Origin of the sequence: Serratia sp. CY44782 (assembly GCF_052168715.1) — a bacterium.
Taxonomy (GTDB): Bacteria; Pseudomonadota; Gammaproteobacteria; order Enterobacterales; family Enterobacteriaceae; genus Serratia; species Serratia nevei.
This window is the reverse complement of sequence record NZ_JBJNME010000012.1, coordinates 173015-216075: the sequence shown is the minus strand read 5'-3', so window position 1 is coordinate 216075 and position 43061 is coordinate 173015. Positions and strand designations below refer to the sequence as shown.

Genomic DNA, 43061 nt, shown 5'->3' with positions numbered 1-43061 from the left:
ACGATTTCAACTTCTTCGCCAACTTTGATGATACCGCGCTCAACACGACCGGTAACAACGGTACCACGACCGGAGATGGAGAATACGTCTTCGATTGGCAGCAGGAACGGCTTGTCGATCGCACGCTCTGGCTCTGGGATGTAGCTATCCAGGGCTTCGGCCAGTTCGATGATTTTCGCTTCCCACTCAGCTTCGCCTTCCAGCGCTTTCAGCGCGGAACCGCGGATTACTGGCAGGTCGTCGCCTGGGAAGTCGTACGCGGACAGCAGTTCGCGAACTTCCATTTCTACCAGTTCCAGCAGCTCTTCATCATCAACCATGTCGCATTTGTTCATGAATACGATGATGAAAGGAACGCCAACCTGACGACCCAGCAGGATGTGCTCACGGGTCTGAGGCATTGGGCCGTCAGTCGCTGCTACTACCAGGATCGCGCCGTCCATCTGAGCAGCACCGGTGATCATGTTTTTCACGTAGTCGGCGTGCCCTGGGCAGTCAACGTGCGCGTAGTGACGAGTCGGGGTGTCATACTCAACGTGAGAGGTGTTGATGGTGATACCACGAGCTTTTTCTTCTGGCGCGTTATCGATCTGGTCGAAAGCACGTGCAGAACCGCCGTAGGTTTTAGCCAGTACGGTGGTGATCGCTGCAGTCAGGGTAGTTTTACCGTGGTCAACGTGGCCGATAGTACCAACGTTAACGTGCGGTTTTGTACGTTCAAATTTTTCTTTAGACACGGCTATATTCCTTACTATAGCGCTCTCCCCTTCTGGAGAGAGCACGGGACTTTGGTTTTAACCCTGCGGCTTATTTGCCACGGGCTTCGATTACGGCCTGAGCGACGTTGTTCGGTGCATCATCATACTTCAGGAATTCCATGGTGTATGATGCGCGACCTTTAGTCAGAGAACGCAGCTGAGTTGCGTAGCCGAACATTTCGGACAACGGTACTTCAGCGTGGATCTTAACGCCAGTCACTTCAGATTCCTGACCGCGCAGCATGCCGCGACGACGGCTCAAGTCACCGATAACGTCACCGGTGTTCTCTTCTGGAGTCTCAACTTCAACCTTCATGATAGGCTCAAGCAGAACTGGTTTCGCTTTCTTAAAGCCTTCTTTAAAGGCGATAGACGCGGCCAGTTTAAACGCCAGTTCAGAGGAGTCAACGTCGTGGTAAGAACCGAAGTGCAGACGAATACCCATGTCTACTACCGGGTAACCAGCCAACGGACCAGACTTAAGCTGCTCCTGGATGCCTTTATCAACGGCAGGGATGTATTCGCCAGGAATTACACCACCTTTGATGTCGTTGACGAACTCGTAACCTTTCGGGTTAGAGCCCGGCTCCAGAGGGTACATGTCGATCACAACGTGACCGTACTGACCGCGACCACCAGACTGCTTGGCGTGCTTACCTTCAACGTCGGTAATCTTCGCGCGAATCGCTTCGCGGTAAGCTACCTGAGGTTTGCCCACGTTAGCTTCAACGTTGAATTCACGCTTCATGCGGTCAACGATGATGTCGAGGTGCAGTTCACCCATACCGGCGATGATGGTCTGGTTAGACTCTTCGTCAGTCCATACGCGGAATGACGGGTCTTCTTTAGCCAGACGGCCCAGAGCCAGACCCATTTTTTCCTGGTCAGCTTTGGTTTTCGGTTCAACGGCGATAGAGATTACCGGCTCAGGGAATTCCATACGCTCCAGGATGATTGGAGAGTCTGGGTCACACAGGGTGTCCCCGGTGGTCACGTCTTTCAGACCGATCGCAGCGGCGATGTCGCCTGCGCGAACTTCTTTGATCTCTTCACGCTTGTTAGCGTGCATCTGAACGATACGGCCGAAACGCTCGCGCGCAGACTTAACGGAGTTCAGCACGGTGTCGCCGGAGTTAACAACGCCGGAGTACACGCGGAAGAAGGTCAAGTTACCTACGAACGGGTCGGTAGCGATTTTGAACGCCAGAGCAGAGAACGGCTCGTCATCACTTGCGTGACGCTCAGCCGGAGTGTCTTTACCGTCGTCCAGGATACCGTTGATCGCAGGAACGTCAGTTGGTGCCGGCAGGTATTCGATTACCGCATCCAGCATCGCCTGCACGCCCTTGTTCTTGAACGCAGAACCACAGGTAACCAGGATGATTTCGTTGTTCAGTACGCGCTGACGCAGAGCGGATTTGATTTCTTCCTCGGTCAGCTCTTCGCCGCCCAGGTATTTTTCCATCAGCTCTTCGGAAGCTTCCGCAGCGGACTCGATCAGGTTCTGGCGCCATTCTTCAGCCAGATCCATCATGTCAGCCGGCACGTCTTCGTATTCGAAGGTTACGCCTGCGTCTTCTTCGTTCCAGTTGATCGCCTTCATCTTCACCAGGTCGATAACGCCGGTGAATTTGTCTTCTGCGCCGATAGCCAGCTGCAGAGGAACAGGGTTAGCGCCCAGACGAGATTTGATCTGGCCAACAACTTTCAGGAAGTTAGCACCCATACGGTCCATTTTGTTAACGAACGCGATACGTGGCACTTTGTACTTGTTAGCCTGACGCCATACGGTTTCAGACTGTGGCTGAACACCACCAACAGCACAGTAAACCATTACCGCGCCATCCAGCACACGCATGGAACGTTCTACTTCGATGGTGAAGTCAACGTGCCCTGGGGTGTCGATGATGTTTACGCGATGCGGTTCGAACTGCTTGGCCATACCAGACCAGAAAGCAGTAGTCGCTGCAGAAGTGATGGTAATACCACGCTCCTGCTCCTGTTCCATCCAGTCCATGGTGGCAGCGCCGTCATGAACTTCACCGATTTTGTGGTTTACACCGGTGTAGAACAGAATACGTTCGGTAGTGGTGGTTTTACCGGCGTCGATGTGAGCACTGATACCGATGTTGCGGTAGCGTGCAATGGGTGTTGTACGAGCCATTTGATTCCTCTATTCCTAGGGCGTTCAAGTTCAGTTAACCCAAGCGGGCCGATTTGACGCGCCCGCTTGGTTAGCATGACTACAGCCGGGTGATTACCAGCGGTAGTGGGCGAACGCCTTGTTGGCTTCGGCCATACGGTGAACGTCTTCACGCTTCTTAACAGCAGAACCTTTGTTCTCTGCTGCGTCAGACAGCTCGTTCGCCAGGCGCAGAGCCATGGATTTATCACCGCGTTTACGTGCAGCATCAACGATCCAACGCATTGCCAGAGCATTACGACGAACCGGGCGGACTTCAACTGGTACCTGATAAGTAGAACCGCCAACGCGACGCGACTTAACTTCTACAGTCGGGCGAACGTTGTCGAGAGCGACTTCGAAAGCTTCCAGGTGATCTTTACCAGAACGCTGAGCCAGGGTCTCCAGCGCGGTATAGACGATTGCTTCTGCAGTAGATTTTTTACCGTCTACCATCAGGATATTTACAAATTTGGCCAGCAGCTCAGATCCGAACTTAGGATCTGGCAGGATTTTACGTTGGCCGATTACGCGACGACGTGGCATGGAAATACTCCGTTGTTAATTCAGGATTGTCCAAAACTCTACGAGTTTATTTTGACATTAAAGTTAAAACGTTTGGCCTTACTTAACGGAGAACCATTAAGCCTTTGGCTTCTTCACGCCGTACTTGGAACGAGCTTGCTTACGGTCTTTAACACCGGAGCAGTCAAGTGCACCACGGACGGTGTGGTAACGCACACCTGGCAGGTCTTTTACACGACCGCCACGGATCAGGATTACGGAGTGTTCCTGCAGGTTGTGGCCTTCGCCACCGATGTAGGAAGTTACTTCGAAACCGTTGGTCAAACGCACACGGCAAACTTTACGCAGTGCGGAGTTTGGTTTTTTCGGGGTAGTGGTATATACGCGGGTGCATACGCCACGTTTCTGCGGGCAGGCTTCCAGCGCTGGAACGTTGCTTTTAGCAGCCTTCACAGAGCGTGGTTTGCGAACCAGCTGGTTAATTGTTGCCATTAAAAAAGCTCCTGGTTTTTGCTTCGTACTAGCTTCGTAAACATGTGATAAATCCCCTCGTATGCACTACTGGCAAAGTACGAGGACGCAGAATTTTATGGCTGACCAGTATGGGTGTCAAGAAATATACAACATCACTCTCATCACCAGGCCATTTGGCTGCGGTGTTGTTCGGTTAATTCAACGAAGTGATTATAGCCGACGGCAGTGATTTTGTGCGAAAAATGACCAACCAATCCCCGGGCTTCCAGGTCGTCCTGCAGCGCATAAAGGGATATGGGGGCGGCGAGCAGTAATTCAATATGGGCGCTGCCGGCAAGGCCGGCGAGCACGCCGTCTTGCAGCAGCAGCAGCGCATCGCCCTCTGCCGTCAGGCGCAGCAGCGCAGGTAAGTCACATTGGTTTGGCGAATGGCTCAGGGTATACAGCATCAGAGGATCCTAAAACGTCATCACGGCGTCGTAGCCGGCCAGTTCGCGGCGCAGTTCGTCCGGCGCCAGCACTTCCGCATCCAGCACCCAATCGGTCACTTGGCTCAGCCCACGTTCCTGCAGCGAAGCCTGGCACAGATAGCACCGCTCCACGTCATACAGCGGCAGCACGCCGAAGGTGGCAATGTAATTGCGTGCCAAAATCTTTTCCGGTTGCTGCCCCGGCAACAGTTGCAATACGCCATCGCCGACAAAAAACACCCCCAAGTCTTCGCTGAGCGCCGACGTGGCGAGCAGCGCATCCAGCCCTTCCCTGCCGCCGGCGCCGCCGTGCGGCCCGTGGGTGAAAACAAAAGCGACTCGTTTCATCATATCCTCAGAACTGCACCAGACGGTCGCAACTCAGCGACGCTTCGGCCAGGGAACCCAGCCCGCTCAGGGTAAAACCGGGCTGCAGGTTGGCGCTTGCCAGCCCCTGTTGCGCCGCCTCCTGCTCGTCGGTGACGCCACGGCGCAACGCAGCAGCAACGCAGACGTTGAGCGCCACGCCGTGTTGCTGCGCCAGCTGCGTCCAGCCGCGCACCAGGTCGAACTCGTCGCTGGCCGGCGCGGTCAGCTGGTTGGCGTTCAACACCCCTTCACGGTAGAAAAAAACGCTGGAAAGCCGGTGCCCTTTCGCCAGCAGGGCCTGAGCGAATTGATAGGCGCTGCTGGCCTGCTGCGTGCCGTAAGCCGGGCCGGTGACCAACAGACAATAATCGAGCATCAACGGTCGCTTCCCAACAGATCGCCGCTCTTGAACTGGCGGATATACAGATACACGGTGTGTTTGGAGATATTCAGGCGATCCGCCACCTGGTTGATCGCATCCTTGATGTCGAAGATGCCTTTCTCATAGAGATTGAGCACCACCTGGCGATTCTTGGCGTTATTGGACACCGAGCGGTCGGCGTTCACCTCTTCAATGGTGAACTCCAGCGTCTGCGCCACCAGATCGTCGACGGAAGAAGCGAAATTCACCGACGACGGCACGTCCTGCGTGGCCGGCGGCATAAAGGTCTGCATGATCTGCGAGAACGGCACGTCGAGGTTCATGTTGATGCACAGCAAGCCGATCACCCGCTGCTCGCGATTGCGAATGGCGATGGTCACCGACTTCATCAACACGCCACTCTTGGCGCGGGTGAAGTAGGCTTTCGACACGCTGCTGTCGTCGCCGGCCATGTCATGCAGCATGCGCAGGGCAAGGTCGGTGATCGGCGAGCCGATTTTGCGCCCGGTATGCTCGCCGTTGGCGATGCGTACCGCTGAGCTGTTCAGGTCTTCCAGCGCGTGCAGTACGATCTCGCAATGGCCGCCGATCAACATCGCCAGCCCGTCGACCACCGCTTCATAGGATTTCAGGATTTCATGATCCGTTTGAGTAAACGGACGTTCATTCAGCAAATCAAGTTCGCTGGCTTCGCTGGATAAAAGCGAATTCGACATCGAAGATACCACCCTCATAGATCGCCTGTGCCAGGGGGCGCAGCTAAAACCGCTCGGACCGGATCGCTACCGTCGTCGGCACGCCGCAGCGCGGCCGGCTGAGAGCGGCATCAAACGGCACGATGACATCCGCAGGCGAGGCGGCCGGGAACAATTTTAGGTACACGCCCTAAGGGGCAGACGCATGACTGATAAATCAGAATTATTAGTCTAGCAAAGCGGCCGGAGCAAAGTCCTTGCGTTTGCGCGTGGTATTGACGTTAAGCCCGATGCCCGGCAGGCGTCAAGCGTTCAATGGAGAGAGAGGTGGCGGCTGCCGAAATGAAAACCGCCGCGGAGGGCATCCGCGGCGGTGGCAAACAGAGCGACGATGTTATTTCGCTTTGGTAGCGGCTTTCGCGTCAGCCGGTTTTTCGGCTTTAGCGTCGGCTTTCGGCGCCGCTTTCACGTCCAGCAGCTCAACGTCGAAGACCAGCGTGGAGTTAGCCGGGATGCCCGGAACGCCGGTTTTACCGTAGGCCAGCGCCGGTGGGATCACCAGCTTGATTTTGCCGCCTTTCTTGATGTGCTTCAGGCCTTCGGTCCAGCCTGGGATCACGCCGTCCAGACGGAACGACAGCGGCTCGCCGCGGGTGTAGGAGTTATCGAACTCGGTGCCGTCGGTCAGGGTGCCTTTGTAGTTCACTACCACGGTGTCGCTGTCTTTCGGTGCTTCACCCGCGCCCGGTTTCTCTACCTGGTACAGCAGGCCGGATTCGGTTTTCTTCACGCCTTTTTCTTTAGCGAAGCTGTCACGGTACTTGGCGCCTTTGGTTTCGTTGTCCTTGGCGTCCTGTTCCATCTTCGCCTGAGCGGAAGCCTTCACGCGCGCTTCGAAGCCCTGCAGGGTCTTCTCGATGTCGGCATCGTTCAGCTTGCTCTTGTTGGCGAACGCGTCCTGAACGCCGGCGATCAGCTGATCTTTGTCCAGCTTGATGCCCAGCTTCTCTTGCTCTTTCAGAGAGTTGTCCATGTAACGACCGAGAGAGGCGCCCAGTGCGTAAGCCGCTTGCTCGTCGTCGTTTTTGAACTTGCCGGTGCTCGGTGCTGCTGCCGCGTCCGCTGGTTTAGCGGCTTCTGCCGGTTTGGCGGCATCGGCTGCCATGACCTGGGTCGCATTCAGAGCAAAAGCCATGGTGGTTGCCAGAAGCGTGACTTTAAACAAAGATTTCATCCATTTCTCCAGTGTCTGAAGCAATGCCCCAAACAATCATTAGGTAAGATAACCGGGCTACTATAGCTGCCTGAAACAAAACAAAACAGTCGCACAGGTAACCAATCGAGTCAAAGTGTGACTCCCACTTTGCCAAGAAGTTTCCCACCGCGTGCTACTCGCATGATAAATCAGATTTTTCTTGCAGAATATTCGGCGAGGTTAGCAAAAAACGGCGTATCGAGCGCGCAACTTTTCAGCACTTTACACTGCCGATCGCAACGTTGCGCGTCGTCTGGAGAAATAGCGCGAGCAAACCCGGCGCCAGCTGTTACCATAGCGCCGAATCAGGATTTTATCGCGTCAGAGGTAGCCTCATGCACAACGCCGACATTCAACGCCTGCTACAGCGGCTTGAAGAACTGGAGAGCCGTCAGGCCTTCCAAGAGCTCACCATCGAAGAGCTCAACCAGACCGTCATCCAGCACCAAATGGAAATGCTGAAGATGCGCGAACACCTGCGCATGTTGACCGACAAGCTGCGCTCTACCCAAACCTCAATGATCGCCTCGCAATCGGAAGAAACCCCTCCGCCGCACTATTGAGGGCCCGCCATGCGGTTATTTCAGGCGTGCCAGCCCTTCGACGGCACGCTCGAGATACCGGCGCGGGCACCCCAAGTTGATGCGGATAAAACCGCTCCCCTGCGGGCCGAAACCGCTGCCCATCGACGGCGCCAGCTTCGCCACCGCCACCAGCGCCTGCTGCAAGTCAGCATCGTTCAAACCCAGTGAGCGGCAATCCAGCCAGGCGAGATAGGTCCCCTCAGCCTGGGTCATCGTGCACCAGGGCGCGGCGTCCGCCAGCGCCTGCTTAAACCAACGCCGGTTCTCCGCCAGGTAGTCGAGCAGCTCATCAAGCCAGGCCGCGCCCCGTTGATAGGCCGCGGTCGCCGCCGTCATCGACAGCGCGTTGAACACATCCAGCCCGTGGGCGTTCAGCCGATCGACAAACGCCTGCCGAAGCCGGGCATTGGGGATCAGGAAATTCGAAATGCGCAGCGAGGAAAGGCCGAACGTTTTGCTGGCGGACGTCGCCGCAATTACCCGCTCGCGATATTCCTCGCCCAGATGCAACACCGACGTAAACGTCTCGCCGGGCAGCAGCAGATCGGCCCAAATTTCATCGGAGATCACCGTGACGTCGTGGGCGTGGCAGAGCGCCATGAGCCGCTCCAGTTCATCATGGCGCCAGCAACGGCCGGTCGGGTTGTGTGGATTGCACAGCAACAACAGCGGCGGTTTACGCTGCGCCAGGCAGGCGGCCAGCTGGTCGAAATCGATCCGGTATCCCTGCGGGGTTTCCAGCAGCGGGTTTTCAATCACCTCTCTGCCGTTCATGATGACTATCTTGGCGAACGAGCCATAGTACGGCCCCTGCACCACCACGCCGTCCCCCGGCTTGCTGAGCAGTTGGATCAGCATCGCCAACCCCGGCACTACCCCTTCAATCGACGTGAACCATTCGCGCCGCAGCGGCAAGCCGTGCCGCTTGGCAAACCAGTCGATCGCCGCCTCATAGTAAGCGTCGTCGCGTTCGCTGTAGCCAAAGACGCCGTGGTCCACCCGCTGATGCAGCGCCTGCTGCACCTCCGGCGGGCACGGAAAGTCGAAATCGGACACCCACATCGGCAACAGTTCACTGCCGTCCAGTTGCAGATAGCGGTCGATGAAGTCCCACTTCACGGAGCCGGTGTTGTGGCGATCGATGATGGCGTTGAAATGACTCGTCATGTCAGGCTTCCTTACGCTGCAAGTCGTTCTGAGGTTGGAGTTTGGCGATACCGAAGCCGGTGAACCCATAAATCAGGGCGAACACCACCGCGGCATAACATTGGATCGCCCACGGCAGCAGATCGAGGGTGCTGACCCCCAGCGTGGTGGCCATGTAAATGCCGGCGGCCGTCCACGGGATCAGCGGTTCGATGACGGTGCCCGCATCTTCGACGGTGCGCGACAGATTTTTGTTGTCCAGCCCCATGCGTCGATAGGCCCCTTTGAACAGCTCCGCCGGGATCAGCAGCGCCAGCTTGCCGTCGCTGGTCGCACCGGTCACCAGGATAGTGGTGGCAACGGTGGCAGCGATCAGCTGGCCGGTGGTGTGCACCACTTTCAGCAGCCGGCTGATGATCACCGTCAGCGCGCCGGTCAGCGTCAGGGCGCCGGCGAAGGAAAAGGCGCAGAACACCAGCAGGATCGTACTCATCATCGAGAACATGCCGCCGCGGTTCAGCAGGCGCGGCACATCGGCGACGATCCCTTCGACGTTATGGCCCTGAGTGGCGAACATCGACAGATTGAAGCCGTCCATCAACGCATTCAGCCCCTGCTGCAGGCTAAAGCCCTGCAGCGCGACGCCGATGGCGATCGCCAGCGCGCAGGCGGCCAGCATGACGGGGATCACCGGCCGTTTGGTCACCGCGCCCCACAGCACCAGCACCGGCGGTAGGATCAGCAGCAGATTGAAGTGGTACAGCCCCTCGAGCGCACCGACAATTTCGGTCACTTTTTCGGGCGTTGCCACGCTGCCCACCGCACCGGTGTGGCCGGCGATCAGGTACACCACGGCGGCCAGGATAAAACTCGGCAGCGTCGTGTACATCAGATGCTGGATATGGCTGTAGAGATCGGTATCCGCAACGATAGCCGCGAAGTTCGTCGAATCGGACAACGGCGAAATTTTGTCGCCGAAGTAAGCGCCGGACACCACCGCCCCGGCCGCGGCGGCCAGCGGCACGTCCAGACCGGCGGCCACGCCCATCAGCGCCACGCCCACGGTGCCGGCCGCCCCCCACGAGGTGCCGGTGCACACCGAGATCACGCTGGTGATGAAGAACGCGGCGATCAGAATGTATTGCGGGCTGATCAGCTTCAGCCCCCAATACACCATGTAAGGGATGGTGCCGCTGATCATCCAGGTGCCGATCAGGCCGCCCACGCAGATCAGGATCATGATCACCGGCATCGCCTTCGCCAGCTTGGCCACTATGGCCTCGATGATGTCGTCCCAGCGATAGCCTTGCCACCAGGCTAACGCGGCGGCGATGGCGGCGGAAACCAGCAGCAGCGGTTCAATGCGCAGGCCAAACTGGCCATAGCCGATGATGAGCAGCAACAGCATGGCCACAATCGGCAGCGTCGCCAGCCCAAGGTTGAGCGTTTTCTTATTATCCATATACGGCTCCTGTTGAAGATGGGGTACTGCAACAGCGTAATGGCTTCGGTAATCGGAGGATGTGAGCGCAGGCAACCGGCCATGTAATCGGTTTCATGGGATGGCGTTGTGTGAGCCGTCTCTCATTCGCAGCGCTTGCTTTGCTCATGCGGTTCGCCGTCGGCGACGGAGTCTCGCAGGATAAGTTCGGCCGAAAAGCGGTTGTTCCGTGGCGCGACGTCGCTGCCGCTGTGGATCTGTAGCGCCAGGCGCGCGGCACGCCGAGCCATTTTCTCGATGGGATAATGCATGGTAGTCAACGCGGGGTGGAGATACTTCGCCAGGGTAATGTCGTCAAAACCGACGATCGACAGCGCCTCAGGCAGCTGAATGTGCCGTTGGTGGCAGGTGCGCATCATGCCGGCGGCCATTACGTCGTTGAAGGTCACTGCGGCGGTGAAGCATGGATCGCTGGCCAGCACACGCTCGGCCGCCAGTTCGCCCCCTCGCTCGTTGAAGGGCACGCTGATGATCCAGCTGCCGGGTACCTCAATGCCGGCGGCGCCCATGGCCTTGCGGTAACCCGCTAACCGCTGCGCGCGGTCGTCGATCGGCAGATCCGCCGTCACGCAGGCAATTCTCCGATGCCCCTGGCGTATGAGCAACTCGGTCGCCGTCTGCGCCGCATTGGCGTTGTCGAGCCAGATGCAACGGTTGGCGATGGCGGGCAGATAACGATTGATCAGCACCAGCGCAGGCGTGTGGGCGGCGTAGCGCAGCAGCTCCTCCTCCCCCATGCGCGTGACGTGCGCCACGATGGCTTCGCATCCCTGGTTGATGAGAAAATCGAGGCCGCTTTTTTCCAGCTCGGCCTGATGCCCGCCGCTGCACAACATCAACCGCACGCCGGCCTGCCGCGTGATGTCTTCCACGCCCCGCGCCAGGCGTGAAAAAAACGGATCGTCGAGGTTGCCGGTCAGCAATCCCAGCATATTGCCGCTTCTTTTCGCCAGCGCCAGCGCGGCGGCGTTGCGGTGGTAGTTAAACTCGCGCATCGCTTTCTCGACGCGTTCGCGGGTCACCGGTTCAACGTAGGCGGTATTATTGATCACCCGGCTGACGGTGGCCGTGGAAACGCCGGCGCGCCGCGCAACGTCTTTCATGGTGGCCATGGCATGTCCTGTTGTGCCGTTCGGCGCCCGGTGCGCCGCGCATAAAAAAGGGCAGCCGATGGCCGCCCTCTTGTCTCGTCACTGCGCTCTGCTTAGTGGCAGCCGCAGCCGCCGTTACCGCAACCACCTTTACCGTGGTCGTGACCATGGTCGTGATCGTGGCTGTGGCCGTGACCGCCGCAGCAGCCTTCACCGTGTTCGTGGTGATGGTCGTGCTCGCCGTGTACGTGGCCGTGCGCCAGTTCTTCTTCGGTCGCTTCGCGGATCGCGACAACTTCCACGTTGAAGTTCAGGTTTTGGCCGGCCAGCATATGGTTGCCGTCAACCACCACGTGGTCGCCGTCAACTTCGGTGATTTCAACCGGTACCGGGCCCTGATCGGTGTCAGCCAGGAAACGCATGCCGACCTGCAGTTCGTCAACGCCCATGAAGACGTCTTTCGGTACGCGCTGCACCAGGTTTTCGTCGTAGTTGCCGTACGCGTCGTTCGCGCCAACGTGAACGTCAAAACGATCGCCAACGTCGTGGCCTTCGAGTGCTTTTTCCAGACCTGCGATCAGAGAACCATGCCCGTGCAGATAGTCCAGCGGTGCGCTCACCGGAGACTCATCAACCAAAACACCGTCTTCTGTACGTACTTGGTAAGCCAGGCTGACCACCAAGTCTTTTGCTACTTTCATGATATCTCCTACCGTTGGCTACTAGGACGCACACCGTTATCGGGATGCGCGCCTTTTCCGGACAGATTGTAACGGAAATCTGCCTCGCTGTACCCTCCGGGATAAAAAAACGCTACTTCGGCTGGAAAATGCCAATCACCTGCTCTTGCGGGCGAACGTGTTTTTCCACCTGTTGTTCGGTCTGGCGCTGATGGTGGCCGCACTTGACGCACTCCACCACCTCCACCTGATCCTCCCGCCATACCGCCAGCGTATCCATGGCGCTACAGCTTGGGCACACCGCCCCGGCGATAAATCTTTTACGTGTTGCAGACATCGTTATGCTCCCGCTTATTCGTATTCGTCCCAGCCGTCGAACTGGCGGCTTTCTTTTTGCATTTCGCGATGGAACAGCTCTTCCAGCTCGCGCCGCGCCTCTTTCACGCGGGAAATTTGCGCCACGTCGCCCTGATGCGGCGGCATCAGTTCACGCAGCATGCGCATATCCAGGCGGCGGAAATGCTGCTGGGCGCGGAAGGCCTGATGCGGGTGCATCCCCAACTCCATCAGCGCCTTGCGCCCCAGTTCCAGCGCGCTGGAGAAGGTTTCGCGGCTGAACTGTTTTACCCCTGCCTGCAGCAACTCATGCGCCTCCACGCGGCCGCGCGCCCGCGCCAGAATGCTCAGGTTCGGGAAGTGTTGCTGGCACAGCCGCACGATCTCCATGGTGTCTTCCGGCTCATTGCAGGTGATCACGATCGACTTGGCCTTCTCGGCGCCCGCCGCACGCAGCAGCTCCAGCTCGGTGGCATCGCCGTAATAAACCTTGTAGCCATAGCGCCGCAGTACGCCAACGGCGCTGACGTCGCGCTCCAGTACGGTAATGCGCATTTTGTTGGCCATCAACAGGCGGCCGATCACCTGGCCGAAACGCCCGAAGCCGACGATGATCACCTGCGGATCGTCATCTTCCACGTACGGCGTCTCCTCGTCTTCGTCTTTGGCGTTATAGCGCCGCGCCAAAATGCGGTCGATGGCCTGCATCAACAGCGGCGTGGTCATCATCGACAGCGTCACCACCACCAGCAGCAAAGAGAGTTGATCCGGCTGCAGCACCTTTTGGGCGCCCGCCGCCGAAAACAGCACGAAGGCGAACTCACCGCCCTGGCTGAGCACCCCGGCAAACTGCAGCCGCACCGAACTGCGCAGGCCGAACAGGCGCGACACGCCGTAGAGCACGCCGGATTTGACCGTCACCAGCACCAGCACGCCGATCAACACCTCGGCCAGATGGGTGTAGAGCACGCCGATATTCAACACCATGCCCACCGAGATAAAGAACAACCCCAGCAGCAGCCCTTTAAACGGCTCGATGGAAATTTCCAGTTCGTGGCGGTATTCGCTCTCCGCCAGCAGCACCCCGGCAATGAAGGTGCCGAGCGCCATCGACAGGCCGAGCGCTTCCATAAACAGCGCCGAGCCGAGCACCAGCAACAGCGCCGCGGCGGTGAAGATCTCGCGCACGCCGGAAGCGGCGATATAGCGGAACAGCGGCCGCAGCAGGAAACGGCCGCCGATCAACATGCCGCCGAACGCCGCCACCTTGAGCGCGATCTTCGCCCAGTCGTCGCTGGTGCCGCCGGCGCCGGCCAGAATCGGGATCAGCGCCAGCGCCGGGATCACCGCCATATCCTGGAACAGCAGCACCGAGAAGCCGAGCTGCCCCCCTTCGTTGCGGTTCATGCCCTTCTCGCGCATCAGCTGCAGCGCCATGGCGGTGGAAGACATCGCCAGGCCGACACCACCGATCACCGCCGCCTGCCAGGCGAAGTGCGTCAGGTACAGCAACGCGCCCAGCACCGCCGCAGTGATCAACACCTGGCCGGCGCCGGCGCCGAAGATCGAACGCCGCAGCTCCCACAGCTTGCTGGGGTTCAGCTCCAGGCCGATGATGAACATCAGGAACACCACGCCCAGCTCGGAGAAGTGCAGGATCTCGTCGACGTCGCGAATGAAGCCCAATCCCCAGGGGCCGATGGCGATGCCGGCGATCAGATAGCCCAGCACCGCGCCGATCCCCAGGCGACGGGCGATCGGCACCGTCACCACCGCGGCGAACAGGAACAGTAAAATGGCGGTCAGTAAGGTCGATCCTTCCATGCTCACCGCCCTCCGCGTGGCAGCGGGTGGCTCAGCCACTCGCCGTAGGCGTCCGCATGGCTACGCAGCACCTCCGGCTTTTGCCGCCGCGCCCAATACACCACGAACGGCGTCAGCCAATGCATATGGCACATCCCGGCGGTCAGCTCGAACGGCCGCAGAATATCTTCCATCGGGTAGTGGTTATAACCGCCGGTGCGGTAGGCGCCTTCCGGTTCGCCGGTGGTGATCACCGAACGCCAGTATTTGCCCGCCAGCGCATTGCCGCCCACGCCGCTGGCAAAGCCGCGCGACAGCACGCGATCCAGCCACTCCTTCAGCAGCGCCGGGCAGCTGTAGGTGTACAGGGGGTGCTGAAACACGATGACCTGATGCTCACGCAGCAGCTGTTGTTCGTGATGGATATCGATAAAAAAATCAGGGTAGTGCGCGTAGAGATCGTGCACGGTGACATGTTCCAACTGCTGCGCCGGTCGAAGCAAAACCCGGTTCGCCACCGAGTCATGGGATTCCGGATGGGCATACAGCAGCAAGACCTTGGGCGGCTGCGACATCATTCCCCTCCAAAGCGTCGTCAGGGTAGCGGTTTTCCGTTACCATGCATCGCAAAGACAAAAACAGCGCGCGGTGCGCGTTCTGTTACCTTAATGATAATTTAACATACTCTGAACATACGGCGCTTTATGATTGTATTCTCCTCGCTACAAATCCGACGCGGCATCCGCGTCCTGCTGGACAACGCCACGGCGACGGTTAATCCAGGTCAGAAGGTCGGCCTGGTGGGCAAAAACGGCTGCGGCAAATCCACGCTGCTGTCGCTGCTGAAGGGCGAGATCGCGGCGGACGGCGGCAGCTTCACCTTCCCCGGCAACTGGGCGCTGGCTTGGGTCAACCAGGAGACGCCGGCGCTGGACGTGCCGGCAATCGAGTATGTTATCGACGGCGACCGCGAGTTTCGCCAACTCGAAGCCGAATTGCAGGCGGCCAACGATCGCAACGACGGCCACGCCATCGCCACCCTGCACGGCAAGCTGGACGCCATCGACGCCTGGACCATCCGCTCCCGCGCCGCCAGCCTGCTGCACGGCCTCGGCTTCTCCAACGAACAGCTGCAAAGCCCGGTGCGCGACTTCTCCGGCGGCTGGCGCATGCGCCTCAACCTGGCGCAGGCGCTGGTGTGCCGTTCCGACCTGCTGCTGCTCGACGAACCGACCAACCACCTGGATCTCGACGCGGTGATCTGGCTGGAGCGCTGGCTGAAAAGCTATCCCGGCACGCTGGTGCTGATCTCGCACGACCGCGACTTCCTCGATCCGATCGTCGACAAGATCCTGCATATCGAACAGCAGACGATGAATGAATACACCGGCAACTATTCGTCGTTCGAACGCCAGCGCGCCACCAAACTGGCGCAGCAGCAGTCGCTGTATCAGCACCAGCAAGAAAAAGTGGCGCACCTGCAAAGCTATATCGACCGTTTCCGCGCGCAGGCCACCAAGGCCAAGCAGGCGCAGAGCCGCATCAAGATGCTGGAGCGCATGGAGCTGATCGCCCCGGCGCACGTCGACAACCCGTTCACCTTCAGCTTCCGTCCGCCGGAAAGCCTGCCAAATCCGCTGCTGCGCATGGACAAAGTCAGCGCCGGGTATGGCGACAAAGTGATCCTGAAGTCAATCAAGCTGAACCTGGTGCCCGGCTCGCGCATTGGCCTGCTCGGCCGCAACGGCGCCGGTAAATCGACGCTGATCAAACTGCTGGCCGGCACTCTGGAACCGCTGAGCGGCGAGATCGGCCTGGCGAAAGGCATCAAGCTGGGTTACTTCGCCCAGCACCAGCTGGAATTCCTGCGCGCCGACGAATCGCCGCTGCAGCACCTGAGCCGCATCGCGCCACGGGTGCTGGAGCAGCAGCTGCGCGACTATCTGGGCGGTTTCGGTTTCCAGGGCGACAAGGTCAGCGAAGTGACCGAACGTTTCTCCGGCGGCGAGAAGGCGCGGCTGGTGCTGGCGCTGATCGTCTGGCAGCGCCCTAACCTGCTGCTGCTCGATGAACCGACCAACCACCTGGATCTCGACATGCGTCAGGCGCTGACCGAAGCGCTGATCGATTTCGAAGGCGCGTTGGTGGTGGTCTCGCACGACCGTCACCTGCTGCGTTCCACCACCGACGATCTGTACCTGGTGCACGACGGCCAGGTCGAGCCTTTCGAGGGCGATCTCGACGACTACCAGCAGTGGCTTGTCGACCTGCAGCGCCAGGAAAGCCAGCAGGACGCACCGGAAAAAGAGAGCGGCGGCAACAGCGCGCAGGCGCGCAAGGATCAAAAACGCCGCGAGGCGGAGTTCCGTACGCAGACCCAGCCGCTGCGCAAGCAGATCGCCAAGCTGGAACAGCAGATGGAAAAACTGGGCGCCGAACTGGCGGCGGTGGAGGAACAGCTGGCGGATTCCGCACTGTACGACATCAGCCGCAAGGCCGAGTTGACCGACTGCCTGCAAAAGCAAAGCCAGGCCAAATCCGCGCTGGAGGAGACGGAAATGACCTGGCTGGATGCACAGGAACAGCTGGAACAGTTAACGCAGGCGTTCGAAGCCTAAGCCTCAGGCCTTGTAAAAAGGCCTATCCCCCAGAATGGTCGCGCGGTGCATAATGCGCCGCTGCGGCAGATAATCCGCGTTGGCGTAGTGCTGCGTCACGCGGTTATCCCAGATCGCCACGTCATTTTTCTGCCAGCGCCAGCGCACCTGAAACTCCGGTTTGGTGATGTGAGCAAACAGGAAGTTCAGCAAAGCGTCGCTCTCTTTCGGCGCCAGATCGACGATCCGCGTGGTGAACCCTTCATTGACGAACAGCGCCTGCCGGCCGCTGACCGGGTGGGTGCGCACCACCGGATGCAGCAGCGGCGGGTTTTTCTGCACCGCCAACTGCCAGCGCTGATGCTCCTCTTCACTGCCGCGATGTTTGTGTTCCGGGAACGACTTGGTGAAGTCATGCTCCGCACGCAGCCCTGCGAGCAGCGTTCTGAACGGCGCCGACAGCGCCTCGTAGGCCGCGATACCGCTGGCCCACAGCGTATCGCCGCCGGTGGAAGGCAAGGTCTTGGCCGCCAGGATCGCCCCCAGCGGCGGGTTCTCGATAAAGGTCACGTCGGTGTGCCAGTTATCGTTGTCCGGCGGGTTGTCGTCGTGGGTATCGAGCACGATGATCTCTTCCACGTCGGTGGCATGCGGATAGACCGGATGGATATGCAGATCGCCGAAGCGGCCGGCCAGATCGCGCTGCTGCAGCGGCGTGATCGGCTGATTGCGGAAGAACAGCACCTGATGCTTCAGCAAGGCGTGATAAAGCTGTTCAAACTGGCCGTCGCCCAGCGGCCGGGCCAATTCGACGTTTTCCACCATCGCCCCGATGTAAGGCCCCAGCGGGGTGATATTCAGACGTTCGTTCATTGCTGTACTCCATGCCACGGGGTCAATCGGCGCTGCAGGGCACGCAGCCCCAGCTCCAGCCCAAATGCAATCACCGCAATCACGCCGATGCCGGCCAACACCACGTCGGTCGCCAGAAACTCACCGGCGGATTGCACCATAAATCCCAGGCCGCGCGTGGCGGCGATCAGTTCGGCGGCCACCAGCGTCGACCAGCCGACGCCCAGCCCGATGCGAATGCCGGTCAGGATCTCCGGCAGCGCACTCGGCAGCACCACGAAACGCAGCGCCTGCCAACGCGTGGCGCCCAACGCGCGGGCAGCACGCACCCTCACCTGCGCCACGCTGCGCACGCCGGCCACGGCAGAGAGCGTCACCGGCGCGAAGATCGCCAGATAAATCAGCAAGATCTTTGAGGTTTCGCCGATGCCGAACCAAATCACCATCAGCGGCAGATAGGCCAGCGGCGGCACCGGGCGATAGATTTCAATCAGCGGATCGAGGATGCCGCGTACCGTGTCGTTCAGCCCCATGGCGATGCCCACCGGAATGCCGACGATCACCGCCGCCAACAGCGCTACCAGAATGCGCCCCAGGCTGGCCGCCAGATGTTGCCACAGCGTGGCGTCCATAAAGCCTTGCGGGCTGGCGATGGTGATCAACTGGTGCAGCACCTGCTGTGGCGCCGGCAAAAACAGCGGGCTGATCAGCTGCAGCGCCGTCACGCCCCACCAGACGATCAACACCGTCAACAGCGTGGCGCCGCTCAGCCAAACGTTGCGCGGCACGCTGAAACGGCGTGCCGCTTTGCCCTGCGGCTGCGCCGCGGCCTTCAGAGTGGAATGCAGGCTCATAGCAAGGCCTCACGCTGTTGGAAAACTTTGCCCAGCACGTATTCGCGCTGCGCGATAAATTCAGGATCTGACTTGATGGCGCGGCAGGCTTCGCCGTCGGCATAGCGTTGGCCGAAGTTCAGCGACAGCCGCTCCACCACCTGCCCAGGCCCCGGCGACAGCAGCAGCAGTTCGCTGGCGAGGAACACCGCCTCTTCGATATCGTGGGTGATCAGCAGCACCTGCTTGCCGGTATCACGCCAAATGGTCAGCAACAGTTCCTGCATCTGCTCGCGGGTGAACGCGTCCAGGGCGCCGAACGGCTCGTCCAACAACAACAGCCGCGGCTCGGCGGCCAGAGCGCGGGCGATGCCGACGCGTTGGCGCATGCCGCCGGAAAGCTGCCAGATGAAGTGCTGTTCATAGCCCGCCAGCCCCACGCGCTGCAGCATCTGCTCCGCCACCTGGCGGCGCTGCGCCTTGCCGACGCCGGCCAGTTGCAGGCCGAACTCGACGTTGTCCACCACGTTGCGCCACGGCAGTAAGCCCTCATGCTGGAACACCACGCCCCGTTCGGCGCTCGGGCCGTGAACGGGCGTTCCATCCAGTGTGATGCTGCCAGCTGAAGGCTCGATAAACCCGGCGATCAAATTCAGCAGCGTGGTCTTGCCGCAGCCCGACGGGCCGAGCACCACCACCAGTTGCCCGGCGGCGATCTGGAACGACACGTCACGCAGCGCGGGCCGCCCCTGATACTCTGCTGAAAGATGATTGACGTTTAGCATCCTGCTTCCTTACGACTGCGGCGCAGCCTGCACCTGTTTCACAAAGCGGTCGGTCACGTAAGCGCTGTAGTCGCTGTCGACCTGCGGGATCTTGCCCTGCTGCTTGAGGAATTCGGCGGTATCGCGGATCGCCTTGTCCACCGGCTGGCCGAGCTGGGCAACCTGATCCGCCACCGGCAGATAACGGTTTCCCTTCACCAGCTCCGGCACCTGCGCTTCCGGCACCCCGCTCAGGCGCGCCAGCGTGCTGAGGTGGTTCGGATCTTTCAGCCACTGTTCCGGCGCCGCCAGGTAGGCTTTTTGCGCCTGCAGGGCGCTGGCAGCAAAGGCGGTCACCACGTCGGGATGTTTCTCGGCAAAGTCTTTGCGCACCACCCACACGTCCAGCGTCGGCGAGCCCCATTCGCCCACCTGCGCGGAGTCGGTCAACACCTTGCCCTGTTTGGCCAGTTCGTTGACCACCGGCGCCCAGACGTAGGCGCCGTCGATGTCGCCGCGCTGCCAGGCGGCGGCGATGGCCGGCGGCTGCAGATTGAGGATTTTCACCTGCTCAGGCTTGATGCCCCAATGCTTGAGCGAGGCCAGCAGGCTGTAATGGGTGGTGGAGATAAACGGCACCGCAATGCGCTTGCCGATCAGATCCTGCGGGCTTTTGATGTCATTCTTCACCACCAGCGCTTCGGAGCTGCCGAGCTGCGAGGCGATGAGGAACACTTCGATGGGGAGTTTCTGGCTGGCGGCCACCGCCAGCGGGCTGGAGCCGATATTGCCGATCTGCACGTCGCCGGAGGCCAACGCACGCAGCACGCTGGAGCCGCTGTCGAACTTACGCCAGTCGACGGTCGCGCCGGACCGTTTGGCGAAGCTGTTTTCCGCCTGCGCCACCTTGGCCGGTTCTGCCGACGTCTGGTACGCCACGGTCACGTCCACCGCGTAGGCGCTGGCTGCGCTGAGCGACAGCGCCAACAGCGCCGCGTTGCGTAAGGAAAAGAGTTTGCCCGCCATGTTCCGCTCCGTTGATAAAAATCTGTTCAGTTGCTGACAGTTTTATCTGAGCGATGGCGAGCGATAAAAGAATAAAAAAGTCTTCTTTATTACCTTTAGTAATATAAACGCGGGTTACAGCGCGATACTTCCGCGCAGGAACACATGAGCATAGCCGCCGAGCAGCGTGCGATCCCCTTGCAGTTCGCAGAACAATTCACCGCCGCGCGCCGAGACCTGCTGCGCATGCAGCCGATGGCGGCCGAGACGCGCCGACCAGTAAGGCATCAGCGTGCAGTGCGCGGAGCCAGTGACCGGATCTTCACCGCCGTCGAGCGTGAAATAGCGCGACACGAAGTCCACGGTGTCACCCGGCGCGGTAACGATTACCGCACGCCCGGCCAACGCGATCAGCGCCGGGATGTCCGGGCGCAGCGCGCGCACCTGCGCCTCGTTTTCCAGCACCACCATCAGCGCTTTCGCCTGCCACACCTCCTGCGGCTGCACGCCCAGCAGCGCCGCGAGGCCCGCCGGTTCAGCCACCTTCTGCGGCGGCCGTGCGGGGAAGTCGAGCACCAGCCGTTCCCCGTCCTGCGCATCGCGCTTGACGAACAGCTCGCCGCCGGCCGAACGGAAGCGGATATCCTGCAGCGCCGGATTGATCGCGCTGAACATCACATGCGCCGCCGCCAGGGTGCCGTGGCCGCAAAGGTCGACCTCGCGTTCCGGGGTAAACCAGCGGATAGCGGTCATGTCGCCGTCATCCCAGACAAAGCTGGTTTCCGGCAGGCCGATCTCGTTGGCGATCGCCTGCAGCCGCTCCGCCGGCAGCGGCTGCGTCAGCAGGCAAACCCCGGCCGGGTTGCCGCGCAGCCCTTTGCCGGTGAAGGCAACCACGTGATAATAATTTTCCGCCATCGTTCGCTCCTTAATGCCAGATCAGTAACACACAGGCTGCGGTCAACAACCCCATGGAACCGTTGAAGATAACCCAGGCCTTTTTGCTGCGCAGCAGGCGGCCGATCACGGTGCCGAACGCCAGCCAGATAATGCCGGCGACAATGTTGACCACCAAAATGCCCAGCGCGATCGCCGCAATGGATCCGTTGTACTTATCGCCCGCCAGGCTGAAGCTGGCCACCGCCCCCAGCGCCATCAGCCAGGCTTTCGGGTTGAGGAACTGCAGCAGCCAGCCCTGATACAGCCGCACCGGCTGCGGCGGCGCCACGTCGGTTTCCAGCTTTTCATAGGCGGCGGTGGCGACTTTCCACGCCAGCCACAGCAGGTACAGACTGCCGAGGATTTTCAGGATCAGGTGCAGCGACGGGTAGACCAGGATCAGGCTGCCGACGCCGAAGGCCACCAGCAGCAAAATGCTTTGCATGCCGAGCATGATACCGACCATCAGCCACAGCGATCGCATAAAGCCGAAGTTAGCGCCGGAGGTAGTCAACAGCAGGTTATTGGGGCCAGGCGTGATGGCGGCGACCCACAGGAAGCCCAGCATCGAAAGGAATAAACTCGGTTCCATGGCACGGGTGCTCCTCACCCAAGGCGCTTTTTTGCAGTATCATTGTTAGTTCTTGGTATTGAAGCTAACAGTGCGCTAGGGATCTCACAATAGCCGCCCACAACATTTTTACTCAGCCTATGCCTAACACCTTTCGCCCTCTGACCGGGGCCAGTAACCCGCACCTGCAAACGCTGTTGCCGCGGTTGGTGCGCCGCCGCGTGTTATTGAAACCGCATTGGCAACGGCTGGAATTGCCCGACGGCGATTTCGTCGATCTCGCCTGGAGCGAAGATCCAGCGCAGGCGCGCGACAAACCGCGCGCGGTGCTGTTCCACGGCCTGGAAGGCAGCTTCTACAGCCCCTACGCACATGGCCTGCTCAACGCCTGGCGTGAGCGTGGCTGGCTCGGCGTGGTGATGCACTTTCGCGGCTGCAGCGGCGTGCCCAACCGCAAGCAGCGCATCTACCACTCCGGTGAAACCGAAGATGCACGCTTCTTCCTGCGCTGGCTGCGCGAGCGCTACGGCGAGGTGCCAACCGCGGCGGTAGGCGTTTCGCTCGGCGGCAACATGCTGGCCTGCTATCTGGCGCAGCAAGGCACCGACAGCCTGCTGCAGGCGGCGGTGGTGGTCTCGGCGCCGCTGATGCTGGAGCCCTGTGCCTACCGCATGGAGCAAGGCTTCTCCCGCGTTTATCAGCGCTACCTGCTGGGGCAGCTGAAACAAAACGCCACCCGCAAGCTGTTGCACTACCCGGACACTCTGCCGCTCAAGCTGTCACAGCTGAACGGGTTGCGGCGCATCCGCGAATTCGACGACGCCATTACCTCGCGCATTCACGGCTTTAGCGACGCTATCGACTACTATCGCCGCTGCAGCGCCCTGCCGCTGTTGCCGGCTATTCAGACGCCGCTGCTGATCATCCATGCGAAGGACGATCCCTTCATGACCCATGAGGTGATCCCCGACGTCGCCGGCCTGCCGCGCAATATCGAATATCAACTGACCGAGTACGGCGGCCACGTCGGCTTCGTCGGCGGCACGCTGAAAAAACCGCACATGTGGCTGGAACATCGCATTCCGGCCTGGCTTTCCCCTTATCTGGACATCCCGACGTGATCATTCCCTGGCAAGAACTGGCAACCGACACCCTGAACAGCCTGATCGAATCCTTTGTACTGCGCGAAGGCACCGATTACGGCGAACACGAACGCTCGCTGGAACAGAAGGTGGAGGACGTGCGTCGCCAGCTGAAAAACGGCGAAGTGGTGCTGGTGTGGTCGGAACTGCACGAGAGCGTCAACATCATGCCGCGCGGCCAGTTCCGCGCCGGGCAGGAAGAAATTTAGTGGCGCTCGGTTCTATGACTGACGGAAAAAATCAGGTAACAATGGGGCATTGCAAACCAGCGCGCGCCATTTTTTCCTGAGATAGAGAGCGTCAACAAGAGCCACAATAATCCCCTGACGCCGGCGCATTCAACACGGAGTGACAATCATCATGTCTGCCAAACATCCCGTTATCGCGGTGACCGGTTCCAGCGGCGCCGGCACCACCACCACCAGCGTGGCGTTCCGTAAGATCTTCCAACAGCTCAACATCCGCGCCGCCGAGCTGGAGGGCGACAGCTTCCATCGCTACACCCGGCCGGAAATGGACGCGGCGATCCGCAAGGCGCGCGATCTGGGCAGACACATCAGCTATTTCGGCCCCGAGGCCAACGACTTCGGCCTGCTGCAGCAGAGCTTTATCGACTATGGCAAGAACGGCACCGGGCGCTCGCGCAAGTATCTTCACACCTACGACGAAGCGGTGCCCTACAATCAGGTGCCGGGTACCTTCACCCCGTGGGAACCGCTGCCGGCGCCGACCGACGTGCTGTTCTACGAGGGGCTGCACGGCGGCGTGGTCACCGATCACCACGACGTGGCCAAGCACGTCGATCTGCTGGTCGGCGTAGTGCCGATCGTCAACCTGGAGTGGATTCAGAAACTGATCCGCGATACCGGCGAGCGCGGCCACTCTCGCGAAGCGGTGATGGATTCGGTGGTGCGTTCGATGGAAGATTACATCAACTACATCACGCCGCAGTTCTCGCGCACCCACATCAACTTCCAGCGCGTGCCGACGGTGGACACCTCCAACCCGTTCGCCGCCAAGGCGATTCCCTCACTGGACGAAAGCTTCGTGGTGATCCACTTCCGCGGGCTGGATCAAATTGATTTCCCCTATTTGCTGGCGATGCTGCAGGGCTCGTTTATCTCGCACATCAATACGTTAGTGGTGCCGGGTGGCAAGATGGGGCTGGCGATGGAGCTGATCATGGCGCCGCTGGTGCAGCGATTGCTGGAAGGCAAGAAGATCGAATAAATGCGTTGAGCGCGGCGCCGGGCCGCGCTCCGTCTCGATTACGCCGGTTGGCGGATCTCGAAGCTGTGGGTCACCGTGGCGGCCTTGTTGAGCATCAGCGCCACCGAGCAGTATTTCTCCGCCGACAGGTTCACCGCACGCTCGACGATCTTGTCGGTCAGGTCCTGGCCGGTAACGATGAAGTGCAGGTTGATATGGGTGAACAACCGCGGGGCTTCTTCGCGGCGCTCGGAGGTCAGCTTCACCTCACAGTCGCGCACGTCGTTGCGCCCTTTTTGCAGGATGGACACCACGTCGATCGCGCTGCAGCCGCCCACCGACATCAGCACCATCTCCATTGGGCTGGGCGCTTTATCACCGGCGTTGCCGTCCATCAGCACCTGGTGGCCGGAGGCCGATTCACCCAAAAACGTTAACCCTTCCACCCATTTAACTCTTGCCTGCATTCTGGTCACTCCGGTTGATTTCTTAAAATCAGAGTACGCTTTCGCATAGAAACAGGCAACGTAACCTGATGCTAATCATGCTGAAGCGAGACAACACGAGACACCCGCCTTACTCTGTGCTACAAACAGAGCCGCAATAAATCTTTCCGGGACACTGAATTTCAGGGAAACGCCCAGAGAAAGGCTCCTTTACCGGTATGTTAACAGAATGTAGCTTGCAGCGCTTACGGCAAGTTAATATGCTAGAGCGACAGCGTATTTTTATGACACGCCTCAAAACTTGCCGGTAGCCCTCGCTCATGACTGCGGCTACAGGCGGGTTTTACAGGGAACTCTGACCCCTGTGACACAAGGCAGCGATAACAACAGAGGATAACAGCGAATGGTTCTCGGCAAACCGCAAACAGACCCTACTCTCGAATGGTTCCTGTCTCATTGCCATATCCACAAATATCCATCGAAGAGTACGCTGATTCACCAAGGTGAAAAGGCCGAAACGCTTTACTACATCGTGAAAGGCTCCGTCGCGGTGCTGATCAAGGATGAAGAAGGTAAAGAGATGATCCTGTCCTACCTCAACCAGGGGGATTTCATCGGCGAGCTCGGATTGTTCGAAGAAGGCCAGGAGCGCAGCGCCTGGGTTCGCGCGAAAACCGCCTGTGAAGTGGCCGAAATTTCCTACAAGAAATTCCGCCAGCTGATCCAGGTGAACCCGGACATCCTGATGCGTCTGTCCGCCCAAATGGCGAGCCGCCTGCAGGTCACCTCCGAAAAAGTGGGCAACCTCGCCTTCCTGGACGTTACCGGCCGCATCGCGCAAACCCTGCTGAATCTGGCGAAGCAACCCGACGCCATGACTCACCCGGACGGCATGCAGATCAAGATCACCCGTCAGGAGATCGGCCAGATCGTCGGCTGCTCGCGTGAAACCGTTGGCCGTATTCTGAAAATGCTGGAAGATCAAAACCTGATTTCCGCCCACGGCAAAACCATTGTCGTCTACGGCACCCGTTAATCCCTGAAAAAACGGCGCAGTCTGCGCCGTTTTTTTGTCTGCTCTCTGCCATGTGGCGCCGCCTGATCTACCACCCGGAAATCAACTACGCACTGCGACAAACGCTGGTGTTGTGCCTGCCGGTGCTGTTCGGCCTGCTGATAGGCCAGCTGCAGCTCGGCCTGATGTTCTCCCTCGTGCCCGCCTGCTGCAATATCGCCGGACTGGATACGCCGCATAAGCGCTTCTTTAAACGACTGATCGTCGGCGGTTCGCTGTTCGCCTTCAGCAGCGTGCTGCTGCAACAGGCCCTGCTGTGGCACGTGCCGCTGCCGGCGCTGATGCTGGGCCTGGCGCTGCTGCTCGGCGTCACCGGCGAAATCAGCCCGCTGCACGCCCGGCTGTTGCCGGCGGCGCTGGTGGCCGCCATCTTCGCCCTCAGCACGGCCGGCACGGTGCCTATCTGGCAGGCGCCGCTGCTGTACGCGATCGGCACCGCCTGGTATGGCTTATTCACCTGGTTCTGGTTCAAGCTGTGGAAAGAGCAGCCGATGCGCGAGACGCTGAGCCAGCTCTACCTGGAACTGGCGGACTATTTCGAAGCCAAATACTCGCTGCTGACCCAGCACACCGATCCGCAGACCGCGCTGCCGCCGCTGCTGGTGCGCCAGCAAAAGGTGATGGACCTGATCAGCCTGTTGTACCAACAGCTTAATTTCCTGCCGCACGCCAACAATCTCGAGCAAAAGCGCCTGCAGCGCGCCTTTCAGGTGGCGATGGACCTGCAGGAGCACATCACCGTCAGCCTGCATCTGCCGGAAGAGGTGCAAAAACTGGTGGAGCAGAGCCAGGCCGAAGCGATCATTCGCCGCAATGCTCAGGTGATCGCCGGCCGGCTGCGCGTGGTGGCGCACGATATTCTCTATCATCAACATTCGAAGCGCTTCTCCATGACCCACGAGCTGGCGGCGCTGGAAAAAATGGCGGCGCAGCATCCCGATAATCCGGTCGGCCAGTTTTGTTATTACCACTTCAGCCGCATCGCCCGCCTGCTGCGCACCCAGCATCCGCTGTACCGCCGCGACCTGATGCCCGGCCAGCACCGCCTGCCGTTTTGGCCGGCGCTGGTCAGCTATCTGTCGTTCAAATCCACCGCCCTGCGCAACGCCGCGCGGCTGGGCGTAACGCTGGCGGTCGGCAGCAGCCTGGGTGCGGTATTCAACCTGCCGAAGCCTTACTGGATCCTGCTCACCATCATGCTGGTGAGCCAAAACGGGTATAACGCCACCCGGGTGCGTATTCAGCACCGTGCGCTGGGCACGATTGCCGGGCTATTGCTGGCAGCCGGGCTGCTGCAGCTGCAGTTGCCGGAAGGAGAAACGCTGAGCATCATGCTGGTGATCACGCTGCTGGCCTACCTGGTTTCGCGCAAGAACTACGGGCTGTCGGTGATTGGCTTTACGGTCACGGCGGTTTACACCCTGCAGCTGCTGGCGCTGAACGGCTCGCATTTTCTGGTACCGCGCCTGATCGATACGCTGATCGGCTGCGTGCTGGCGTTCGGCGGCACCATTTGGCTGTGGCCGCAGTGGCAAAGCGGGCTGCTGCGCAAGAATGCCCATCAGGCGCTGGAGAACGATCAAGCCGCGCTGCGGCTGATGCTGAAGCAACCGGAACCGGACGCCACCGCGTTGGCCTATACCCGCATGCAGGTCAACCAGGCACACAACGCGCTGTTCACCTCGCTCAATCAGGCGATGCAAGAGCCGGGGTTCGCGTCAAACTATCTGGCGGACATGCGGCTGTGGGTCACTCACAGCCAGTTCATCGTCGAACACCTGAACGCCATGACCATTCTGGCACGCGAGCACTACATGCTGACGCCGAAACTGGCGGAAGAGTATCTGCAGACCTGTGAAATCGCGCTGCAAAGCTGCCAGCAGCGGTTGGAATACGACGGCCCGAGCAGCGGCATCATGCAGCCGCCGGATCTGCATCCGGACATGCCCGTTACCGAGATGGAGCGCCATCTGCGGCGCATTTTGTCGCACCTGAGCGTGATGCACACCATTTCGTCGCTGGCCTGGCGCCAGCGCCCGCACCACGGCATCTGGCTCAAGCGCAAACTGCGCGATCAATAAGGGCGCGGCATGCCGCGCCCCGTTATATGCCGCGCGGGCTTCAGGCGTTGATCACATCCTGCACCGCCAGCTCGAACAGCGCCATGCCGGCCTCGATATCCTGCAGCTCCACCACCAGCGACGGCGCGAAGCGGATCACGTTCGGCCCGGCATTGAGGATCATCAACCCACGCGCGGCGGCGGCGGTGAGGAAGTCGCGCGCCCTGCCGTGATAATGCGGCGTCAGCTCGGCGCCAATCAGCAGCCCCATGCCGCGAATCGCAGTGAAAATACCGTATTTATCGCCGATATGCTGCAAAGCCTGCACATACAGCGCATGACGCTGCTGAATGCCGCTCAGCACCTCCGGCGTATTGATCACGTCCAGCGCCGCCTCCGCCACCGCGCAGGCCAGCGGGTTGCCGCCGTAAGTGGTGCCGTGGGTGCCCACCTGCATCACCGACGCAATGTCTTCGGTGGTCAGCATGGCGCTGACCGGGAAACCGCCGCCCAGCGCCTTGGCGGTGGTGAGAATGTCCGGCGTCACGCCATAATGCATATAGGCGAACAGTTTGCCGCTGCGCCCCATGCCGCTTTGCACTTCGTCGAACACCAGCAGCGCCTGATGTTGGTCGCACAGCTCGCGCACGCCTTTGAGGAAGCCGGCGTCGACCGGCGTAATACCGCCCTCGCCCTGAATCGGCTCCATCACCACCGCGCAGGTGTGGTCGTCCATCACCGCCTTCACCGCCGCCAAATCGTTGAACGGCACGTGCACGATGTCGGCCGGCTTCGGCCCGAACCCGTCGGAGTATTTGGCCTGTCCGCCCACCGACACGGTGAACAGCGTGCGGCCGTGAAACGCGTTATAGAAAGCGATGATTTTGGTTTTGTACGGGCTGTGGCGGGTGATGGCGTAATGACGCGCCAGTTTGAACGCCGCCTCGTTGGCCTCAGCGCCGGAGTTGGCGAAGAACACCCGATCGGCGAAGGTAGCGTCGATCAGTTTGCTTGCCAGGCGCAGCGCGGGCTCATTGGTGAAGACGTTGCTGGTATGCCACAGGGTTTCGCCCTGGCGTTTGAGCGCCTCGACCAGCGCCGGATGGCAGTGCCCCAGCGCCGTCACCGCGATGCCGCCGGAAAAATCGATGTACTCTTTTCCCTGCTGATCCCAGACCCGGCTGCCTTGGCCGCGCACCGGCACAAACTGGGCAGGCGCATAAACAGGCAGGATCACTTGGTCAAAGGTACTGCGGCTCACTGCGGATTTTTCAGTCATTTTCGGCTCCACCCTGAAAGTTTTTCAGCGCTATCGTAATGTCAGATTGAAAACATAATCACGAAATATGCATAAAAAACCAATCAAGCGCAAACGCAAAACGCCTGGCGGGCGAAAAAAACGCACCGGAATTAACGCTTGAGGAAATTATCCAGCAGCTGGTGGCCCTGCTCGCTGAGCACGCTTTCCGGATGGAACTGCACGCCTTCCAGCGCCAAAGTGCGGTGGCGGATGCCCATGATCTCGTCGCGCACGCCGTCGCGCTCGCTCCAGGCGGTCACTTCAAAACAGTCCGGCAGCGTATCGGCTTTCAGCACCAGCGAGTGATAGCGGGTCACGGTCAGCGGATCGCTCAGGCCACGAAACACGCCGACGCCCAGGTGACGAATCGCCGAGGTTTTGCCGTGCATCACCGCGCGGGCGCGCACCACCTCGGCGCCGAACGCCTGCCCCAGCGCCTGGTGCCCCAGGCACACGCCGAGGATCGGCAGCTTGCCGGCGAAATGACGAATGGCGGCCAGCGAGATACCCGCTTCGTTCGGGGTACAGGGGCCAGGGGAAATCACCAGATGCTGCGGCGCCAGCCGCTCGATATCGGCCAGCTGCAGCTCATCGTTGCGCTTCACCAGCACCTCGGCGCCCAATTCGCAGAAGTACTGGTAAAGGTTATAGGTAAAGGAGTCGTAGTTATCGATCAGCAGCAGCATGTTAGGTCCTGCAGAGAAAAATGCCGCCACAGTGTACTGATTTAACCCGCCGCTGCCGACGATAATTTCCGCTTACTTTTTACGGCCGCCGGTGATCGACCCCAGCACGCCGCGCAGGATCTGGCGGCCGAGATCGCGCGCCATGCTCTTGGCTGCGGTCTGGACGATGCCGTCGCGCTTGCCGCCGCGCGGGCCGGTGGAACCGAACAGCAGCTCGTTCAGGCCGTCCATCAGGCCGCCGCCCGCCTGCTGTTGTTGCTGTTGCGCCTGCGGTTGCTGCCCCTGCTGCGGGGTGCCGACGGTGGCGAAACCGCCCGACGACAGCTTCTCGTAGGCGGATTCGCGATCGATCATATCCTCATAGCGGCCATACAGCGGCGACTTGTTGATCGCGCTGTTCAGCCCTTCTGCACCGAGCATGCCCATTTTGGATTCCGGCGCGATCACCATCGCCCGCTCCACCACGTTCGGCCGGCCCTTCTCATCGAGGAATGACACCAGCGCTTCGCCCACGCCCAGCTCGGTGATCGCCGTTTCGGCATCGAAGGCCGGATTGGCGCGCAGGGTTTGCGCCGCCGTCTTCACCGCCTTCTGATCGCGCGGGGTAAAGGCGCGCAGCGCATGCTGTACGCGGTTGCCCAGCTGGCCCAGCACGCTGTCCGGAATGTCCAGCGGGTTCTGGGTGACGAAGTAAATGCCGACGCCTTTGGAGCGGATCAGGCGCACCACCTGTTCGATCTTGGTCAACAGCGCCGCCGGCGCATCGTTGAACAGCAGGTGCGCCTCATCGAAGAAGAACACCAGCTTCGGCTGTTCAGGGTCGCCCACTTCCGGCAGGTGCTCAAACAGCTCGGCCAGCAGCCACAGCAGGAACACCGAATACAGCTTCGGCTGATTGATCAGCTTGTCCGCCGCCAGCAGGTTGATCACGCCGTGACCGTTGGCGTCGGTTTTCATCAGATCGTTGATGTCCAGCATCGGCTCGCCGAAGAACTGGTTGGCGCCCTGCTCTTCCAGCGTCAGCAACCCACGCTGGATGGCGCCGATCGACGCGGCAGAGATATTGCCGTACTGGGTCTGGAATTGTTTGGCGTTGTCGCCGACGAACTGCACCATGGCGCGCAGGTCCTTCATGTCCAGCAACAGCAGCGCATTGTCATCGGCGATCTTGAACACCAGCTGCAGCACGCCGCTTTGCACCTCGTTCAGATCCAACAGGCGCCCCAGCAACAGCGGCCCGAGATCGGAAATCGTGGCGCGGATCGGATGGCCCTTTTCGCCGTATATATCCCACGGGATAATGGTGCAGGCCTGCGGCTGCCAGTCGGTGACGCCGATCGCCGCCAGGCGCGCCTGCAGTTTCTCGGAAGGCACGCCCTCGGCGCCGATGCCGGACAGATCTCCCTTCACGTCGGACAGGAACACCGGCACGCCGATGCGCGAGAACTGTTCGGCCATTTTCTGCAGCGTCACCGTCTTGCCGGTGCCGGTTGCCCCAGTGATCAGCCCGTGGCGGTTGGCCAACGCCGGCAAAATCACCAGATCCTGCTCCGGTTTTCCGTCTTTCATCGCTTTGGCGATAATCCGTGGTTCACTCATTTTCTGTTCCTTTGACGCTGACGCGGCGCGAAACGCGCCTGTTGATGCAATAAAGCTATAAGCGCCGCGTAACCCCGTCAAGGACAAACAAAATGGGTACCGTCGGAGCCTGATGAATTCAGATTGCGCTTAGCGTCAGAGCGTCTTTGTTTGAACAATAAAGCACCAGTGCTATAGTGACCATTACGCTGTATATACGAGGTAAATACCATGTCTGAATCTACCGTGGTAATTCGCGTGGATGAAGAGTTAAAAACTGCTTTCGCCAGCGCGGCAAAGGCCGCCGATCGCACGGCTTCGCAACTGCTGCGAGATTTCATGCGCGAGTTTGTCAGCCGCCAGGCGCAGCAGAAAGAGTACGACCAGTGGTTGAAGGAAAAGGTCGAGGTGAGCCGCAAGGCGTTGCGTGAAGGCAAGTTCGCCGACGATGAAGAGGTGGCCGCTTATTTCGCCGAACGCAGAGCGAAATCAACGCAATAAAACACAAAAGGACTTTTGTGAAACTGACATGGACGGAACCCGCCATCGCCGATCGTCTGGCGATTTATGAATGGTTGGAACTTAAAAATCCGGCCGCCGCCGCAGAAAATGATGCAAAAATCGCTGACGCGGCGGCACGCCTCGTGCATCATCCCGCCAGCGGGAAAACGGGTCGGATAGCCGGCACGCGCGAGCTGGTCATCTCCCCGTCCTATCTGCTGGTCTATGAATGGGTTGCTCAGCGCGTCATCGTATTGGCCATCGTGCATACTCGCCGCCGGTGGCCGCCGGCATAGTCACCCCCGCAGCCCCAGTTGCTCTTTCAGCGCCTTCAAATAGCGCCGGCTGACCGGCACCGGATCGCCGGCCGACATGATCATCTCCGCTGCGCCGCCCTCTTCGAAGCGGATCTCGCGCACCTGCTCCAGGTTGACCAGATACTGCCGATGGCAGCGCACCAGCGGCGTACGGCTTTCCAGCGTGCGCAGCGTCAGCTCGGTGAAACACTCCATGCCGTCGCTGCGCACCACGAAGACCCCACTCAGTTTGGAACGGATCGCCAGCACTTCGTCAAACCGCAGCAGATAGATGCGGCTGTGGCCGGTACAGGGGATATATTTCAGGTAACCGGCGCTCTCTTCCAGCGCCGCCACGTCCTGCGGCGCACTGCGCTGCCGCAGGCGTTGCAGCGTCTTGCTCAGCCGCTTCGGCTCCGCCGGCTTCAGCAGATAGTCGAAGGCATGTTCCTCGAACGCCTGCACTGCGTATTCGTCGTAGGCGGTCAGAAACACGATGTGCGGCATGCGGTTGGGATCCAGCATGCCGACCATTTCCAGCCCGCTGATGCGCGGCATCTGGATATCGAGAAACACCACGTCCGGCTGCAGCCGGTGGATCTGGCTGATGGCTTCGATGGCGTTGGCGCATTCGCCGATAATCGCGATCTCCGCCTCGGCCTCCAGCAGATGGCGCAGGTTGTCGCGCGCGGAAGGTTCATCGTCAACAATCAGTGCGTTTAACATCAGGCGGCCCTCTCCATGGGGACATTGAGCGTAATGCGGGTGTAGGCGTCCGGCCGGCAATCCACCTGCACGCCATAGCCTTCGCCGTAGCGCACGCGAATGCGTTTATCCACCAGATTCATCCCCAGCCCGCTGCAGTTCGGTTTCGGCTGGAACAGCCCGGCGTTGTCCGTCACCTGCAGCAGCAGATGCTCGCCCTCGCAGCAGGCGCCGATTTCGATGCGGCCCACGCCCAACAGATGCGAGGTGCCATGCTTGATGGCGTTTTCGACGATCGGCTGCAGCGAGAACGCCGGCAGCCGCACCGCCAACAGCGCCTCCGGCAGCGATACCGCGATCTCCAGCCGATCGGCGAAGCGCGCTTTCTCGATCTGCAGGTAGGCGTTCACGTGTTCAATCTCGTCCGCCAGGCTGACTTCGTCATCCGAGCGTTTGAGGTTTTTACGAAAGAAGGTCGAGAGGGACTGCACCAGATCGCAGGCGCGCTCGCCATCGCGGCGGATCACCGCCACCAGGGTGTTCAGGGCATTGAACAGGAAATGCGGATTGACCTGCGCATGCAGCAGCTTGATCTCCGACTGCGCCAGCAGCTGCTTGTGGCGCTCGTACTGTCCGGCCATGATCTGCGCCGACAGCAGGCTGGCGATGCCTTCGCCCAGCGTACGGTTGATGGTGCTGAACAGCTGGCTTTTCGGCTCGTACAGTTTGATGGTGCCGATCACCCGCTGGTTTTCGCCGCGCAGCGGGATCACCAGCGTCGATCCCAGCTTGCAGGCCGGATTGATCGAGCAGCAGTAAGAGAGCTGATTGCCGTCGGCGTACACCACCTCGTTGTTGTCGATGGCGCGATGCGAATGCACCGAGGCGATCGGCGTGCCCGGCAGGTGGTGATCGTCGCCGATGCCGATAAAGGCCAGCAGCTTGTCGCGATCGGTGATCGCCACCGCGCCGATGCCCAGCTCCTGATAGATCACCCGGGCGACCTTCATGCTGTTCTCCTGATCGAACCCCTGCCGCAGGATGCCCTCGGTGCGCTCGGCGATCTTCAGCGCCTTGGAAGAGAAGGCGCTGGTGTATTTTTCGAACATCGCGCGCCTATCCAGCAGGATTTGCATGAACATCGCCGCGCCGACGGTATTGGCGATCATCATCGGCAGCGCGATATGCTCCACCAGCTGCAACGCTTCGTCGTAGGGGCGCGCCACCGCCAGGATGATCGCCATCTGCAGCACTTCCGCCACCAGCGCCACACCGCCGACGAACAGCGGATTGAACAGCAGCTCGATGCGCCCCCGGCGCATGGCGATGCTGTGTACGATGCCGCCGACCAGGCCTTCCGACACCGTGGAGATCGCGCAGGCCACGTCGGTCATGCCGCCGAGCGTATACCGGTGCAGGCCGCCGGTCAGCCCGACCAGAAAGCCCACCGACGGCCCGCCCAGCAGACCGCCCAGGACCGCGCCTATCGCACGGGTGTTGGCGATCGAATCCTGAATGTGCAGCCCGAAATAGGTGCCCATGATGCAGAACACCGAGAAGATCACGTAGCACAGCAGCTTGTGCGGCAGGCGAATGGTCACCTGCATCAGCGGGATGAACAGCGGGGTTTTGCTCAGCAGATAGGCGATAACGAGATAGACGCACATCTGCTGCAGCAGCAACAGCACCTGGTTAAATTCATACATGGCAGCAACTCATCCAGAGACAACAAAGGGCGAACGCCGGATTTCCGGTCTGATTATTGTCTGCCGATTAGAGCATGGGGCGCAGGAGAAAACAGTGATGAAGGCAAGGCTTCGGGAGGAAGGAGCGGCCGACCCCGGCGGGATCGGCCAAAAAACTTACGGCAGTACCTTGGCCGACAGAATCACCACCGGTTTGGTCGGCACATTCTGGTAAGGGCCGACGTTGCCGGTCGGCACCTGGGCAATTTTGTCCACCACGTCCATGCCTTTCACCACTTTGCCAAACACCGCGTAACCGAAGTCGCGCTGGCCGTGATCCAGGAAGGCGTTATCCGCCACGTTCAGGAAGAACTGGCTGGTGGCGCTGTCTTTATCGGCGGTGCGCGCCATCGAGATGGTGCCGCGCAGGTTGCGCAAGCCGTTGTCGGCTTCGTTCTTGATCGGCGCTTTGGTGGATTTTTGCTGCATGTCAGCGGTGAAACCGCCGCCCTGGATCATAAAGCCCGGGATCACGCGGTGGAAGATGGTGTTGTTGTAGTACCCGCTGTTCACGTAGTCGACGAAGTTCTGGCTGGAAACCGGTGCCTTCTGGCTGTCGAGCGCCAACTCGATATTCCCCGCCGAGGTCGTCAGCATGACGTGGGTCTCACCGGCGGCGAGTGCGGCTGGCGCCACTGCGGTCAGGGAACACAGCGCGACGAAGGTCACTAAAGTACGTTTGAACATTAACGGGTCCTTTCTCTGAGAGACAAACAACGGAAAAGCGCTTTGATTCTAAAGAGCTGTATCGGCAAGTGCCAGCCATTTACCTATATTTACCCAATTACGGGACATATCCTAGGCGGCCCTGAATTTTGCTGCGAAAAGTATGGGCGCAGAAGGCTTTTTTGCCAACCGCATCACGCATTTTTTGCCCCGCGCCACCCTGGGGCGGTTTTTGCGATCTGCCTCCCAGTTTGCACACGCATTGTCGTTACTCTATTTAAATGAGAGCGCTCTCATTATAAAAAGAACGGATACTGAAGCATCCCACGGCGGCGTCGCCGCGCAACCCCTGGAGAAATGACGTGAGTGAATTGATGACTGAAGTCAGCCCCGAGTTTGAAAGCACCATCATGGAACTGCTGGTGTTCTCCGGCAGCGCGCGCAGCAATGCGTTGATGGCGCTGCGGCAAGCGCGTGCCGGCGACTTCGCCGCCGCGGCCAAGCACATGGTCGAATCCAAAGAGTGGGTGAAGAAGGCGCACCTGATCCAGACCGAGCTGATCGGCCTGGACGAAGGCTGCGGCAAGCTGGCGATCAACCTGATCACCGTGCATGCGCAGGACCATCTGATGAACGCCATGGTGATCCAGGATCTGGCCGATGACATGATCGAGCTCTATCGCCGGCAGTCGCAGACGGAGGGCCGCCCATGAGCACGCTCAAAATCGCCGTGATCGGCGGCGGCAGCAGCTACACTCCCGAACTGGTCGATGGGCTGATCCAGCGCATCGAGGAGCTGCCGGTCACCGAACTGGCACTGGTGGACGTCGAACCGGGCCGGCAAAAAGTGGAAACCATCGCTGCCCTGACCCGCCGCATGCTGGCGCGCCACGGGCTGGAGCAGGTGAAGGTCAGCGTGCACTTCGCGCTGGACGACGCCATCCGCGGCGCCGCTTTCGTGCTGACCCAGTTTCGCGTCGGGCAACTGCCGGCGCGCGCCGCCGATGAACGGCTGGGTCTGAAATACCAGCTGCTCGGCCAGGAAACCACCGGCGTCGGCGGCTTCGCCAAGGCGCTGCGCACCATCCCGGTGATGCTGGATATCGCTCGCCGGGTGGAAAAGCTGGCGCCGGACGCCTGGATCATCAACTTCACCAACCCGGCCGGCATCGTCACCGAGGCGGTGTCTCGCTTTACCAAAGCGAAGATCATCGGCCTGTGCAACGTGCCGATCAGCATGCATCACATGATCGCCAACATGCTGCAGGCACCTTACGCCGACGTACAGCTGCAGTTCGCCGGCCTCAACCACATGGTCTGGGTGCATCGGGTCACGCACCTGGGGCGCGACGTCACCGCCAAGGTGATCGACATGCTGTGCGACGGTGCGGCGCTGACCATGAATAACATCAAGGAAGAGCCCTGGCAGCCGGACTTCCTGCGCGCGCTCGGTGCGATCCCCTGCCCCTACCACCGCTATTTTTACCAGACCCGCGAGATGCTGGCGGAAGAGATGGCCGCCGCCGGCGAGCGCGGCACCCGCGCCGAGCAGGTGATGCAGGTGGAGAAAGAGCTGTTCGAGCTGTATGCCGATCCGCAGTTAAACACGAAACCGGAGCAGCTCAGCTTCCGCGGCGGTTCTTTCTATTCCGAAGTTGCGCTGGAGCTGATTCGTGCTATCCATAATAATCTCGGCACGCAATTAGTGGTCAACACCGCAAACCGCGGCGCAATCCATGGCCTGCCGGACGATGCTGTGATAGAAATCAACTGTATCGTCGATGCTCAGGGCGCACACCCGCTGACCTTCGGCCCGCTGCCGGAGCCGATGCAGGCCCTGACGCAGCAGGTGAAAGCCTACGAACGTCTAACCATCGAAGCCGCGGCGCACGGCGATCGCCGCAGCGGGTTGCTGGCACTGATCGCCAACCCGCTGGTAGGCAACGCCAATCTGGCGCAGCCGTTGCTGGAAGAGGTATTGACGATAAACGCACCGTATTTGCCGCAGTTCAGGTAAGCGGCGCAGCGCAGCCAGACAAGGGTTCGGCACGCCGAACCCCTTTATTTAGCCGTAATTCAGGAGTGGGACGATGGTGACACTGGAAGATGTCGCAGCGCTGGCGGGCGTTTCGCGCGCCACCGTATCGCGCGTGGTGAACGGCGACAGCAACGTCAAGGCGCCGACCCGCGAGAAGGTTGAACGCGCCGTCGCCCAGCTCGGTTACACCCCCAACCCGGCGGCCCGCGCGCTCGCCTCCAGCCACAGCAATACCCTCGGGCTGGTCACCACGTCGTACCGCGGCGGCTTCTTCGGCGCGCTGATGGACTTCGTGCAGACCGAGGCCGAATCCCACGGCAAACAGCTGCTGGTGACCCAGGGCCGCAACAGCGCCGAAAACGAATGGCAGGCGGTACAGCGCCTGTTTAGCCTGCGCTGCGACGGCGTGATCCTGCACGTGCGTTTTCTCAGCGACGATCGGCTGCGCCAGTTGGCGGCGGAACAACGTGATTTCGTGTTGCTCGATCGTCTGGTGCCGGGGCTGGAAGCCCGCTGCGTCACCTTCGATCACCCGCTCGCCAGCCGCATGGCGACGCAACAGCTGCTCGACGCCGGGCATCGGCGTATCGCCTGCATCAGCGGCCCGCGCGAGCGCCCATCGAGCCGCCTGCGGCTGCAGGGGTTTGAAGAGGCGATGCAGGCGGCGAACATCAAGCCGGTGGCCTGTCTGGAGGGCGTTTACGATCTGGAAAGCGGTTACCGCTGCGCCGATCGGCTGCTGCAGCAAGCCACACGGCCCAGCGCCATCTACTGCTGCAACGAAGAAATGGCGATCGGCGCGCTGCTGGCGATCAACGAGCACCGCCTGCGGGTGCCGCAGGATATCTCCTTGATCTGTTATGACAGCGGCGAACGCGCGCCTTTCGTGCGCCCGGCGTTGAGCAGCGTCCACTTTCCCATCAGCGAAATGGCCCAATACGCGGCGCGCAGGCTGATCGACCCCGCCACCCCGGCGCACCGGTTTGAGCCGACGATCGTCAACCGTGATTCCATTGTGACGGTGCGCAAATAGATCACAATAATGCGTATCACCGCTTCATGGGTTACATCAAAAAATCGACAGCCATCACAAAAAATCCCGTTGTCTGTGCTAGGATCCGCCCCCTGGTGGCCTGATCGGGACTTTTTTCTGCGTTTGCCAGGAAAAGCCAGCGGCCTTATGCCAGCTTTAAAACCTCTAACAGACATATTCAGGCCTATACAATGAATGACAGTAACCGCATACGGCTTACCTGGATCAGCTTCTTTTCGTACGCGCTGACCGGTGCTTTAGTGATCGTCACAGGGATGGTGATGGGAAACATTGCAGAGTACTTTAACCTGCCGGTTTCCAGCATGAGTAACACCTTTACTTTCCTCAACGCCGGTATTTTGATTTCGATCTTCCTCAATGCCTGGCTGATGGAAATCATCCCGCTGAAGCGTCAGCTGATCTTCGGCTTTGTCCTGATGGTGCTGGCGGTCGCAGGGCTGATGCTCGGCAAGAGCCTGACCATGTTCTCGCTGTGCATGTTTATCCTCGGCGTGGTTAGCGGTATCACCATGTCGATCGGCACCTTCCTGATCACCCACATGTATGCCGGCCGCCAGCGCGGTTCGCGCCTGTTGTTCACCGACTCCTTCTTCAGCATGGCCGGAATGATCTTCCCGATCGTCGCCGCAATGCTGCTGGCCCGCCACATCGGCTGGTACTGGGTTTATGCCTGCATCGGCCTGCTGTACGTGGGGATCTTCGTGCTGACCCTGTGCTCCGAATTCCCGGTGCTGGGCAAGAAAGGCGCCGACGCAGGTCAGCCGGTCGCGAAAGAAAAGTGGGGCATCGGCGTGCTGTTCCTGTCGATCGCCGCGCTGTGCTACATCCTCGGCCAGCTGGGCTTCATTCAGTGGGTGCCTGAGTACGCCACCAAGTCGTTCAACATGGACATCGGCCAGGCCGGTAAGCTGGTGAGCGACTTCTGGACCTCTTACATGGTCGGCATGTGGGTGTTCAGCTTCATCCTGCGCTTCTTCGATCTGCAGCGCATCGTTACCGTGCTGGCCGCACTGGCTACCGGCGCGATGTACCTGTTCGTCAGCACCGACAACCCGGAGCACCTGGGCTACTACATCATGGCCCTGGGCTTCGTTTCCAGCGCCATCTACACCACGCTGATCACCCTCGGCTCGCTGCAGACCAAGGTCTCCTCGCCGAAGCTGGTCAACTTTATCCTGACCTGCGGCACCATCGGCACCATGCTGACCTTCGTGGTCACCGGCCCGATCGTGGCGAAAGGCGGCGCTCACGCAGCGCTGACCACCGCCAACGGCCTGTACCTGGCGGTGTTCGTGATGTGTCTGCTGCTGGGCTTCGTGACCAAGCACCGCAGCCACGGTCACGTGACGCACTAACGTCTTCGCATCAAATACATCAAGGGCGCCCGCAAGGCGCCCTTTTTTTGCACCTTAGCGCCGAAAATCCACCGTCTCATCCTGCTGCAGATGCAGCGTGGTTTCCGCCGGCCGCGTTTCGGCGATCACCGCCCCTTGGCGAATAGAATAACGCACTGGCGTCTGGCGGCGCACCGCGTCGAAGCCGCTTTCCGCCGGCAGGATCACCAGGTTGGCGCTGTTGCCGGCCGCCAGGCCGTAGTCGCTCAGGTTAAGGGTGCGCGCGCTGTGGTGGGTGATCAGCTTCAGCCCATCATCGATCTGGCCATAGCCCATCAGCTGGCACACGTGCAGCCCCATATGCAGCACCTGCAGCATATTGGCGGTGCCGAGCGGGTACCAGGGATCGAACACGTCGTCATGGCCGAAGCAGACGTTGATCTCTGCCTCCAGCATCTCCTTCACCCGCGTCACGCCGCGCCGTTTCGGGTAGCTGTCGAAACGCCCCTGCAGGTGAATGTTCACCAGCGGGTTGGCGACGAAGTTGATGCCGGACATTTTCAGCAGGCGGAACAGCCGCGAGGCGTAAGCGCCGTTGTAAGAGTGCATCGCCGTGGTGTGGCTGGCTGTGACTTTCGCCCCCATCTCCAGCTTTAGCGCCAGCGCCGCCACGGTCTCAACGAAGCGCGACTGCTCGTCGTCGATTTCATCGCAGTGCACGTCCACCAGCCGATCGTATTTTTGCGCCAGCGCGAACGCCTTATGCAGCGACTCCACGCCGTATTCGCGGGTGAATTCGAAGTGCGGAATGGCACCCACCACGTCGGCCCCCAGCCGCAGCGCCTCTTCAAGCAGCGCTTCGCCGTTAGGATAGGAAAGGATCCCCTCCTGCGGGAAGGCGACGATCTGCAGCGTCACCCAGGGCGCCACCTCCTGCTTCACCTCCAGCATGGCACGCAGCGCGGTCAGCGTGGGATCGGAAACGTCGACGTGGGTGCGCACATACTGCACGCCGTTGGCGATCTGCCACTTGAGCGTTTGCCAGGCGCGCTGTTTGACGTCTTCATGGGTCAGCAACGCTTTACGTTCGGCCCAGCGCTCAATGCCCTCGAACAGCGTGCCGGACTGGTTCCAGGCCGGCTGACCGGCGGTTTGCGTGGTATCCAGGTGAATATGCGGTTCGACGAACGCCGGCAACGCCAGTCCGCCCTGCGCATCCAACACGTCGCTGCGCCACTCCTGCCCTTCCGGCTGCGGCACCAGATGCGCGATGCGCCCCTGTTCGATCGCCAGTTGCCACAACCCTTCATGCCCGCTTAAACGCAGGTTGTCGATAAACTTCAATGGACGTTTCGCCACCCTTCACCTCTGCCGTTGCGCTGGTTTTCTTCATCATACTGGCAGCGGATCGCGCTGACAAAGTCGCCGTTGCCTGCCTACCCCCTGCGTTTACTCCCTGCGGGGTAATTTGCATGCAAACTGACTCGCTTCAGCTAAAGGTGAATAAAATCCGCAACTTATCAAAAAACGTGAAAAATCATCCATATACCACGTTAGAGGTATATAAGGGTGTGATTGATTTGCATCAATAAATTGCCCATCGGGAGAGATAAGGTAAGCCTAGGAAACCAGAATTTTGAGGCAATAATGAGCAGAGTCAAACTTGCCGTCGTCGGCAATGGCATGGTCGGCCACCGGTTCATCGAAGATCTGTTGGATAAAGCAGACAAAGACCAATTCGAAATCACCGTATTTTGCGAAGAGCCACGCATCGCTTACGATCGCGTGCACCTTTCCTCCTACTTCTCGCACCACACCGCCGAAGAGCTGTCGCTGGTGCGCGAAGGCTTTTACGAAAAACACGGCGTGAAGGTGCTGGTCGGCGAGCGCGCCATCACCATCAATCGCGACGAGAAGGTGATCCACTCCAACACCGGCCGCACCGTCTATTACGACAAGCTGATCATGGCCACCGGCTCCTATCCGTGGATCCCGCCGATTAAAGGCTCGGATAGCCAGGACTGCTTCGTTTACCGCACCATCGAAGACCTGAACGCCATCGAAGCCTGCGCGCGCCGCAGCAAACGCGGTGCGGTAGTCGGCGGCGGACTGTTGGGGCTGGAAGCCGCCGGCGCGCTGAAAAGCCTGGGGGTGGAAACGCACGTGATCGAGTTCGCTCCGGTGCTGATGGCCGAACAGCTCGACCCGATGGGTGGTGACCAGCTGCGCCGCAAGATCGAGCGCATGGGCGTCAAGGTACACACCGGCAAAAATACCCAGGAGATCGTCAACGGCGGCGGCACGGCGCGCAAAACCATGCATTTCGCCGACGGTAGCCTGCTGGAAGTGGATTTCATCGTGTTCTCCACCGGCATCCGCGCCCAGGATAAGCTAGCGCGTCAGTGCGGGCTGGAGATTGGCCGCCGCGGCGGCATCGCCATCAACGACAGCTGCCAGACGTCGGATCCGGACGTGTACGCCATCGGTGAGTGCGCCGCCTGGCGCGATCGCACCTTCGGCCTGGTGGCGCCGGGGTACAAAATGGCGCAGGTGGCCGTCGATCACCTGCTGGGCCGCGAAAACGGCTTCCAGGGCGCCGACATGAGCGCCAAGCTGAAGCTGCTGGGCGTAGACGTCGGCGGCATCGGCGATGCCCACGGCCGCACCGAGGGCGCCCGCAGCTACGTTTATCTGGATGAAAGCAAAGAAGTCTACAAACGCATCGTGGTCAGCGCCGACAACAAAACCCTGCTCGGCGCGGTGCTGGTGGGCGACACCAGCGATTATGGCAACCTGCTGCAGCTGGCGTTGAACGGCATCGAACTGCCGGAAAACCCGGACGGCCTGATCCTGCCGGCCCATGCGGGCAGCAAACCGGCCATCGGCGTGGATTCGCTGCCGGAAAGCGCGCAGATCTGCTCCTGCTTCGACGTCAGCAAAGGTGACATCATCCAGGCGGTCAACAAAGGCTGCCACACCGTAGCGGCGCTGAAGGCTGAAACCAAGGCCGGCACCGGCTGCGGCGGCTGCATCCCGCTGCTCACCCAGGTGCTGAACGCCGAGCTGAGCAAGCAAGGCATCGAGGTCAACCATCACCTGTGTGAACACTTCGCCTACTCGCGCCAGGAGCTGTTCCACCTGATCCGCGTCGAAGGCATCAAGTCGTTCGAGGCGCTGCTGGCCAAATACGGCAAAGGCTACGGCTGCGAAGTGTGTAAACCCACCGTCGGCTCGCTGCTGGCTTCTTGCTGGAACGAATACATCCTCAAGCCGCAGCATACGCCGCTGCAGGATACCAACGACAACTTCCTCGGCAATATCCAGAAAGACGGCACCTATTCGGTGATCCCACGCTCCGCCGGCGGCGAAATCACCCCGGACGGCCTGCTGGCCATCGGCCAGATCGCCAAGGAA

At 60.4% G+C, this 43061-nt stretch carries 44 protein-coding genes (1 of these 44 cut by a window edge); 14 read left to right on the top strand and 30 right to left on the bottom strand.

What is annotated here, in order from left to right; all coding sequences use genetic code 11:
* From ACJ8HT_RS22060 to fkpA, 9 genes are all read right to left on the bottom strand, one after another.
* Nucleotides 1-737: elongation factor Tu (locus tag ACJ8HT_RS22060; RefSeq protein WP_442520135.1), on the bottom strand; the 737-nt coding region annotated here is incomplete at its 3' end.
* A gap of 70 nt (nucleotides 738-807) precedes the next feature.
* The gene (fusA, locus tag ACJ8HT_RS22055; RefSeq protein WP_197653381.1) at nucleotides 808-2922 is read right to left on the bottom strand and encodes an elongation factor G; all 2115 of its coding nucleotides are present in this window, start codon (nucleotides 2920-2922) and stop codon (nucleotides 808-810) included.
* Nucleotides 2923-3015: 93 nt separating this feature from the next.
* Nucleotides 3016-3486: a 30S ribosomal protein S7 gene (gene rpsG, locus ACJ8HT_RS22050; RefSeq protein WP_004956203.1), complete on the bottom strand. Its 471-nt coding sequence runs from the start codon at nucleotides 3484-3486 to the stop codon at nucleotides 3016-3018.
* Between the two features lie 96 nt (nucleotides 3487-3582).
* Nucleotides 3583-3957, bottom strand: a complete 375-nt coding sequence (gene rpsL / locus ACJ8HT_RS22045) for a 30S ribosomal protein S12 (protein ID WP_004930426.1) — start codon at nucleotides 3955-3957, stop codon at nucleotides 3583-3585.
* 143 nt (nucleotides 3958-4100) lie between these two features.
* Nucleotides 4101-4388 carry a sulfurtransferase complex subunit TusB gene (gene tusB, locus ACJ8HT_RS22040; protein ID WP_197653380.1) on the bottom strand — a complete coding sequence of 96 codons (288 nt, stop codon included), beginning with the start codon at nucleotides 4386-4388 and terminating at the stop codon, nucleotides 4101-4103.
* Between the two features lie 9 nt (nucleotides 4389-4397).
* Nucleotides 4398-4757 (bottom strand): sulfurtransferase complex subunit TusC, encoded by a 360-nt coding sequence (gene tusC / locus ACJ8HT_RS22035; RefSeq protein WP_033636258.1) that lies wholly within the window; start codon nucleotides 4755-4757, stop codon nucleotides 4398-4400.
* Nucleotides 4758-4764: 7 nt separating this feature from the next.
* On the bottom strand, nucleotides 4765-5154 hold the full coding sequence (gene tusD / locus ACJ8HT_RS22030) for a sulfurtransferase complex subunit TusD (RefSeq protein WP_033636259.1): 390 nt from the start codon (nucleotides 5152-5154) through the stop codon (nucleotides 4765-4767).
* Entirely contained in the window at nucleotides 5154-5876 is a 723-nt protein-coding gene (locus tag ACJ8HT_RS22025; protein ID WP_004930418.1) for a helix-turn-helix transcriptional regulator, read from the bottom strand. Before ACJ8HT_RS22025 ends, tusD begins: the two co-directional genes overlap by 1 nt.
* A gap of 373 nt (nucleotides 5877-6249) precedes the next feature.
* Nucleotides 6250-7089 (bottom strand): FKBP-type peptidyl-prolyl cis-trans isomerase, encoded by an 840-nt coding sequence (fkpA, locus tag ACJ8HT_RS22020; RefSeq protein WP_038878056.1) that lies wholly within the window; start codon nucleotides 7087-7089, stop codon nucleotides 6250-6252.
* A 356-nt stretch (nucleotides 7090-7445) separates the two neighbouring features.
* Here fkpA and ACJ8HT_RS22015 point away from each other — a divergent pair, with 356 nt between their 5' ends.
* Nucleotides 7446-7673, top strand: coding sequence for a SlyX family protein (locus ACJ8HT_RS22015; protein WP_004930414.1), 228 nt, complete (start codon nucleotides 7446-7448; stop codon nucleotides 7671-7673).
* 15 nt (nucleotides 7674-7688) lie between these two features.
* On the opposite strand, the gene ACJ8HT_RS22010 is transcribed toward ACJ8HT_RS22015, so the two are convergent.
* The 7 genes from ACJ8HT_RS22010 to kefG all read right to left on the bottom strand — a co-directional run bounded on the left by ACJ8HT_RS22010 (nucleotide 7689) and on the right by kefG (nucleotide 14826).
* Nucleotides 7689-8861 carry a MalY/PatB family protein gene (locus ACJ8HT_RS22010; RefSeq protein ID WP_197653379.1) on the bottom strand — a complete coding sequence of 391 codons (1173 nt, stop codon included), beginning with the start codon at nucleotides 8859-8861 and terminating at the stop codon, nucleotides 7689-7691.
* Between the two features lies 1 nt (nucleotide 8862).
* On the bottom strand, nucleotides 8863-10302 hold the full coding sequence (nhaC, locus tag ACJ8HT_RS22005; protein WP_047729710.1) for a Na+/H+ antiporter NhaC: 1440 nt from the start codon (nucleotides 10300-10302) through the stop codon (nucleotides 8863-8865).
* Nucleotides 10303-10424: 122 nt separating this feature from the next.
* A complete protein-coding gene (locus ACJ8HT_RS22000; protein WP_197653378.1) occupies nucleotides 10425-11453 on the bottom strand; it encodes a LacI family DNA-binding transcriptional regulator in 1029 nt (342 codons plus the stop codon).
* A 92-nt stretch (nucleotides 11454-11545) separates the two neighbouring features.
* Nucleotides 11546-12133 (bottom strand): peptidylprolyl isomerase, encoded by a 588-nt coding sequence (gene slyD, locus ACJ8HT_RS21995; protein ID WP_038878063.1) that lies wholly within the window; start codon nucleotides 12131-12133, stop codon nucleotides 11546-11548.
* A 112-nt stretch (nucleotides 12134-12245) separates the two neighbouring features.
* Nucleotides 12246-12449, bottom strand: a complete 204-nt coding sequence (locus ACJ8HT_RS21990) for a YheV family putative zinc ribbon protein (RefSeq protein ID WP_015379274.1) — start codon at nucleotides 12447-12449, stop codon at nucleotides 12246-12248.
* Between the two features lie 14 nt (nucleotides 12450-12463).
* Entirely contained in the window at nucleotides 12464-14272 is a 1809-nt protein-coding gene (gene kefB / locus ACJ8HT_RS21985) for a glutathione-regulated potassium-efflux system protein KefB (protein WP_033645251.1), read from the bottom strand.
* A gap of 2 nt (nucleotides 14273-14274) precedes the next feature.
* Nucleotides 14275-14826, bottom strand: a complete 552-nt coding sequence (gene kefG / locus ACJ8HT_RS21980) for a glutathione-regulated potassium-efflux system ancillary protein KefG (RefSeq protein ID WP_033645385.1) — start codon at nucleotides 14824-14826, stop codon at nucleotides 14275-14277.
* A gap of 129 nt (nucleotides 14827-14955) precedes the next feature.
* Here kefG and ACJ8HT_RS21975 point away from each other — a divergent pair, with 129 nt between their 5' ends.
* The gene (locus ACJ8HT_RS21975) at nucleotides 14956-16869 is read left to right on the top strand and encodes an ABC transporter ATP-binding protein (protein ID WP_060424569.1); all 1914 of its coding nucleotides are present in this window, start codon (nucleotides 14956-14958) and stop codon (nucleotides 16867-16869) included.
* A gap of 3 nt (nucleotides 16870-16872) precedes the next feature.
* Here the strand turns inward: ACJ8HT_RS21975 and tauD are convergent, their stop codons facing one another.
* The 6 genes from tauD to ACJ8HT_RS21945 all read right to left on the bottom strand — a co-directional run bounded on the left by tauD (nucleotide 16873) and on the right by ACJ8HT_RS21945 (nucleotide 21833).
* A complete protein-coding gene (gene tauD / locus ACJ8HT_RS21970) occupies nucleotides 16873-17721 on the bottom strand; it encodes a taurine dioxygenase (RefSeq protein ID WP_197653377.1) in 849 nt (282 codons plus the stop codon).
* Nucleotides 17718-18554, bottom strand: a complete 837-nt coding sequence (gene tauC / locus ACJ8HT_RS21965; protein ID WP_197653376.1) for a taurine ABC transporter permease TauC — start codon at nucleotides 18552-18554, stop codon at nucleotides 17718-17720. The genes tauD and tauC overlap by 4 nt, the downstream gene beginning before the upstream one ends.
* Nucleotides 18551-19318 carry a taurine ABC transporter ATP-binding subunit gene (gene tauB / locus ACJ8HT_RS21960; RefSeq protein ID WP_197653375.1) on the bottom strand — a complete coding sequence of 256 codons (768 nt, stop codon included), beginning with the start codon at nucleotides 19316-19318 and terminating at the stop codon, nucleotides 18551-18553. The genes tauC and tauB overlap by 4 nt, the downstream gene beginning before the upstream one ends.
* A 9-nt stretch (nucleotides 19319-19327) precedes the next feature.
* Nucleotides 19328-20323 carry a taurine ABC transporter substrate-binding protein gene (tauA, locus tag ACJ8HT_RS21955; RefSeq protein ID WP_142110617.1) on the bottom strand — a complete coding sequence of 332 codons (996 nt, stop codon included), beginning with the start codon at nucleotides 20321-20323 and terminating at the stop codon, nucleotides 19328-19330.
* Nucleotides 20324-20437: 114 nt separating this feature from the next.
* Nucleotides 20438-21220, bottom strand: a complete 783-nt coding sequence (locus ACJ8HT_RS21950; protein ID WP_197653374.1) for a PhzF family phenazine biosynthesis protein — start codon at nucleotides 21218-21220, stop codon at nucleotides 20438-20440.
* A gap of 10 nt (nucleotides 21221-21230) precedes the next feature.
* Complete coding sequence (locus ACJ8HT_RS21945; RefSeq protein ID WP_060424559.1) at nucleotides 21231-21833, bottom strand: LysE family translocator; 603 nt, start codon at nucleotides 21831-21833, stop codon at nucleotides 21231-21233.
* Between the two features lie 119 nt (nucleotides 21834-21952).
* Between ACJ8HT_RS21945 and ACJ8HT_RS21940 the strand changes: the two genes are divergently transcribed.
* The 3 genes from ACJ8HT_RS21940 (at nucleotide 21953) to ACJ8HT_RS21930 (ending at nucleotide 24184) form a co-directional block, all read left to right on the top strand.
* Nucleotides 21953-22933: a hydrolase gene (locus ACJ8HT_RS21940; protein WP_197653373.1), complete on the top strand. Its 981-nt coding sequence runs from the start codon at nucleotides 21953-21955 to the stop codon at nucleotides 22931-22933.
* Nucleotides 22930-23163 carry a YheU family protein gene (locus tag ACJ8HT_RS21935; protein ID WP_004930376.1) on the top strand — a complete coding sequence of 78 codons (234 nt, stop codon included), beginning with the start codon at nucleotides 22930-22932 and terminating at the stop codon, nucleotides 23161-23163. Before ACJ8HT_RS21940 ends, ACJ8HT_RS21935 begins: the two co-directional genes overlap by 4 nt.
* A gap of 151 nt (nucleotides 23164-23314) precedes the next feature.
* The gene (locus tag ACJ8HT_RS21930; protein ID WP_038878085.1) at nucleotides 23315-24184 is read left to right on the top strand and encodes a phosphoribulokinase; all 870 of its coding nucleotides are present in this window, start codon (nucleotides 23315-23317) and stop codon (nucleotides 24182-24184) included.
* A gap of 38 nt (nucleotides 24185-24222) precedes the next feature.
* Here the strand turns inward: ACJ8HT_RS21930 and ACJ8HT_RS21925 are convergent, their stop codons facing one another.
* The gene (locus ACJ8HT_RS21925) at nucleotides 24223-24630 is read right to left on the bottom strand and encodes an OsmC family protein (protein WP_004930372.1); all 408 of its coding nucleotides are present in this window, start codon (nucleotides 24628-24630) and stop codon (nucleotides 24223-24225) included.
* Nucleotides 24631-25012: 382 nt separating this feature from the next.
* On the opposite strand from ACJ8HT_RS21925, the gene crp reads away from it, so the two are divergent.
* Together crp and ACJ8HT_RS21915 are read left to right on the top strand one after the other, a co-directional pair.
* Nucleotides 25013-25645, top strand: a complete 633-nt coding sequence (crp, locus tag ACJ8HT_RS21920; RefSeq protein WP_004090925.1) for a cAMP-activated global transcriptional regulator CRP — start codon at nucleotides 25013-25015, stop codon at nucleotides 25643-25645.
* Nucleotides 25646-25695: 50 nt separating this feature from the next.
* Nucleotides 25696-27765, top strand: a complete 2070-nt coding sequence (locus ACJ8HT_RS21915; protein ID WP_197653372.1) for a YccS/YhfK family putative transporter — start codon at nucleotides 25696-25698, stop codon at nucleotides 27763-27765.
* A gap of 40 nt (nucleotides 27766-27805) precedes the next feature.
* Here the strand turns inward: ACJ8HT_RS21915 and argD are convergent, their stop codons facing one another.
* The 3 genes from argD to ACJ8HT_RS21900 form a co-directional block, all read right to left on the bottom strand.
* A complete protein-coding gene (gene argD / locus ACJ8HT_RS21910; RefSeq protein ID WP_159318720.1) occupies nucleotides 27806-29023 on the bottom strand; it encodes a bifunctional acetylornithine/succinyldiaminopimelate transaminase in 1218 nt (405 codons plus the stop codon).
* A gap of 131 nt (nucleotides 29024-29154) precedes the next feature.
* Nucleotides 29155-29730 carry an aminodeoxychorismate synthase component II gene (locus ACJ8HT_RS21905; protein ID WP_049198366.1) on the bottom strand — a complete coding sequence of 192 codons (576 nt, stop codon included), beginning with the start codon at nucleotides 29728-29730 and terminating at the stop codon, nucleotides 29155-29157.
* 72 nt (nucleotides 29731-29802) lie between these two features.
* On the bottom strand, nucleotides 29803-31329 hold the full coding sequence (locus ACJ8HT_RS21900; protein WP_033649312.1) for a helicase HerA-like domain-containing protein: 1527 nt from the start codon (nucleotides 31327-31329) through the stop codon (nucleotides 29803-29805).
* A 210-nt stretch (nucleotides 31330-31539) separates the two neighbouring features.
* Between ACJ8HT_RS21900 and ACJ8HT_RS21895 the strand changes: the two genes are divergently transcribed.
* Nucleotides 31540-31809, top strand: coding sequence for a hypothetical protein (locus tag ACJ8HT_RS21895; protein ID WP_142110622.1), 270 nt, complete (start codon nucleotides 31540-31542; stop codon nucleotides 31807-31809).
* 17 nt (nucleotides 31810-31826) lie between these two features.
* Nucleotides 31827-32105 carry a type II toxin-antitoxin system mRNA interferase toxin, RelE/StbE family gene (locus tag ACJ8HT_RS21890; RefSeq protein ID WP_197653371.1) on the top strand — a complete coding sequence of 93 codons (279 nt, stop codon included), beginning with the start codon at nucleotides 31827-31829 and terminating at the stop codon, nucleotides 32103-32105.
* Here the strand turns inward: ACJ8HT_RS21890 and btsR are convergent, their stop codons facing one another.
* From btsR to ppiA, 3 genes are all read right to left on the bottom strand, one after another.
* Complete coding sequence (gene btsR, locus ACJ8HT_RS21885; protein WP_047729698.1) at nucleotides 32106-32831, bottom strand: two-component system response regulator BtsR; 726 nt, start codon at nucleotides 32829-32831, stop codon at nucleotides 32106-32108. It abuts the gene before it with no gap.
* Entirely contained in the window at nucleotides 32831-34516 is a 1686-nt protein-coding gene (locus ACJ8HT_RS21880) for a sensor histidine kinase (protein WP_033636285.1), read from the bottom strand. The genes btsR and ACJ8HT_RS21880 overlap by 1 nt, the downstream gene beginning before the upstream one ends.
* Nucleotides 34517-34672: 156 nt before the next feature.
* Entirely contained in the window at nucleotides 34673-35242 is a 570-nt protein-coding gene (ppiA, locus tag ACJ8HT_RS21875) for a peptidylprolyl isomerase A (protein WP_038878108.1), read from the bottom strand.
* 353 nt (nucleotides 35243-35595) lie between these two features.
* Between ppiA and ACJ8HT_RS21870 the strand changes: the two genes are divergently transcribed.
* The 4 genes from ACJ8HT_RS21870 to tsgA all read left to right on the top strand — a co-directional run bounded on the left by ACJ8HT_RS21870 (nucleotide 35596) and on the right by tsgA (nucleotide 39668).
* On the top strand, nucleotides 35596-35934 hold the full coding sequence (locus ACJ8HT_RS21870) for a PTS lactose/cellobiose transporter subunit IIA (protein WP_060660177.1): 339 nt from the start codon (nucleotides 35596-35598) through the stop codon (nucleotides 35932-35934).
* Nucleotides 35931-37238: a 6-phospho-beta-glucosidase gene (locus ACJ8HT_RS21865; RefSeq protein ID WP_197653370.1), complete on the top strand. Its 1308-nt coding sequence runs from the start codon at nucleotides 35931-35933 to the stop codon at nucleotides 37236-37238. Before ACJ8HT_RS21870 ends, ACJ8HT_RS21865 begins: the two co-directional genes overlap by 4 nt.
* Before the next feature lie 73 nt (nucleotides 37239-37311).
* Nucleotides 37312-38292 carry a LacI family DNA-binding transcriptional regulator gene (locus ACJ8HT_RS21860; protein ID WP_197653369.1) on the top strand — a complete coding sequence of 327 codons (981 nt, stop codon included), beginning with the start codon at nucleotides 37312-37314 and terminating at the stop codon, nucleotides 38290-38292.
* Nucleotides 38293-38483: 191 nt separating this feature from the next.
* Nucleotides 38484-39668 carry an MFS transporter TsgA gene (gene tsgA / locus ACJ8HT_RS21855; protein WP_197653368.1) on the top strand — a complete coding sequence of 395 codons (1185 nt, stop codon included), beginning with the start codon at nucleotides 38484-38486 and terminating at the stop codon, nucleotides 39666-39668.
* Between the two features lie 54 nt (nucleotides 39669-39722).
* Here tsgA and ACJ8HT_RS21850 read toward each other — a convergent pair whose 3' ends face one another.
* Entirely contained in the window at nucleotides 39723-40991 is a 1269-nt protein-coding gene (locus ACJ8HT_RS21850) for a cytosine deaminase (protein ID WP_207188402.1), read from the bottom strand.
* 303 nt (nucleotides 40992-41294) lie between these two features.
* Between ACJ8HT_RS21850 and nirB the strand changes: the two genes are divergently transcribed.
* Nucleotides 41295-43061 carry the 5' portion of a nitrite reductase large subunit NirB gene (nirB, locus tag ACJ8HT_RS21845; RefSeq protein ID WP_197653367.1) on the top strand. 783 nt of this gene lie beyond the right edge of the window, so 1767 of the gene's 2550 nt are visible here — the first part of the coding sequence; it begins with the start codon at nucleotides 41295-41297; its stop codon lies beyond the right edge, outside the window.

Coding starts and splice junctions, on each gene's coding strand:
- tusB (WP_197653380.1), bottom strand. CDS start 4,388: ATGCTGTATACCCTGAGCCATTCGCCAAACCAATGTGACTTACCTGCG.
- tusC (WP_033636258.1), bottom strand. CDS start 4,757: ATGAAACGAGTCGCTTTTGTTTTCACCCACGGGCCGCACGGCGGCGCC.
- tsgA (WP_197653368.1), top strand. CDS start 38,484: ATGAATGACAGTAACCGCATACGGCTTACCTGGATCAGCTTCTTTTCG.
- rpsL (WP_004930426.1), bottom strand. CDS start 3,957: ATGGCAACAATTAACCAGCTGGTTCGCAAACCACGCTCTGTGAAGGCT.
- ACJ8HT_RS21940 (WP_197653373.1), top strand. CDS start 21,953: ATGCCTAACACCTTTCGCCCTCTGACCGGGGCCAGTAACCCGCACCTG.
- tauD (WP_197653377.1), bottom strand. CDS start 17,721: ATGAACGAACGTCTGAATATCACCCCGCTGGGGCCTTACATCGGGGCG.
- tusD (WP_033636259.1), bottom strand. CDS start 5,154: ATGCTCGATTATTGTCTGTTGGTCACCGGCCCGGCTTACGGCACGCAG.
- ACJ8HT_RS21895 (WP_142110622.1), top strand. CDS start 31,540: ATGTCTGAATCTACCGTGGTAATTCGCGTGGATGAAGAGTTAAAAACT.
- slyD (WP_038878063.1), bottom strand. CDS start 12,133: ATGAAAGTAGCAAAAGACTTGGTGGTCAGCCTGGCTTACCAAGTACGT.
- ACJ8HT_RS21930 (WP_038878085.1), top strand. CDS start 23,315: ATGTCTGCCAAACATCCCGTTATCGCGGTGACCGGTTCCAGCGGCGCC.
- tauC (WP_197653376.1), bottom strand. CDS start 18,554: ATGAGCCTGCATTCCACTCTGAAGGCCGCGGCGCAGCCGCAGGGCAAA.
- ACJ8HT_RS21900 (WP_033649312.1), bottom strand. CDS start 31,329: ATGAGTGAACCACGGATTATCGCCAAAGCGATGAAAGACGGAAAACCG.
- ACJ8HT_RS22015 (WP_004930414.1), top strand. CDS start 7,446: ATGCACAACGCCGACATTCAACGCCTGCTACAGCGGCTTGAAGAACTG.
- ACJ8HT_RS22010 (WP_197653379.1), bottom strand. CDS start 8,861: ATGACGAGTCATTTCAACGCCATCATCGATCGCCACAACACCGGCTCC.
- ACJ8HT_RS21975 (WP_060424569.1), top strand. CDS start 14,956: ATGATTGTATTCTCCTCGCTACAAATCCGACGCGGCATCCGCGTCCTG.
- kefG (WP_033645385.1), bottom strand. CDS start 14,826: ATGTCGCAGCCGCCCAAGGTCTTGCTGCTGTATGCCCATCCGGAATCC.
- fkpA (WP_038878056.1), bottom strand. CDS start 7,089: ATGAAATCTTTGTTTAAAGTCACGCTTCTGGCAACCACCATGGCTTTT.
- ACJ8HT_RS21990 (WP_015379274.1), bottom strand. CDS start 12,449: ATGTCTGCAACACGTAAAAGATTTATCGCCGGGGCGGTGTGCCCAAGC.
- rpsG (WP_004956203.1), bottom strand. CDS start 3,486: ATGCCACGTCGTCGCGTAATCGGCCAACGTAAAATCCTGCCAGATCCT.
- ACJ8HT_RS21925 (WP_004930372.1), bottom strand. CDS start 24,630: ATGCAGGCAAGAGTTAAATGGGTGGAAGGGTTAACGTTTTTGGGTGAA.
- tauB (WP_197653375.1), bottom strand. CDS start 19,318: ATGCTAAACGTCAATCATCTTTCAGCAGAGTATCAGGGGCGGCCCGCG.
- ACJ8HT_RS21915 (WP_197653372.1), top strand. CDS start 25,696: ATGTGGCGCCGCCTGATCTACCACCCGGAAATCAACTACGCACTGCGA.
- ppiA (WP_038878108.1), bottom strand. CDS start 35,242: ATGTTCAAACGTACTTTAGTGACCTTCGTCGCGCTGTGTTCCCTGACC.
- ACJ8HT_RS21945 (WP_060424559.1), bottom strand. CDS start 21,833: ATGGAACCGAGTTTATTCCTTTCGATGCTGGGCTTCCTGTGGGTCGCC.
- tauA (WP_142110617.1), bottom strand. CDS start 20,323: ATGGCGGGCAAACTCTTTTCCTTACGCAACGCGGCGCTGTTGGCGCTG.
- ACJ8HT_RS22000 (WP_197653378.1), bottom strand. CDS start 11,453: ATGGCCACCATGAAAGACGTTGCGCGGCGCGCCGGCGTTTCCACGGCC.
- ACJ8HT_RS21950 (WP_197653374.1), bottom strand. CDS start 21,220: ATGGCGGAAAATTATTATCACGTGGTTGCCTTCACCGGCAAAGGGCTG.
- crp (WP_004090925.1), top strand. CDS start 25,013: ATGGTTCTCGGCAAACCGCAAACAGACCCTACTCTCGAATGGTTCCTG.
- ACJ8HT_RS21860 (WP_197653369.1), top strand. CDS start 37,312: ATGGTGACACTGGAAGATGTCGCAGCGCTGGCGGGCGTTTCGCGCGCC.
- ACJ8HT_RS22025 (WP_004930418.1), bottom strand. CDS start 5,876: ATGTCGAATTCGCTTTTATCCAGCGAAGCCAGCGAACTTGATTTGCTG.
- argD (WP_159318720.1), bottom strand. CDS start 29,023: ATGACTGAAAAATCCGCAGTGAGCCGCAGTACCTTTGACCAAGTGATC.
- ACJ8HT_RS21880 (WP_033636285.1), bottom strand. CDS start 34,516: ATGTATGAATTTAACCAGGTGCTGTTGCTGCTGCAGCAGATGTGCGTC.
- ACJ8HT_RS21905 (WP_049198366.1), bottom strand. CDS start 29,730: ATGCTGCTGCTGATCGATAACTACGACTCCTTTACCTATAACCTTTAC.
- ACJ8HT_RS21865 (WP_197653370.1), top strand. CDS start 35,931: ATGAGCACGCTCAAAATCGCCGTGATCGGCGGCGGCAGCAGCTACACT.
- kefB (WP_033645251.1), bottom strand. CDS start 14,272: ATGGAAGGATCGACCTTACTGACCGCCATTTTACTGTTCCTGTTCGCC.
- nhaC (WP_047729710.1), bottom strand. CDS start 10,302: ATGGATAATAAGAAAACGCTCAACCTTGGGCTGGCGACGCTGCCGATT.
- btsR (WP_047729698.1), bottom strand. CDS start 32,831: ATGTTAAACGCACTGATTGTTGACGATGAACCTTCCGCGCGCGACAAC.
- ACJ8HT_RS21870 (WP_060660177.1), top strand. CDS start 35,596: ATGACTGAAGTCAGCCCCGAGTTTGAAAGCACCATCATGGAACTGCTG.
- fusA (WP_197653381.1), bottom strand. CDS start 2,922: ATGGCTCGTACAACACCCATTGCACGCTACCGCAACATCGGTATCAGT.